The organism is Paenarthrobacter nitroguajacolicus, from assembly GCF_007786235.1.
GTDB classification, from domain to species: Bacteria; Actinomycetota; Actinomycetes; order Actinomycetales; family Micrococcaceae; genus Arthrobacter; species Arthrobacter nitroguajacolicus_A.
The window spans coordinates 230,687-288,357 of sequence record NZ_VNFK01000006.1 but is presented as its reverse complement, the minus strand read 5'-3'; the positions used below and the strand labels follow the sequence as shown (position 1 = coordinate 288,357).

The following is a 57,671-nucleotide window of genomic DNA, read 5'->3' as shown; positions in this document are numbered from 1 at the left end:
CGACACGAACCGCTGGTACAGCGAGTTCGCCAAGGTCGTCCTTCGCCTGCAGCCTGAGGTCGACTATGAGGTTGACGAGAAAAAGCGAACCGTGGGAGTGCTTGAAGCCGGCATTGAAAAGGTGGAGGACTACCTGGGTATTCAAAACCTTTACGAATCTGCCAACACTCCGCTGATTGGATTCCTCAACAACGCAATCAAGGCAAAGGAACTGTTCAAGCGGGACAAGGACTACGTCATCCTGGACGGCGAAGTCCTTATCGTAGACGAGCACACTGGTCGTATCCTGGCCGGACGCCGCTACAACGAAGGCATGCACCAAGCCATTGAGGCCAAGGAAAATGTCGAGATCAAGGCTGAGAACCAGACTCTCGCCACCGTGACTTTGCAGAACTACTTCCGCATGTACTCGAAGCTTGCCGGCATGACCGGTACCGCTGAGACCGAAGCCGCAGAGTTCATGAGCACTTATAAGCTCGGTGTGGTTCCTATTCCGACCAACCGTGACATGCAGCGCATCGACCAGTCTGACCTCGTCTATAAGAACGAGGTAGTGAAGTTCGACGCCGTTGTCACGGACATCGCTGAGCGCCATGAAAATGGTCAGCCAGTTCTGGTCGGTACCACGAGCGTTGAAAAGAGTGAGTACTTGTCCAAGCTTTTGGCCAAGGAAGGCATCCGTCACGAGGTCCTGAACGCGAAGAACCACGCACGCGAAGCATCCATCGTGGCACAGGCAGGGCGGAAGGGTGCGGTGACTGTCGCAACCAACATGGCCGGCCGCGGTACGGACATCATGCTGGGCGGCAACGCCGAATTCACGGCGATCGCCGAACTGGCCAAGCGCGGGCTGGATCCCGAGGAGAACTCTGAAGAATACGAAGCCGCTTGGCCCGAGGCACTGGCCGCGGCAAAGCAAGCGGTCAAGGATGAACACGAAGAGGTCCTGAACCTCGGCGGCCTCTACGTGCTCGGTACCGAGCGCCATGAATCGCGCCGCATCGACAATCAGTTGCGCGGTCGGTCGGGGCGTCAAGGCGACCCGGGCGAATCCCGCTTCTATCTTTCACTGACCGACGACCTCATGAGGTTGTTCAATTCCGGGGCAGCGGAGCGCCTGATGAACAGTTCCGTGCCGGATGACGTTGCACTTGAGTCAAAGCTTGTCTCACGCGCCATTGCATCGGCGCAAGGCCAGGTGGAGGGTCGCAACGCCGAACAGCGCAAGAACGTCCTGAAGTACGATGACGTCCTGAACCGTCAGCGTGAAGCCATTTACGGAGACCGTCGCCGGATTCTTGAGGGCGATGACCTCCACGAGAAAGTCCAGTATTTCCTGGAAGACACCATCAACGCCCTGATTGAGGCAGCAACAGCTGAGGGAACGGGTGACGACTGGGACTTCAACCAGTTGTGGGCCAACCTGAAGACGTTGTACCCGGCTACGGTCACGGCCGAGGACATCATCGAGGAAGCGGGTGGCAAGTCCAAGGTCACGGCAGAATTCCTGAAGGATGAGATTCTCTCCGATGCGCGGCTTGTGTACCAGGCCCGCGAAGAAGCCATTGGTTCTGAAAGCATGCGAGAACTCGAGCGCCGTGTTGTTCTGTCTGTCCTCGGGCGCAAGTGGCAGGAACACCTCTACGAGATGGACTACCTCAAAGAGGGAATTGGTCTCCGTGCCATGGCGCAACGAGATCCGCTGGTGGAATATCAGCGCGAGGGCTTCGTGATGTTCCAAAGCATGATGGAAGCTATCCGTGAGGAGAGCATCGGTTTCCTGTACAACCTTGAAGTTGAGGTGACGCCTGCTGAAGACGTGGTGGTGGCCGACGATTCTGCCGCGGGCGCGCACACAGAACACCATGATCCCCAGATCCGGGCCGCCGGCCTGCAAGCGCCGGAGAGGCCGGCACAGTTGCAGTACACGGCACCTGGAGAAGACGGGGCCACCCAGACGCGCATCGAGGGTCGCGCTTCCGGCCGGTCCGGGAACCCCGCCAAGGCTGCAAACCAGGACCAGCGCAAGCAGGCAAAGAAAAAACGGCGCTGATCCGTTACCGCAGCACGAACATTGAAGAAGGGCGAACCCCGGACGTCACCGTCCGGGGTTCGCTTGCTCTTCGAGCCATTCCCTATTCCAGCCGCAGCCACGCTGCTAACGTCGCCTAACCGATTTCCAGCGCGGTCACTCGCCAAACTCCGTCAAAACGTTCCAGCCGCATTGCCACGGCGCGGCACCGTTGTTCCTCCGCGACGACGATGCTGGCCTCGCAAATGGTGTCCGATATTGAACAGGCCCGAACCGAACGAACCATAGGGCTGCGATGCGGCTGCGCATTCCCCCGGGCCTTGGCTGCGTGTTTCCGGGTTAGGGCCGCCCGATGTTGGAGCGACACGTAACAATCAGGTTCAAGTGATCGCGAAAGCTGCTGCACCGGGCGGGTGCCGGCAAGAACCTCCAAGGCAGCCTGCGCGATACTTCTGGCTACGAGCCGAACGTCGACGTCCGACCCATTTGAACCATAGACGGCGATGGTGCGTTTTACCGCTTGGCGCTTTGCTGGTCGGCTTGCGGTGGCAAGGATCATGGTCATACCTCTGGCATTCACTACTTGAGCTGAAGCGTGGGGGCGCTTTGCTCGGGCTGCTAATGCTGGGATGACGCTGGGATTGACTTTGAGGCGTAAACGCCGCCCCTGAGCGGGTGGCGTTCAACGAATTTGAGGACCAAGCGGCCCTGAACTGTTAGGCGGGTAAAGGCGGCCGTAGGACCTGCCCCGGAAGCAGGACTGATGGGTCACTGCCGATGGTGTCGCGATTGGCCTCGTACCACTTGGGCCAGGTCACTGCGACATCCACATCAGTAGCGAAGGGGCCCAGCCGCGCAGAGGCGATAGACCAAAGGGAGTCGCCGGCTTTGACGATGACGCTGGTTTCGTTCGGAGTCGCTTGACGGGATGAAGGACGGCTGAGCAGCCCGGGATCAACCACGGGGGAGCTGGGTTTCCAGCGCGGATCACGCTCCCGAATCTCGGCATCCCCGTCAACGGAGGCTTCAGCGGCTTCGGTTGTATTGAGGGAAGTTCGCTTCCACGCCGCGTGGACATGGTCCAAAGAATGTGCCGGGGGAGGCTGCCATCCCGGGTCCGGCGAGGTGGCCGCTTGTGCCATGCCGGCGCCTAGAAGGTTCAGGCTCATTGCTGCCACGACAAGCCGCATCATGAACGCGGGGCTGAACTTTGAGAGGATATCGGCCGTCCGGCTATGTCCGACACGACGCAGTACCGAGGCGATGAAAGCAATTGCCAGGGAGATTGCCCACCACGTAACCATCGTGGTTCCCGCAGCGCTGGCCACGAAGCCGATTAAGTGGTCAAAGGAGAGGCCTTGCCTGTGACGCTCTGCCGAAAGCCATTGGCCAAGCAGGACGTTGCCTGCAAACACCAAGAGAACTCCGAGTCCGAGAACTGATACGGCCAGGGCAGCGTCGCTACGCAGGTTACGTCCCATTCAAGCCCCCAGCTATTGTTTGATGCGGTTTGATGCCGTTTGATACATCTGTCTCATTTTGAGCATAAATGGCTCCTCTTGTCCAATTCCTGTATGTCTGCCACGCCTGATTGCTTCGCGTCCATTCTGAAGCCTAGTCTGAGCACATGAGATGGAACTCTCTCTTTGATGACTTGGAAGCACAATTTTCTGCTGAACGTGCTTTAGCGTCAGAATCCGAAATAGCCGAGCGGGCCAAGGTTGAACTTGCGGGCATCGAGGTCGGCGATCGTCTCAGGGGTGCCGTCGGGGCGGCGATCAAAGTGCTCCTGGTGGACGGCATCGTGCTTCGCGGGGAACTGGGCCACGTCGGAAGCGAATGGCTGGTACTGACTGAGGGCGCCCGGCAATGGCTGATTCCCTTGGCTTCGGTAATCTCATACCAAGGCTTGGGGAGGCTGTCACTGAAGCCCCTGACCCGGACCCGGCAGTCCCTCGGTATCGCCAGCGCCTTGCGGGCGCTGTCCAGGGACCGTGCTGAACTGGTCATTCACTTGACGGTCCGGACAGGAGATGGCCATAAGCTTCGGGGCGTCATCGACAGGGTGGGGCGGGATTACTTTGACTTGGCCGCGGTGCTGAATGGCGAGGCTCGGCGGGTCGGCAACGTGGCCGAAGTCGTGACCGTGCCGTTCGGCTCGGTTGCTGCCATCTGCTCAGACGGCGGCCTGGGGCTACAGGGTGGCGGGTACTAAGGCTGGTTCGCCTTTGCCTTGGACTCTTCGATCATCCGACTGGCTTCGGCATAGCGGTCCTGAATGTACTGCTCAAGCATCGTCTCCTCGATGCGCCATTGCCCTCGTCCGCCCACCTGGATGGCTTTCAACTCACCGCTTCGAACCAAGGCATAAGCCTGGGGCGAATTGATTTGGAGCTGTTCGGCGACATCCGCCAGTGTCAGGAATCGGGGCATGGGTCCATTTTGCCATCGTTGCCGCTTATTGGGGTACTTATCCACAGTTTCAGCCCATTTGGAGTTGCTTGCTTTTGCCCTGCCCGAAGCGCCAGTAAGAATGAGGAGGCAGGTCCGTTGGCCATGCCGTATCTCTTACCGGGGGAGCAGGAAAATTGGGTCCGAGTGCAACCGTAGCCGCCGCTAGATTGAAGAAACCTTCATGGAAGGACCCGCGGCTGCTGATCGGGATTCTGCTGGTTTTGGTGTCCATTGTCGGCGTCATTGCAATAGTTGGGACTGCTGATAGGACAACTCAGGTTTACGCAGCCCGCGAGGATATCGCGGTCGGCCAGCGCGTCACCAAGGCAGACCTTTCCGCTGTCAACGTCCGCCTGGACGACGTCGAGTCCGGCTACCTCACCGTCGAAGGTGGCCTCGATGAAGGCAAAGTCGCGCTCCAGAGGGTGGCAAAAAACCAGCTGGTACCCCGCGAAAACTTGGGTATGGCGGATGCGCTGAACCGAAAGCCCGTTGCCATTTCCCTGGAAGAAGAACTTCCCGCACAGGCTGTTCCCGGTGCCCGGGTGGATGTCTGGGTCGCCATGCCGGGTTCGAACAGTTCGTTTGATAAACCGCAACTGCTGCTCCCGGGCGCGGAAATTGCCCAGATGACAGAGGGGTCCTCGACCCTGGGATCGTCAAGAACGACTGTGGTGATGGTGCTGGTGACTGATGAACAGATGCCCAGGATGCTTGGAGCGCAAGCCAACAAAGCAAAAGTTTCCGTCGTTTGGAACCCTGCGGGCTTGGTTCGATGAGTATTCCCGTCATCACCGTTGGCCCGGCGCAGGAAGCTGTAGTGGGCGGTCTGGAACGTCTGCACGGCCCAGTTACCGTGGTCCGCAGGTGTTCAGAGCTTGCTGAGCTCATGGCTGCCTGCCAAAGCGGCCTCGCCATGGCGGCCGTGGTAGCCGAAGGAGGCGAAGAGCTCACCACCACGTTGGTTGATCGGCTTGGGGCGGTCGGTGTTTCCATCGTAGCTTTGACGGATGATCCCGCAGAAGAGCGGCGCTTGCACGCAATCGGGGTGGTTGCCGCTGCTACGGCAATCGATCCGGCGGACCTTGCTGCCAAGATCTCCGACGCAGTTGCTCGGGAAGGCCACCGTAATCGGCTGGGGTCCGGTCGCGATGCGGGTTTCGCGGATTCAGGAGCTGAATTGCAACTGCTGCCTGCAGCCAAAGTCGTGGAGGAAGAAACCGGCGGTTCAGGCCGGATCATCGCCGTCTGGGGACCTACTGGTGCTCCGGGGAGGACCCTGCTTGCTGTAAATATCGCCGCGGAATTGGCAGCCGAAGGTGAGTCGGTGATCCTTGTGGACGCTGACAGCTATGGGGCCAGCGTGGCGGCTTCCCTAGGTCTACTCGATGAGTCCGCCGGGCTGGCCCAGGCGTGCAGGCTCGCGGATCAAGGCCTGCTCGACGCCGATGCGCTAAAGGCGGTTGCTGCCCCCGTCTTTACCAAAGGTGGAGCGTTCCGGGTACTCACCGGCACAACGCGAGCTGATCGCTGGACCGAACTCAGGGCGGCTGCGCTCTCTCAGGTCTTGGAGAAGGCCCGGCAAGTGGCCGACGTCGTAGTAGTCGACGCAGGTTTCTGCCTCGAATCAGACGAAGAGTTGAGTTTCGACACCATGGCTCCCCGCCGCAATGCGGCGACACTGCGCAGCTTGGAGATGGCGGACGTTGTGTTCGCTGTGGGAGCGGCGGATGCCGTTGGTGTGCCCAGGCTGGTTCGTGGCTTGGTAGAACTTGAGGTTGCCGTTCCCCAAGCGTCGCCTCGTGTAGTACTGAACAAGGTGAAGCGGTCGGCCGTAGGCCATTCGCCCAGTCAGCAGCTACAGGATGCTTGGGACCGCTACGGTCCGGGAACGGGTATAGACGCGTACCTTCCGGCCGATTCGTCGGCCTGCGATGCCGCATTACTGTCAGGTGCGGTCCTGCTGGAAGCCGCACCAGATTCTGCGCTTCGAACTGCCATCGCTAATTTGGTCTGTGCGCCTGTCCAGCGAAATGCCAATTCTTCTAGGCGAACTACCAGAGCTTTGCGTCTCCTTAAGCGCTAGGCTCGCCATGTGGGCTGCAGAGTCGCAGCAATTAACATTGTGATGGAGGCGTTTGTCGATGTCGTCAGGATCCAGCGTGGAGGATCGGTCCGATGCAGCAGTTGTCCGTGAAGGGTTCTTCGGTGACTACTATGAGCATCTCGCGGAGGAGGATTCCCGTGCGTACTCGCCTGACCTTCTGATATCGCGGGCAACGAACCATAGGAGCGTGGCCCAGTCGCGGCGGCCTGGAAATGCCATCGTGGAGATTACCCCCGAAGCCGACCGCAGTGTCGTCTATATCGTCACTGACGACATGCCGTTTCTTGTGGACTCTGTCAACGCGGAACTCGTTCGCCAGAACTGTGCGATCCGATTGGTGATGCACCCGTTGTTCGTGGTTGCACGTGACCGGGTTTCGGGGGAACTGAGCAACATCTCGAGGGTTCCATCCAACGTTGGAATATCCAGTGGCGATACCGCGGCTCTGCCCAGCGTCGCCCACCTGCTCGGTGACGGCGACAACGCCTCTCATATGGAGTCGTGGATCGCTGTTGAAATTGACCGCGTCAGCGAGGATGCCCGCGAGCAACTGATCAGCGGACTGCAGCGCGTCCTCGGCGACGTCAGGGCCGCGGTGGAAGATTGGCCGAAGATGCGCAGCAAGGCACTGGAACTTGCTGAAGCTCTGGGCGGAATTTCGCACCCGGAGCAAGTCGCCGAACTCCGACAGGCCCAAGACCTCCTGCGGTGGCTGGATAACGGCAACTTCACGTTCCTTGGGTATCGGGAATACGACCTCGTGGATGAAGACGGCGAGGACGTATTGCAACTTCGCGAAGACAGTGGCCTTGGGCTGCTCCGCGCCGGGGACACCACGCGCCAGGTGCAACACCTCACAGATGCCGGGCGGAAGCGGGCAAGGGAGAAGCGTGCCTTGGTCATCACCAAGGCAAATTCCCGCTCTACCGTCCACCGACCCGCTTACCTCGACTACATCGGCGTCAAGAGCTTTGACGCACAGGGCAATGTGAATGGTGAGCGACGTTTCATCGGGCTGTTCGCTACCAGTGCCTACACCGGATCTGTCCGCAGCATCCCGATCGTTCGCGACAAAGTGGATGCTGTACTCCGTAACGCCGGATTCCCGATCGACTCCCATTCGGGCAAGGACCTCCTGGGCATCCTCGAGACGTATCCCCGAGACGAGCTGTTCCAGATCGAGATACCGGATCTTGCTGCCACAGCCACCGGTATCCAGCGTCTGCAGGAACGCCGTCGAACCAAGCTGTTCCTTCGCCCGGATATCTACGGCCGGTTTATGTCCGCGGTGGTGTACTTGCCTCGCGACCGCTACACCACCAGCGTCCGCCTCCGGATAGAGCAGGAACTCCGCGAGACATTCCAGGCCGAAAGCATTGACTACGAGGCACGAATTACCGAGTCGGCCCTGGCACGGGTGTTCTTTAGGATCAGGCTGCCCCGTGCTGCCGAACTGGCGGACGTCAACGTTGAGGATCTTGAACACCGGCTGATGCGCGCGTCGAGGTCCTGGAGCGAGGGCATCGCCGAGGTTCTCCGGGAGCACCGTCCGATCGAGGACGCGGATGTCCTGTCTGCGCTTTGGGCAGAGGCGTTCCCTGCTGGCTACCGCGTGGACTACGAAGTGGAAGACGCGCTGGAAGACATCGAGCGCTTCGAGAAATACGGAGCGCAGGCGGAACGCGCCGGGGGAGCCCACAAGCAGGTTAAACCTGGTGTCCATGTGTATCTACCAGAAGGTGCAGGCGAAGCCTTGGAGGAGGATGCCCGCGTCAAGCTCTACTTGATGGAGCCCAAAAGCCTGAGCCAGATTCTTCCCTATTTCCACAACCTTGGTCTTGAAGTGTTGGACGAGCGGCCCTTCGAAATCGAGACCGCTGATCACCGCGACTTCTTCCTGTACGACCTCGGGCTCAAGTACCCCGCAGGTGTGGATCCCCTCGCTACCGGCGGCCTCTTGGGCGATTTCTTCGGCGCTGCCGTCACGGGGGCTGTCGAATCGGACAACTTTGATCGCCTGGTACTCCGGGAAGGCATGCACTGGCGTCAGGTAGTGGTTCTCCGCGCGTACGCCAAGTACATGCGACAGATGGGGAACACCAACTCCTTCGGATTCATCGCCGATACGCTCCTGGGTAACCCGGACGTCGCACGTGGGCTCGTTGAACTCTTTTCTGCTCGCTTCGACCCCTCCGTGGGAGAGGACGAACGGCCTGGACGCCAGGCTGCAGCACAGGCAGCGCTCACCGAATCCATCGAGCAAGTGGCCACTCTGGATGCGGACCGGGTGCTGCGAACCTTCGTGAACCTCATCGAGTCGACGCTGCGCACCAATTACTTCCAGAACAAGGAGTACCTCAGCTTCAAGCTGGATCCAACGTCAATTGACGGGCTGCCATTCCCACGTCCGATGTTCGAGATCTGGGTCTACTCTCCGAGGGTGGAGGGCGTGCACCTCCGCTTCGGAAAAGTCGCCCGCGGTGGCCTTCGCTGGTCGGACCGCAGGGAGGACTTCCGCACGGAGATCCTGGGCCTGGTCAAGGCGCAGACAGTCAAGAATGCTGTCATCGTTCCTACCGGCGCCAAGGGTGGATTCTTTGCAAAGAAACTGCCCAACCCCGCGGTAGACCGGGCGGCCTGGATGGCCGAAGGAATCGAGAGTTACAAGACCTTCATTCGGGGTCTGCTGGATATTACCGACAATCTCGTGACGTCCGCGGAGGGCGAAAGGCTTGTACCGCCGTCGGACGTTGTTCGGCACGACGGCGACGACTCCTACCTCGTGGTGGCAGCGGACAAGGGCACAGCCACATTCTCCGATACTGCGAACGGGTTGGCCGCTGAATACGGCTTCTGGCTCGGCGACGCATTTGCCTCTGGCGGGTCGGTTGGTTATGACCACAAGGCAATGGGCATCACTGCGCGGGGAGCATGGGAATCAGTTAAACGGCATTTCAGCGAGCTCGACCTCGACACCCAAACCGAAGAATTCACGGTGGTGGGCGTCGGCGACATGTCAGGCGATGTCTTCGGCAACGGCATGCTGCTTTCCCGCCATATCCGACTCCTGGCGGCGTTTGATCACCGCCATATTTTCCTTGATCCTGCACCTGATGCCGCATCATCGTTCGCAGAGAGGCAGAGGCTTTTTGAGCTTCCCCGGTCGTCGTGGGATGACTACGACCGCACACTCATCAGCGAAGGCGGCGGAGTCTACGCTCGCCAGGCCAAGGCGATTCCGGTCTCGGACCAGGTACGCAAGGCGCTGGGCCTGCCTGATGGAACTACGCAACTGAGCCCGCCTGAACTTCTTCGCGCCATTCTGCTGGCACCGGCAGACCTCCTCTATAACGGCGGCATCGGCACCTACGTGAAGGCCAGTACCGAAACCCATGCGGTCGTAGGCGACAAGGCCAACGACGCCATTCGCGTGGATGGTCGTGACCTGCGGGTCAAGGTTGTCGGCGAAGGCGGAAACCTGGGATTGACGCAGCGGGGACGTATCGAGGCCGCCTTGCAAGGGGTCATCCTGAATACTGACGCGATCGACAACTCAGCCGGCGTGGACTGCTCCGACCACGAGGTCAACATCAAGATCTTCGTTGACCGCATGGTAGCCGCAGGCAAGCTGGAACCCACCGAACGGGCTTCCTTCCTGGCCGACATGACCGACGAAGTTGGACGACTTGTCCTCCAGGACAATATCGACCAAAACATCCTCCTCCTTAACGACCGGACTCGTGTTGCGGACTGGAGCCCGAGCTACGAGCGCCTCATGGATTGGCTGGAGAAGTCTGCCGACCTCAAGCGTGATCTTGAAGCCCTGCCGACCACAGAAACCCTGCGGTCGAGGTTGGAGCAGGGCCAAGGCCTGACTTCTCCCGAACTTGCAGTACTGGCCGCTTACGCGAAGATCGAGTTGGGTGCGGCGCTGCGCGACAGCAACCTCGCCGACGATCCTTGGTTCGCGGACACCATCCGCAACTACTTCCCAAAGCAATTGCGGGAGAAGTTCGACGCGGAACTGGATACTCATCCGCTGCGGCGGGAGATCATCGCAACTGTCGTCGCCAACGACATCATCAACCTGGGTGGCATCACCTTCGCCTTCCGAGCCATCGAAGAAACATCGGCCAATGAGGTTGCAGTGGCGAAAGCCTTTGTGGCACTGCGCGAAATCTACGATCTCGATCCGATGGTCGCCGAGTTGAACGCCCTGCCGGCTTCATTCCCCACTGAACACTGGAGTGAAGTCCACCTCGATATCCGCCGCCTGCTCGATCGCGCGGTGCGGTGGGTCTTGGGCCAGGGAATGGCGTCGAAGCCTATTTCCGAGGTCGTGGATTCATTCAAGCCGATGATGGCACCGCTCCGGGCCAGACTTCTTGAATATCTGCGTGGTGAAGACAAGGTCCGCATCACCGGCTGGCTGGATAAGGCGCGGGGATGGGAACTGCCGGAACACCTGGCGCACCGGTGGGCGGAGCTCTTTGAGAGCTACGCACTCTTGGACATCGCGCGGATTGCCCAGACTGGGAGCGACAGCGTCGAGGACGTTGCACACGTGTATTACACAGTGTTCAACCGCTTCCACGTAGATTCGCTGCTGGAACGGATCAGCTCGCTACCGCGGGACGACCGCTGGCAGGCGTTGGCCCGTGCGGCACTTCGGGATGACTTGTACTCGACAGTGGCAGACATGACTACTTCGGTGCTTGAGTCGACCGAGGCCGGCGCCGTAGCCGAAGATCGCCTTAAGGCATGGGAAGGCCTAAATGCCGAGCAACTCGGACGGGCAAAGACCATGTTCGATGAGGTCAACGCCCTGGAAGCCGACGACATGGCTTCACTGTCGGTAGCATTAAGGCTCTTGAGGTCAATCGTTCGACGCTAGGGTTTGCTCCCGGCGTCGCAAATGGAGGTGCAGTGGCAATCTTTACAGACCCCATCAGGGAACACGCTGATTTCGGGCCTGGAGATGCCGAATGGCTGCACCTCCTCGTCGGTGACTGGCAAATGGTCGCAGACTTGGCTTTCGCGGACCTCGCATTATGGTTTCCGCACCCGGAGTTCGGATATATCGCCCTCGCCCACGTCCGTCCGTCGACATCCCACACGGTGTTCCACGCGGACTTCGTGGGTGAGGGCATCCGGTCTGATCTGCGCCCCCTTGTGGATAAGGCATGGAACAGCCGATCGATCGAACGCTCCAGCGAAACGAGCTGGAGCAGCGAGATGGCGTTGCGTGTAGAGGCTGTTCCCATGGTGCGTAACGGCAGAACGCTCGCCGTTGTGACGTCCCATATGGACTTGTCCAGCTCGCGCATGCCATCCAGGCTGGAACTGACGTATCGCCAGTGTGCGTATGACCTCCTGCGCATGGGAACCCTGGGACTGTGGCCTGATTTTGCTTCTCCGACGGGTTCCCGGCGGGGGGCGCCGCGCGTTGGCGACGGACTCATCAGGCTCGACGCAGAGGGCATCGTGCAGTATGCCAGCCCCAACGGTGTGTCTGCCTTCCGCAGGCTCGGTGAAGTTGAGTCCTTGGAAGGCCGCTCTCTGGCGGAGGTTACAGCAGGGCTGCTGAAGGACCGCAGAATGGTGGACGAGACTCTGCCATTGGTTGTTACCGGTCGCATGCCCTGGCGCAGCGAGATTGAGTCACGAGGCGTCAGCCTCTCCTTGCGCGCCATTCCGTTGCGCGACGAACAGCACCGTTTTGGAGCTCTCGTTCTGTGCCGTGATGTCTCAGAACTGAGGCGTCGAGAGATGGAACTTGTGACCAAGGATGCAACAATTCGGGAAATACACCACCGGGTGAAGAACAATCTCCAGACAGTGGCTGCCCTCCTGCGGATGCAATCCCGGAGAATGGTCAGTGACGAAGCGAAGCAGGGACTGGAGCAGGCAATGCGGCGCGTGGCCACTATCGCGCTCGTGCACGAAACACTCTCCCAAGGGCTCACGCAAAGCGTTGATTTTGATGAGCTCATAGGACGTCAATTCCGATTGTCCGCGGAGGTGGCCTCGCCGTCCCAGCAGGTACGTACGGAGCGTTCGGGTCTGTTCGGTGAGTTACCGAGTGACTTCGCCACGCCTCTGGCTTTGGTGATCAACGAACTTGTCACCAACGCTGTTGAGCACGGACTGGAGGGGCGCACTGGAACGGTGTGGTTGTTGGCCGACAGGGCCGATGGAGACGGAAACGACGAGTTCCTCACAGTAACCATTGCAGACGACGGCGTTGGTCTGCCGGACGGACAGTACACCGAGGGCTTGGGGTTGCAGATCGTCCGCACGCTGGTGACCAGTGAGCTTGGGGGATCCATTCAGTGGAGTCCCCGCGAGGGAGGCGGAACCGCCGTCGAAATCGTGCTGAACCTGGCCCGTGCGTAGGTTTGCGGGTTCCCTGATGGAGTCGGCAGGACCCTCCGGAAGCAGGGTTTAACAAAGGAAAGGCCGCGGACCGTATGGTCCGCGGCCTTTCTTAATCCGTGTTCTAGGAAGCGCGGCGTGCGCGTGCGGCACGGCGCTTGAGCGCACGACGCTCGTCTTCACTCATGCCGCCCCACACACCGGCGTCTTGTCCGGACTCCAGTGCCCACTGAAGGCAGGTGTCCACGACGGGGCAGCGGCGGCATACGCTCTTTGCTTCCTCGATCTGCAGAAGTGCTGGTCCCGTGTTGCCGACTGGGAAGAAGAGCTCCGGGTCCTTGTCGAGGCAGGCTGCGCGATTACGCCAATCCATGCTGATCAGTCACTCCATTCGTGAGAACTAGAAGGGCCTTTTGTGAAAACATTCACGAGAGGCTCCAAAGGAAAGGGGCCCGCATGGGCCCCCTTGGTCGTCTGAGTCAAGCGTTTCATGTTAACGCCTTGTAAACAAGGGGTGTTAGTGGTCGAAATGCCCGGAATCCGTGAGCGATGCATCACATCAGCCGCCAGTGCCCTCACTGCTAGATGACTATGTCCGGTAGTGTGCCAGTGTGTCAAGACCTCCTGTAAACCCTGCCCAATCCGCCTCCGGACCAGACGGAAAGGACGGTTCCCACGTGCAAGGGAGCCCGGCGTCCGACGGTTCACATGGCATGCGCCGGCCGAACGGAATCACCGTCATCTCGGTTGTTGTTCTCCTTGAGGCCCTCGCGCTTCTCAGTGCCGCAGCATGGTACGCATTCGAACTCCTGACGGGGGCTCCCGTGCTGACTTTCTGGGGCGCCGTCTTTACTCTGGGACTGCTGCTTGCCTTTTCGGCATGGTTGTTCGCCGTGGGCCATTTCCTCTTCCGTGGATACCGATGGACGCGGGCGGCGGCACTGGTGGCACAGTTGTTTGTCCTCACCATCGGATTCCCTACTATGACCGGCGGGCTCGTGTGGCAGGGGTTGGCGATGATCGTCCCGGCCTTGGCAGCGATCATCTTCCTCTTCCAAAAGGACGTCGTGGCTTTTGCGTCGCGCACGGGCGGTACTTCCGGGGCACTTTAGCCCTGTCAGCCGTCTTCCTCGGATGCCGTGGGGGACGGCGGCCACACACCCGCCGTGAGCACTGCCTGAAACGGCGTCACCTCCGCTCCATTCACGACGAAGCCGCGACCGGGGCGTCCTGCGCGGTCAAGCTCCAGCCTTACGCCGAGCAGATCTCCGTCGTGGGCCGTTTGCGGCGCCAGGATCAAACCCACCCTGGAATACTGCACTTCCCTGACCAAAGGCAGATTCTGCATTAGTGATGGCCCTACGGTGGCGGTAAGAACGATTCCCCGGACCTTTCCGGCCAAGGCGGCAAGGGCTTGACGGCCTTGAACGTCCAAGCAATCGGCATCGTCCACTAACAGGACACTGTTAGTGTCCAGATCTCCCGCTGCAGCTTCCTGAGCAACGGATGCCCAGAAGGGGCCTGGGAGAGCTGCGTTTGGAGGGAAGACCCATCGCACCGAGGAATTCAAGCTCTGAAGAGATCCCAGCACGGTGCTTTTTCCGGAGCGTCGGCTACCGAGGACAAGGCTCACACCCTGCGCCGGAAGCGGTAGGGACATTGGAAGAGCTTCGTCGCCTCCAAGCCCGATCCACAGGCGGCACTGCGACTTTCCGGCCGACGTGCCGTCAGTGAGGTGGGTCTGAAATACCTGTTCGCTAAGAAGCTCGGGAAGTGGCCGTACTCGAAATGGTGGAGCGGCCGGCAGGAGACGGGCAAAGGGCCAGGCCTCAGAGTCCGGAGCCTCCCTGAACTGCGCCACAACGGTGCTCCCGTCAACTATGGTTCCCGTGACGGCAGCGCGCCCGGGAACGGCTTCCATCCCCGGAAGGCGTGGCCAATGAAACCGAGACTCGTCGGTGGACCCGTATGGAAAATAGGCTCGATTCTGAACAGCGGCAAAGAATCGTGAGCCGACGAGTTCCCGCTCGCCCGAAATCAGCACGGTGATGCCGACAGACCGACCGTCGCGGACGATGTCCAGGAGGCTCCCCTCCGCCCATCCGAAAGGCCCCGCCCTGAGCGCGGTTGCCCATGAGCACCACCCGGCTACCACCAGGACCAGCGGTGAGTGTTCTCCTTCGACCTCACCCACAGTGTGGCGGCGCGCCAATTCCGCGGCGAGTCGTTGCAAGACACGCGCGGCGCTGGGCAGTTGGTGCAGTCCCGCGATGGCGCCGATTCGTCCGTGTTCAACGAAGTCACCGAGTAATCCTGTGGCGTCCAGAATATAGAGGTGCGGCTGGGGACCTTGGGTCGCCAGCATGGCAGACACGGCCCTGAAGCAATTCTGCATGCCACTTGAGGCGCTGCCGATCATGGCCAGGTGTCCGTGTCTTGCAGGCGACCACAACAGCGGTTCCACCACCTGTTGCGCTGGCTTGTCGGCCAACCCCAGCGGCCCGACAACCCATGGTGAGTCTGTGTTTGATCGCACTTGGGCTTCCGGGGCCGGGAGATCCTCATTCCAAGGAATCTCAGTGGCCAACGGGGGAGCTACAGGGCGCCTGGGGAGAGGCTTGCCGAGGCGCTGCCAGGCTCCATTGACCGCCGAAACAACCCACTTTGCACTACCATCCGAGGATGCGTCGTGACGGCCGGCCCGCCCTGCCTCATCGGGGCGTCGCTGCAGAACCTGCAAGGCAGTCTGTACGGGGTGTTGCCTCCTGCCATGCGTCTCGCCGGCCATGGGGACACCTTCAATGGAGGCGGTTTGAAATTCTTCGGCGTCGCTCGAGGCCCTGGCTAGAAATGCCCTGCCCGGAGCCTCGACCGGTATGGAGGCCGCGGCTTTGGAGCCAATGATGTCCACGGACTCCACGTCCGATTGAACACGGAGGGCAATGCTTGACGTTACGTTTGCCCGGATATCTGCAGTTAATGCCCCTTGGGGCCGCTGCGTCGCCATCACCAGGTGGATGCCGAGTGAACGTCCAATGGTGGCAACCCGCATAAGCTCGCGAAGCGCACTGGGAGCTTCGTCAACCAGCATCCGGAACTCGTCGATTACCAGTACCAAATATGGGACGTTCGGATCTTTGCTCGAAGCCATGTGCTGGTACTGAGAGATGTCCGATACTTGAGCCGCTGCAAACAACTCCTCGCGACGCCTGATTTCCCCTCGGAGTGACGCAAGGGTTCGGTCCAAGTCGTGCTTGCCGAGATCCGTCAGTAGGCCAACGCAGTGCGGCAGCCCAGCAAGCGGCCCTAACCCAGACCCGCCCTTGAAATCAAAGAACATGAACGTTATACGCTCCGGAGAATCGACCAACGTCATCGAAGCCACCAAGGTTCGAAGGAGTTCGGACTTTCCGGAGCCTGTTGTTCCAGCGACCAGCAAGTGCGGCCCATCATATTTGAAGTCAAAAGCCACCAAACCGTGGCGTCCCTTGCCAAGCACAGCCGAGGGACCGTTCGCTACCGCGGTAGCGCCCCAGCGGCGGAGGATCCTTCGCGGGCCTGTTGGAAGCAAGTCCGGCAGGGAGCATTTGTCTGGAATGACGTGGCTGAGCTCGGAGCCTTCATGGCAGGCAGTGGCCGCCATGTTCCGGCAAAACGCGTCAAAAACTTCACAGGGTACGAGGTCCGGTATGAAGGGCCGGCGCTCGCCGTCCATCTCCATGTGGCCTGTCGTCCCCGCATCCCCAATCTCGATAACATGCCCGGGCTGCTCGGAAGAAGGAAGATGCTGTATTACCTGCCACCCGGCGAGGCGTGCGGATGCCAGGAGCGAGGCCGTGGGCTGAGTTTCGTCACTCGCCGGCTCGTTCACTATGACGAGCCTGCCAGGCGGACTGCCGCTGCGTTGCAAAAGGGCAGCCAGGGCCACCGTCGGAGTGCTGGCGAGGGTCACACGCGAAAGGAATCTGGCGCTCAAGGGCAGTCTCTCGATCTGCCCGAGGATAATGATGGACGTCCCCGCTGAGGCCGGGTAGCTTACAAGTTGCATCACCATGAAACGAAGCAATGCATCCACATAAGCAGCTTGACCGCGGATTACCACCAGCTGATGCCGTGGATCCAGATTCACCGCCGCAAACCCAATAGGCGGCGGACGGAAATGCGGATCGTCTGGAGCCAGCCGAACGTTTGCCAAAGCCCGCGTGGTGCCAAGCCGGAGCCACACTCCGGGATCCCCAGGGCTCACGCCCACAGCAGTAGCGGCAGTTGGAGTGGGAAGGACTTTGCCCTGTGAGGTCTCTTCGGCTGCAGCGCCCACAGCGGCTCGGCGGTGGGTGGCCATCACTATGTCCGCGGCAGACGGCGATGACCGGCGTCGCCGCTCGATATCGACTTGCACCGACTTCGCGACGGCCAGGCTGAGATCCCGGCGGCTCTTCCGACCAGCGAATAATGGGACAAGCAGGCCGAAAGCCGATATGGCAGTGAACCCCAAGTACGCCCACATGCCTGTTACCACGGCAAGACCTATGCCGGCAGCGAGCGGGAGTCCCGCTGCCAAAGCCATCGTTAAGCGATGACCAGGGCTTCTTGTGTGCTGTACCTCAAGTGGTTCTTCCACGGAGCGACCGGCATCGGCTGAGATCTGCGGCAACGGACCGGCATCCGTGAAGACAGTGAAAGTGGAGTTGCCACACCGAATCCGTGAATCGGAAGCCAACTGTTTTTGGTGCGTGGGCCGGTCATCTATGAAAACAGGGTTCGCGCCCTCGATGTCGCTCAGCGTAACTGCAGTGCTGGAAACCTCCAATACGGCGTGTTCCCTGGACATACCTGGATCGGCAACCCGAATGTCGGTGGAACCCCTGCCAATTCGGAATCGGCCGCGGTGAATCCTGAAGACTGACCCGGCACCCGGGCCTGAATGGGCCAGCAGCATCAGGCGAACGGGGCCGGCCTCCGGGTGGCTTGGCGGCGCACCACCATCGACCACGACAGCGCCCGACACGAGCGGTGGCAGGCCAACCGTAAGTGTTGACAAATCCAGGCCTTCCACAGACAGAGGTCCCGTCCCGCGTGCTTCTTCAAGGAGTGACTGAAGGTGCAGGCCTGATGTGCCGGTTGATACTGCGATGGTCAATTCTTCCGGGGCTCCGCTTGCTGTTGCGGCGGGACCCCGTACCAAGGTGCACTCCAAGGTCATGGATGTTCCCCTCTCTCCTTCACGAGCCGCACCACCGACGTTATGGGCTTGGCCGCTGAACCGCTCCACCTTGCGTGGTGTATGTGGACAACTTGCGAAGCACTCGGCCACACCCCGACTTGACGCCGGGGCATGGTGTCTCAGCTAAGATGAATCTCGTTGTCGCGTGTGCTCAATGAGGAAGGACCTTCACCGGTGATAGTGGTTGCAGAGAGCGCCGATGTTTCAGACAAGGCGGTAATTGGTGATGGATCAAAGATTTGGCATCTGGCCCAGGTCCGCGAGCAGGCCGAATTAGGCGTCAATTGCATCGTGGGACGCGGAGCCTATATCGGCACCGGGGTCAAGATGGGGGACAACTGCAAAGTCCAGAACTATGCACTTGTTTACGAGCCCGCGGAACTGGAAGCCGGTGTCTTTATCGGCCCGGCCGTCGTGCTGACGAATGACACCTACCCCCGGGCAGTCAGCCCGGATGGAAGCTTGAAAAGTGCGCACGACTGGGAGCCCGTCGGCGTCACCATCCGTGAAGGTGCCTCTATCGGCGCCCGCGCAGTGTGCGTAGCCCCCGTGACCATTGGGCGGTGGGCCACAGTTGCCGCCGGAGCTGTAGTAGCCAAGGACGTCCCCGATTTTGCCCTGATGGTCGGGGTCCCGGCGAAGCGCCATGGTTGGGTTGGCAAGGCCGGTTTCCCGCTTCAGCGCAGTGGCGACAACTGGGTATGCCCCGAAACCGGCGCCGTATATGTTGAACAGAACGAAATCCTTCGAGAGGTAGAGGCATGAGCCCCGAATTCATTCCCCCCGCCAAGCCCATCATCGGCGAGGAGGAGCGCAAGGCAGTAGATGCCGTGCTGGCCTCCGGTCAGCTCGCCCAGGGTTCGGAGGTAGCGAGTTTCGAGCAGGAATTCTCGCAGGTCCTCCTTGATGGCCGGGCCGCTGTTGCTGTCAACTCCGGAACTTCCGGTCTGCATCTCGGTCTATTGGCTGCTGGGATCGGTCCCGGCGACGAAGTCATCGTTCCGTCGTTCACGTTCGCTGCGACCGCCAACTCAGTGGCACTCACGGGCGCAACTCCGGTTTTCGCTGATGTGGACTTGGACCATTACACGCTGGACCCCGCTTCCGTGGAGTCAAAAATCACAGACCGCACTGCGGCCATCATGCCCGTTCACCTTTACGGACACCCCTTCAACGTTGACGCCATCGGTGCCCTTGCTGCCAAGCACGGCGTCAAGGTCTTCGAGGACGCAGCCCAAGCGCACGGCGCTGCCGTCAACGGTCGCAAGGTGGGCACTTTCGGCGACTTCGCCATGTTCAGCCTTTACCCCACCAAGAATATGACTTCCGGCGAAGGAGGCATGGTCAGCACGGGCGTCGCGGACGTCGAACGCCGCCTCCGGCTGCTGCGCAACCAAGGCATGGAACGTCAGTACGAAAATGAACTGGTTGGCTTCAACTGCCGTATGACCAACATCCATGCGGCCATCGGACGAGTGCAGCTGACCAAGGTTGAAGGCTGGACCAGGACGCGCCAGGAGAATGCGGCGTTCTTCGATGCAAACATTGAAGGTGTCATCACTCCCAAGGTCGCTGAGGGCTACGAGCACGTCTACCACCAGTACACGATTCGCATCGCTGAGGACCGTGACGGATTCGCCAAGGCCCTTCGCGAGGAGTACAACGTCGGCTGTGGCGTTTACTACCCCATCCCCAACCACAGGCTGGCTCCCTTCCAGACCTCGGACGATCTTCCTGTCACCGAAGAGGCCGCAGCGAGCGTGCTGTCCCTTCCGGTCCACCCGTCGCTGAGCCAGGATGACCTTGACCGGATTGTTGCCGCGGTCAACGCCATCGCGAAGGCAGGAAGCTAGTGGCAAATCTGCGTGCCGGCCTCATCGGGTTGGGCATGATGGGACGCCACCACGCTCGCGTTATCCGTGAGCTTGAGGGTGTTGACCTGATTGCTGTCGCTGACTCCTTTGGCGACCCCCACAACGTCGCCGATGGCCTGACAGTCTTCAATACTGTTGAGGAACTGATCGCCCAGGGCATAGACATGGCTGTCGCCGCCGTGCCGACGATCCTGCACGAGGAGGTTGCGCTTCAGCTCGCTGAAGCGGGTGTTCACTGCCTCGTGGAGAAGCCGATCGCCAACGATTCAGCGTCGGGCCGACGGATCGCCGAGGCTTTCGAGTCCAAGGGCTTGATTGGCGCTGTCGGGCACATCGAACGGTTCAATCCGTCGCTGCAGAGCCTGAGGGAGCGGCTGGAGAACGGCGACCTGGGCGAGGTATATCAGATCAGCACGAGGCGGCAAGGACCATTCCCTGCTCGCATTGCCGATGTGGGAGTGGTCAAGGATTTGGCGACCCATGACATTGATCTAACGGCGTGGCTGGCACAGAGCAACTTCGTCAATGTCGTTGCCCACACCACCTCCCGCAGTGGCCGGGAGCATGAGGATATGGTTACCGCCATTGGCCACCTCAAGAGCGGCGTTGTGACGAACCACATTGTCAATTGGCTCTCACCCATGAAGGAACGCACCACAGTGGTTCTCGGTGAACGCGGAGCGTTCATTGCAGACACGATTTCCGCCGACCTCACCTTCGTCGAGAACGGTACGTTCCAGACAGATTGGGATTCTGTCGCGGCGTTCCGCGGCGTTTCCGAGGGATCCTCCACACGCTTCGCTTTGGCGAAGCGCGAGCCCCTCAAAATGGAACACGAAGCCTTCCGCGACGCGGTCCTCGGGAAGTCGCTCAACATCGTCACGATGGCTGAGGGACTCGAGACTCTGAGGGTTGCGGAGGCCGTTTTGGCATCCGCGGAATCCGGCTCAGTCATCACGCTCTGACTCAGCCTTAGCGAGTAGGGCATGAGGGGGAGGCTGGCCGCTGGCCAGTCTCCCTCTGCCATTTGTCGAGGTGCCCCTTAGCCGGGCAGCGGCGTCCCCCGATACAGGGAACGCGCGCCACGTCGGGTAGCCTTGACCAGTAGACGTGGGCATTTCTGTGCCCGCACGCCAATACACAGGAGAGTTTGTGAACGCTGATCTCGTCGTCGTCGGCTCGGGTTTCTTTGGCCTGACCATTGCAGAACGCGCCGCTACCGAGTTGGGGCTGAAGGTCGCGGTGCTTGATCGCCGCCACCATATTGGAGGAAACGCCTACAGCGAAAACGAGGCCAAGACTGGAATCGAGGTGCACCGCTACGGCGCTCACCTCTTCCACACCTCGAATGAGCGCGTTTGGGAGTACGTGAACCGCTTCACCAAGTTCACCAGCTACCAGCACAAGGTCTACACCAGCCATAAAGGCGAGGTGTACCCGATGCCCATCAACCTGGGCACCATCAACCAATTCTTCCGTTCGGCAATGAGCCCAACCGAAGCAAAGGCTCTTATCGCCGAACAAGCCGGTGAACTGGCCGGCACCGATCCGCAGAACCTCAATGACAAGGGCATTCAGCTCATCGGACGCCCGCTCTACGAAGCGTTCATCAAGCACTACACAGGCAAGCAGTGGCAGACGGATCCAAAGGACTTGCCAGCCGAGATTATCTCGCGCCTACCGGTTCGTTATAACTATGACAACCGGTATTTCAATGACACCTACGAGGGTCTGCCGGTTGACGGTTACACAGCATGGATCGAACGCATGGCGGACCACCCGAACATCGAGGTCATCCTGAATGCCGACTTCTTCGACGACGGCGAGTACGGCAGGTCCTCGGTCCTCGGCCAGGTGCCGGTCATCTACACCGGCCCTGTAGACCGCTACTTTGACTATGCCGAAGGTGACCTTTCGTGGCGCACCATCGACCTCGAAGAAGAAGTCCTTCCCATCGAGGACTACCAGGGGTGCGCTGTCATGAACTACCCCGACGCCGACGCCGCCTACACGCGTATCCACGAGTTCCGCCACTTCCACCCCGAACGCGACTACACCAAGGACGCGACCGTCATTATGCGGGAGTTCTCGCGTTTTGCGGAAAAGGGCGACGAACCGTACTACCCCGTCAACACTTCAGACGACCGCCAGAAGTTGCTGGCCTACCGCGACCTCGCTCGTGGCGAGAAGTCGGTCCTCTTCGGCGGCCGGCTCGGAACGTACAAGTACCTCGACATGCACATGGCCATCGGTTCCGCCCTGTCCATGTTTGACAACAAGATCAAGCCGCACTTCACCGGCGGCGCCAAGCTTGAAAGTGGGGGAGTGGACGCATGACGGCTACTACAAACGAAAGCCAGGAGATTGCCATGACTGCCACGACGGACGCTCCTGCTTCGACAGGCGAAAACCTGCGCATCGTTCAGCGCGTCATTTTCCCAGCGAACCGCGACCTCGACACGCTCCCGCTCTACGTTGACCCCGACACCAACAAGGTGAAGAAGGAAGATGGCGGCAGCACCGCCGTCGTGCAGGCTGTCGGCATGGCCCGCAAGCTGCACCCGGAAGACATCCTGGACCGAGGCTCCGTGCAGGTGCGCCGCGGCGAACGTCTTTCCTTCGGCTCTTACTTCAATGCCTTCCCTGCCAGCTACTGGCGCAAATGGACTGTTGCTACAAAGACCGTCCTGCATCTGGAAACAGAGGGCGAGGGAACGGTCATTGTCTACCGCTCCAATGCACGCGGCGCCTCCCAACGCGTGGACTCGATCCTCGTTGAAGGCACGGCCAGCAACGACTTTGAGTTGACGCTTGCTCCCTTCGGTGACGGTGGTTGGTACTGGTTCGATCTGATTGCCGGCGGCGACGGCATGACGCTGACGGGCGCCCACTGGGCCGTTCCCGACGAAGGCCGCCCGCAGGGAAAGGTCACTCTGGGTGTTACCACCTTCAACCGTGCGGACTACTGCCTCGAAACCATCAAGTCAATTGATGCTGATGCAGGGCTGCGCGAGATCCTCGCCGAACTGATCATCGTGGACCAAGGCAACAAAAAAGTTGCCGATGAGGCCGGATTCGACGCCGTCGCAGAGTCAATGGGTGACCAGCTGCGAATCATCAACCAAGGCAACCTTGGCGGCTCGGGCGGCTTCGCCCGCAATATGTACGAAATGGTCGTCTCCGACAAGAGCGACTACGTCATGCTGCTGGACGATGACATCGAGCTTGAAACTGAAGGCGTCATGCGCGCAGTAGCGTTTGCTGACCTCTGCCGAAAGCCCACCATTGTCGGTGGACACATGTTCGACATGTACAACAAGTCAGTTCTTCATGCCTATTCGGAGGTCGTCAACTTCTACCGCTTCCTCTGGGGCCCGGTTGAAGGGCTCGGCAACCACGATTTCTCTGCTGCTGGTTTGCGCTCGACGCCGCAGCTGCACAGGCGTTGGGACGCGGACTACAACGGGTGGTGGATGTGCCTCATCCCAAAGACCGTGGTGGAAACAATTGGCCTGTCCCTCCCTGTCTTCATTAAGTGGGACGACGCAGAGTACTCCCTCCGCGGCCGTGCCGCTGGATTCCCCACCGTCACCCTTCCCGGCGCAGCGGTTTGGCACGTGTCCTGGGCTGACAAGGACGATTCTGTCGACTGGCAGGCCTACTACCACGAGCGCAACAGGCTTATCGCGACACTCCTGCACTCGCCGTTCCCCAAGGGCGGACGTATTCTGCGCGAAAGCCTGAACACAGACGTCAAGCACCTGGTTTCGATGCAGTACTATCCTGAACAGGCCCGCATCATGGCACTGCGTGATGTCCTGGCCGGACCGGGCAATCTTCACCAGCAACTGCCCACCACCATGCCGAAGCTCCGCGCGATGCGTGAGGAATTCCAGGATTCGCAGGTCAAGACTGATCCCGGTGCCTTCCCGGAGGTCTTCCGCAAGCGCCCGCCGAAGAAGCCACAGTCCTACAAGCAGCCCGGCGCACTGGGCCTGCTTCCGTGGGCTGTGAAAACCGTCCTGAAGCAAACGCTGGCTCCGGTCCGCGATTCCGCCAAGGAAAACCCTGAAGCTCAGGTCGCCCACCAGGACGGCAAATGGTGGAGCCTGGCTCACTTGGACAGCGCCGTAGTCTCCAACGCCGACGGCACGGGGGCTTCATGGCATCTCCGCGATCCGAAGTTGGCCCGTCAGTTGGTGGTCGAATCGGCCAGGCTGCATGCCCAGCTCTTCTCGAATTGGGAGACCCTCCGGGCCCAGTACCGTGAGGCGCTTCCGGAGATCACCTCGATGGAATCGTGGCGGAAAACCTTTGAAGCTTCGGAGCCCAACAAGTAGCGATGTCAAACTCCACTGATACTTATGCTGTTCCCGGGGTGGGTGCCGGACTGCTGGATGTCTACCGGCGCCGGTACCTCCTCAAGCTGATTGTCCGCAAGGAACTCCGTGTCCGCTACCGCGGTTCGGTGCTGGGTTTGGCGTGGTCGTACGTCAAGCCGCTGGTGCAGTACGTGGTGCTGTTCTTCGCCCTCGGCATTGTCCTGCGGGTTGGGGACCAGATACCCAACTACGCGCTGTACATGTTCTCCGGCGTCATCGTCATCAACTTCTTCTCCGAAGCATTTTCGAATGCGACGCGGTCGATTGTGTCGAATGCAGCTCTGGTCAAAAAGATCTACCTCCCGCGTGAGCTTTTCCCCGTGGCGTCAGTCTGGGTAGCGGCGGTCCACTTCCTGCCGCAGTTGGTCGTCTTGCTCGCCGCGGCGCTGCTAAGTGGTTGGCATCCGGATGTCATGCAGCTCTTTGGTGCCCTGCTGGGGTTCATCATTGTGGCAGTCACAGCAACGGGCCTCGGCTTGTTGGCCGGTGCCATCAATGTCTTCTTCCGGGATGCCGAAAACATCGTGGACATGTTGATGATGATTGTCACGTGGACTTCGCCGGTTCTGTACTCCTGGACCATGATCCGCCGGCTGGCAGAACCTTGGGTCCTGACCATCTATCAGCTGAACCCCATTACCGTTGCCGTGGAACTGTTCCACTGGGCGTTTTGGTATCCCACCGTCGATGCATCCGTCGAACTGCCGCCTCATCTCCTGGTGACTGGGTTCGTCGGACTGGGCATGGCGGCATTGTTCCTAGTTATTGGCCAGATCGTCTTCCGACGGCTCGAGGGCCACTTTGCGCAGGAGGTCTAGATGGGCGCTGCAGTAATCGTCAAGGGCCTGAAGAAGACCTTCAACCTCCGCCATTCCCACTCCCTGAAGGAGACGCTCGTCTGGCTCGTTAAGGGCCGGAAGGGTGACCTGACCAAGAAGTTCGATGCCCTGCACGACGTCAGCTTTGAGATCCAACCGGGCGAGACCGTAGCCCTGTTGGGCTTCAATGGCTCGGGCAAGTCCACACTGCTGAAGCTCATCTCCGGTGTCATCCTCCCCGATCAAGGAACCGTGCGTACCAAAGGCAGGGTAGCCGGACTGATCGAGGTGGGTGCGGGCTTCCACCCAGACCTGTCGGGGCGTGAGAACGTCTACCTCAATGCCGCCATCCTGGGGATGACGGAGCAGGAAATTCACGAGAAGTTTGACGACATCGTCGCCTTCTCCGAGATTGAGCAGTTCATTGACACCGAAGTAAAGTTCTACTCTTCGGGAATGTTCCTCCGGCTTGCCTTTGCAGTAGCCGTCCACACACAGCCGGATATCTTCCTCGTCGACGAGATCCTGGCCGTGGGTGACGAACCCTTCCAGAGGAAGTGCCTGGCCAAGATCAAGCAGCTCTCTGACGAAGGGCGAACCCTGGTGGTGGTCAGCCACGATCTCGACATGATTTCGCGAATCTGCGACAGGGGAGTCGTACTGTCTTCCGGCACCGTGCAGTTCGAGGGACCCGCCGACCAAGCTGTGGCTTGGCTGAGGGAACGCAACTAACCGGCATTCAATTGCAAGAGTCGTCTGTCAACGGATGGCTAGTGGAAGCATCTAAGAAAGGCGATCGTAGGAATGGGTATCGGCCCGCTGCTGTTGTGTGTACTCCTGATCGTTGTGTTGTGGTGGGGCCCAGGCTGGATTCTGGGCGAAGCGTTGGGCGTTCGCCGTGTGTTGCTGCCCGTGGTGGCACCTCTGCTTGGCATGGGCGTGTTGACGGTTATTGGCGTCATGGGCGACGCGCTGGGACTGAGTTGGCAGCTGCTTCCGGTGATGGCTGTGCTGCTGGTGCTGTCCGGCATCCTCTTTGGGCTGAGGATGGCCTTGAAGCGCTACTTCCCTGACAAATTCGATGCGCCGATCCTTACGCAGCCAAGCATCTTCGGCAAACACCGTTTCGCGGGCTCGTGGTGGATCCTTCTGGCGGGTCTGATTGCCGGCGGCGCTGTGGCTGCCGTGTCGTGGATCGTTGGTACAGAAGGTCTCCTTGGAATCAACCAGGACTGGGACATTCCGTGGCATGCCAACATGATCCGGTTGATCTCGGTGAACCACGAGTGGGATCCGAGCATTGCGGGCAACTTCGCTTACTACGACACCACTATTCCTGAGGCTCCCATCCGGAGCTATCCGATCGCCTTCCATGCAGTGTTGTCATTGTTCTGGCCAATGAGCGGCGTCAGCATTCCCGTCTTCCTCAACGTCTTCGTCCTGGTGATGATGGCAGTGCAGCTGCCATTGAGCACCATGGCGCTGACCATGCTTGTCACCCGCCGGCCGATTGCTGTAGCCGCAGCCGCCGCTGTTTCTGGCTGGTTTACGGTGTACCCCTACGATCTCCTGTGGCGCGGTCCGCTGATTCCGTTCTTCGCTGGCATGTTGCTGGTGGGTCCCTTTGCGCTGCTTGCGGTGAAGGGCGCCGTGGAGCGGCAAAAATTCTGGATCCCCGGTATTGCCTTTGGGGCGGTGGGTTTGATCGCCGTTCACCCATCACTGGCCTTCGTCGTGCTTCCCGTGCTCCTCTTCTGGATGCTGTCGGCCTTGGTGCGTCGCAAGGGCAGAATTCTGGGCATCACGGTTTACCTTGCGGTCTCCGGCGTCTTTGCAGTTGTCCTTGGATGGCCGATCATCGCCCAGATGTTGAAGGAATCCGAGCGCGTATCCAAGCAGGTGTGGGCTGCGGACACCGATCGCAACGGAGCTATCCAGAACGTCATCTTCCTGAACCACGGGTCAATGGCCATGCCCATCCTGACGGCTCTTGTAGCCCTTGGGTGCCTGGCCGTCGTGCTGAGGATCCGCATGTGGTGGTACTTCGGTCCCGTGCTAGCCTTCGCTTTCCTGTCGGTCTACACCATGGGCACTGATAACCCGCGGTTCATGACCCTGACGGCTCCGTTCTACGACGACCAGTGGCGCATCTTTGGCATCCTGGTGATGCTTCTGGTGCCGCTTGCCGGTTTGGGAGTGGCACAGTTGGCGGAAGCAATCGCTTGGCTGATCGGAAGGATCCGCTACAGGACCTCGGCTTCCCGGGATGACGGAAACAGGACGTCCAGGCGGCCCAGCCATGTGGTGACAGCCGTAGCTGCAGCCGCGGTGCTCTTGATCAGTGGCATCGCAGCCATTCCGTACTTCAAGCAAAACGCCCAGCGGATCAACATCAACACGAAGGTGGATGGGGCGACGCTGAGCGCATCGGAAGTGGGCCTCCTGAGCAAAATTGATCAATACGTGCCGCAGGACGCCACGGTGCTGAATGACTCGTGTGACGGCTCGGTTTGGATGTACGCCCTCGGCAACCGTATGCCGATGATCCGTCACTTCGAGATTCTACCCACGAACAGGCAGCTGCTTGTCCTTCAAAAACTCCCGGAGCTGGCCACGGATCCTGCAGTACGCGAGGCCGCTTCAGAGCTGGGCATTGAGTGGGTCTATATTGCAGATGGCAGGATCCGGGCATGGGACGAGCCCAAGGCAGGGCTTACCCAGCCTGACGCCATTCCGTACCTTAAACTCGTGGTGCGCGAAGGAAACGCCGCTCTCTACCAGATCGATTGGTCCCAGTTGCCTGGAGGGAAAGAGGCCTTCGACGCGGCCGCCAAGGACCGCCTTCAGCTTGATGGCGTTTCGGGAATCCTTGAGAACAGGAACCCGGATGGGATAGCCCCGCTAGGAAGGATCTGCTGATCATGAAGAATTTCATCCGGAACTTCCTGGCTTCCAGCTTGTTCAAGTTCCTGCTGGTAGGCGGACTGAGCTTCCTTGTGGACCTTGGTCTTCTGGCCCTCTGCTTCCAGGTTTTCGGCTGGCCGTTGTGGCTGGCCACAGGCGCCGGGTTCTGGGGAAGCTTCTTCTTCAACTACTTCCTGCAGCGCCACTTCGCTTTCAATGGCGGTGGAACGGCGCTGGGCGGAGTCCTTCGATATTCGGGCCTCCTGGCCTTCAACACGGTTGCCGTCATGGGAATTGTTGAGCTTTTCCAATTCCTGGGTGCCGGATACGTCGTGGGGAAGGTCGTTGCGACAATCGTGACGATGGGATGGAACTACTTCATTTACAAGCACTGGATCTTCCCGCAAAAGAAGCAAGCGAAGAGCGAACAGCCAGATGGCCAGTCGGGTACCGACACGCCAACACAGAAACTCACACCTAACAGCAGCGAAGGATAATCGATGTATCGAGGCGTTCGAATTGCCGCGGTAGTACCGGCCTATAAAGAAGAAAACCACATCGCGCAGGTCATCGAAACGATGCCTGATTTTGTTGATGACATCGTCATTGTTGATGACTGCAGCCCTGATGATACTTCGGGTGCCGCCCTCCGCGCCGACGACGGCCGGGTCACCCTGATTCGGCACGAAGTCAATCAGGGTGTGGGCGGCGCTGTCTTGACAGCCCATAAGGCCGCCATGGAATTGGGCTCCGACATCAACGTGGTCATGGCCGGTGACGCCCAGATGGACCCCGAGTACCTTCCCCAGCTCCTGGATCCGGTAGTGGATGGCTATGGCTTCGCCAAGGCTAACCGTTTCTTCTCGGGTGAGTCTTTTGCTGGTATGCCGGGTTACCGCATCTTTGGCAACATTGTCCTGTCCTTCATGACGAAGCTCGCTTCGGGTTACTGGCACATTTTCGATCCGCAGAATGGCTACACAGCAATCCGGACGGAAGTCCTTCGTCGCCTGCCGATGAACAAAGTGGCAGCACGATACAGCTTCGAGAATGACCTGCTGATTCACCTGAATATCCTCGACGTTCCGATCGTGGATGTTCCGATTCCTGCCGTCTATGGAAACGAAGTTTCCAGCATCAAGCTGCGGAAGGTCATTCCCGAGCTTCTGGCGATGCTCTTCGGCGGTTTCTGGCGCCGTGTGTGGTGGAAGTACATGGTTTGGTCCTTCTCCGCAGTTGCGCTTCTGCTGATCGCGGGTCTTGTCCTTATTGTCATGGGCTTGGTTGCCGGAATCTGGGTCCTTGCAGCTAGTGTCGGATCTCCGACTGCGGGGTCGGTGATGTTGGCTGTGGTGCCCTTTGTGCTGGGCGTTCAGATGCTGTTGGTGTCACTCCAACTGGACATCCAAGCCAGTCCGGACAGGCCCACCATGCATCCCATGAAGGAACGCACCTAGCAATTGCTGTAGAGGCTTGCATGGAGGAAGAGCCCGGACGCCAAGCGTCCGGGCTCTTCCTTTTGCTATCCCTTAGGGAAGGGAAGTGAAGCCTCCCCAGCCCCAGCCCACCTGGCTGCGGGAGAGCCATCCGGATGTTCCATTACCGGGGTACAGGAAGAGGTTGCCACCGGCGTCACGGGCTAGCACGTCATTCTTGCCGTCCCCATTGAAGTCGCCAGGGCCCAGGATAGCGGTCATCCCGCTCCAGCCACTCCCAACCTGAACCCGGTTGAGCCACCCGCCCGTCCCATTGCCGGGATAGAGCCAGAGGATGCCCGAAGTGTCCCTGGCCAGGACATCGGTCTTGTTGTCGCCGTTGAAGTCGCCAGTGCTCAAGATAGCCGTCATGGCGTTCCACCCCGTGCCGATCTGAGCGCTGGAAGCGAAGCCGCCTGTGCCATTCCCGCGGTAGAGCACCAGGGCTCCTGCCGAATTCCTGGCCAGGACATCCGCCTTGCCGTCACCGCTGAAGTCGCCCGGTGCGAGTATCAGGGTCATGCCAGCCCAGCCTGTCCCGGCCTGGACCCTCGCTTGGAGGCCCCCTGTTCCATTCCCGGGGTATAACCAGAGGACGCCGTTGGTGTCGCGGGCCAGGACATCGCTCCGTCCGTCACCGTTGAAGTCCTTGGTGGGAACGATGGCATTCAACGAGTTCCAGCCTGTGCCCAGAGACCGTTGGGTAAGCCACCCTCCGGTACCGTTGCCCGGATACAGCCAGAGCGTGCCGCCGTTGTCGCGTGCCACGACGTCGTTCTTGGCGTCGCCGGTGTAGTCCTTCCAGGTGTTGACCGGGGGCGCCGTCACTGTGTATGCCTGCGTGACGATGGCTGAACTGTTGTTGGACGCATCAACTGCGAAGTACTTCAAGGTCATGGCCGTTGTCAGCGTTATGGCCGTGGAGTACTTGTTGGCTGCAATCGCCGTCGGATTCGTGCCGTTGGTTGTGAAGTAGATACTCGATCCTGGTTCGTTGGCCGTGAGCGTGATCTGCTGGTTGGCAGGGTAGCTGCCCGCGGGCGGCGCCACTGTTACCACCGGGGGCGTTGTGTCCAGGACGGTGTATGCACGGGTAGCTACCGCAGAGGCGTTTCCGTAGGCATCGACCGCCAGGGCCTTCACGGTGGTGTTGGCATTCAGGGCAAATGCTGCGGTGTACGCCTTGGTGGTTCCCGTGGCGGAAGTGGCGGGGTTTGTGCCATCCGTTGTGTAGAAGATGCTCCCGGCTTCATTGGATGACATTGTCACCAGTTGGCCCGAAGCGTAGGCGCCGGCGGCGGGATTCACGGTCAAGGTGGGTGCCGTGTCGTCCCGGATGTAAGTCTGTGTCGCAACGGCTGAGGTGTTTCCCGCGGTGTCCCGCGCGAAATACTTCAGGGTCATCGATGTCAGCGGTATCGGGCCGGAGTAGACAGGGCTGGAGGCCGTAGGCGTCGTACCGTCCGTGGTGACGAAAACGGTGGCTGCCTCATTGACAGACAAGGTAATGGTCTTGTTGGCCCCGTATGTTCCTCCGACAGGATCGACTGAAACAACCGGAGGTGCCGTGTCGGCTGCGAAGACAGTCACGTTCCTGGTAGCCGTGGATGTGTTACCGGCGTTGTCCCTGGCTTCCACGGTGAAAGTGGCAGGACCACTTGGAAGATCCGCATAGGCCTTGGGCGACGTGCATGCCGTGAACGCGTTGGAGCCAAGCTTGCACCTGAACCCTGCAATGTCCGGGGATGAGGATGTGAAGGCAAAGGAAGGCGCGATGCCCACCGTTGCTCCTTCTGCCGGGGAGGTGACCGAAACTTGAGGCGCAGTCAGGTCGGCGGTTACCGTCACCGATGCCAGCGCACTGACGTTGCCGGCCATATCCGTGGCCCGAACCCTAAGCACGTGCTGGCCTGCTGTTGCAAGGTTGAATACGTACCCGTTACTGCATGCTGTGAACGTGGTGGTGGAATCGACCGAGCAGGCCAAAGTGGAATCCGCGGCCGAAGTGACACCCAGGACTGGCGACCCGTTGACAGTTGCCCCGGCAGCGGGTGACGTGATCACCGGTGCAGCGGGGGCGGTCAGATCCACCGTGAATGTCCGCGAGACGGGAAGGCCTGACGGTGCGGCCCGGACGGAGAACGTGTAGGCGCCGTTGGCCAAAGCCGTTGACGGCGTGAAGGTGCCGCCTGTGCAGACCTGCCACACCGGCGTCGCGGTGCTCAACTGGAGGCTGCACTCAAGGGCTCCGCCTGGCGGCGTGGACGCTACTGCGAACGTGGGCGTCGAATCGTTGGTGAAAGCCGGGTTGGCGGCTTGGGTTCCGTTGGCCGCCGTCGGGCCGCTGACGATGGACGGCACCACGCCGCCCAAAGTGAGTAGCCTGCCGCGTTCTGCGGGCTTCGCAGGTTCGAGTTGTCCCGGATCTTCCATCACCAGCAGCTTGCCGTCTCGCATGGTCAAGCCGCCCACTTTGCTGAAGCCGAGGGCCCACTGGTTGTCCACCGTGTCCGTGCTCAAGTCAATGCGGGAGATGGTGTCCTTGCCTGCGTCGGCGGTGGTGGTTCCACCGCCGGTCCCGGTGTAAAGGACCAGGGGAGACTGCCAGTCGTAGTAGATCGCCGTCGGCTTGCCGACGTTATAGAGCGGTGCGGGTACGAAATTGGTCAACACACCGTCATCGGGTGCCGTGAAGACGGTCAACCCGGAGGTCTCGGCGACATACACCACAACGTTGCCTGCACTGTTGCGGTGCGTGGCAGCCAAGCTGAGGGAACTCGAGTTAACGGATGCGATGGATTCGATGCTCGGGTGGAGAGCTGTTGGGTTTACGATCTTGACGATTGACCGCGCATTCGCGAACGACAAGTAGATGTTGCCGTCCGGGCCGTCACTAACGGCGTTCGGACGAAGATCGCCGTCAAAAATAGTCAGCGCGCCGTCGTAGTCGAAGACGCCTTCGTCGGGATTCCACAGCGCGCGTACGACGTCTGAACTTCCGACGGCGGCATCCGGAATGAACGCGATTTCGTCGCCATCGCCGTGGCTGGCAGGAGACGGATCAATCATCGCTGGAGTTCCAGCCAAGGCCGGCCCGCTTCCGTGACCGGTAAGGGTGCCTCCCAAGCAAGTGTTGGTTTCCAGGCCTCCAGGCGTTGAACCGGAAGCCTCCGTCACCCGGCAGAAGCCTGCACGTGCATCCGAAACCCACAGCCTGCCATCCGGGTCCACCAGTGTGCCCGCGGCCTTGGTGAGGCCAGTAGCCACTGTCTGGCGGGCTTGGTCTGCGAATGCCGGGCCGGCCCCGAGCACACCGGTCAGGGCCGCCGTAGCCAAGCTGGCTGTGGCCAATGCTGCAGTGACTTTGTGACGATGCCGTCCTCCAACGAGTCCGCTCCAGGCAGAGGTATGGGAGGTTTCATGAGAGGTTCTTGAGCGACCGGCGAAGGCAAGACATGCCAAACCAAGCTGAAGAACACTGCGATTGCGCGTGTCCACCGAGGGATCCCCACTTCATTCGGATGCTCCCCAGCTCCGCATGCATTGGTTATTCGCCCCACGCCGTTTCCGGCTGCGTCTTAGTACATCTTCCCCCAATTTTCACATTTGTCACTACTGAAATTATTTAGGGCTGCTCATGTGGCTCGCATATCCGTCGGGTGGGTCGACATCTTGACCGCGCAACAGCCGCCCCCCACGATTGAGGTGGAGGTCACAATGCGCAGACTAATTCCGATGGCAGCATCGATGATCATGCTTGTGGCTGCCTGCTCGGCTCCATCGCCGCAGCCATCCGCCGGAACCAGTTCGCCGGCCACCAGCAGCGCCGGCGCAACCGCGCAACCCAGCGGGTCGCCGTCGGCAGGTCCCGGAGATGGCACGCCAGGGGCCGGTACGACCCCAGGTGACGATGAACCTGGCCGCTACGCTTACCTGTGCACCAGCCTCGATGCCTCGCCCGAAGTGCAGTTGTCGAGCCTCGCCGAAGTATGGGCTGCAAATAACTACACGAGAATGGCTTCCTGCGAGGTCACCTTCGCGGGGCCGGAACCCTTCGAGGCCACGCCCCGTGAGGCAGAAGCAATTTCGACAGCTGAACCGCAGGGAGCCGGCACGGATGATGGCCTGGCTACCATGCTGGACGTCCTCCGATTGTGCACTCGGGTGAGCGACGAAACCGGGCCGGGCGGATTCGAAGAGGCAAACCGAGGAACATTGCTGGCCGCTGCCGCGTTTTGTCCCGAGGCGCCTCAAGGAAAAATCATCGCGGGCTGGGCGCAAGGCGCGAGGGTGGGAGATGGCAGCCATGCCGTGGGTGAAGCTCTGGAGCCAGGCGGCGTGCAGCTGGTAAAGCCTGGTCCGGCGGCCAGCGAATGCACCTGGTCCGTCACGCGTTCGGATGGTTCCGTGGTTGCTGATGGGGGATTGGCTGAGGCGGGCCAAATGGTCGCTGTGGAAGCCGGCCAAAACTTTACTAGTGACAAATGCGGAATTTGGGGGAAGATGTACTAAGACGCAGCCGGAAACGGCTTGGGGCGAATAACCAATGCATGCGGAGCTGGGGAGCATCCGAATGAAGTGGGGATCCCTCGGTGGACATGCGCAGGCGCAGTGTTCTTCAGCTCGGTGTGGCAACAATTGCCTTGGCCGGTTGCTCAGGAACCAAAGTAGATACTTCCCAACCTTCCGCACTTGATATGGCGCCTGTTGTCGCGAACGACGACAAAGTCCCCATGGAGCGGCCGGAACCTCTGATCCGTTATCAGTTCACTTGCACGGCGGCCGACGGCAGCTTGATAGGCAAGTTCTCAAGCCTGGAAGAAGTCTGGGCATCAACAAGATACATGCACATCACCGATTGCCAAGTGGCATATGTCGGAAGCGGGCCACAGGTGCTGACTCCCGAGGAAACAGCTGCAGTCAACACCGCCGTGGCAGCAGGTGCTCCACCCGGCCAGGCATCGGAGCTATGCCTGCGCATCGTCAGGGCATGCACCCGTACTGATCACAGAACGCTGGCTGCTTCGCTCGCAGGCTACGGGGTGCCAGTGGTGAAGGGCGCACTGACGCTGGCACCATTGGCCCCGCAGGCCGCACTCTTCACCCGATGGCTCAAGACTGCAGCGGTGGGTTAGTTGCTATCGACCGGGTGTGCGCTGCCGTGAATTACTGACAAAACGCACCGTTTGAGAGGGCGACATCCGTCCTTTCCAACCGCACTAAATGGTGGGACCGCATGGTCTAATGAAGGTGGTCTCACGTATTGGCTGTTCATCGTATTCGGGAAACGGACTTTGTTTGGGGGCAAACGAAGATCACCCGTTGCGCACAATCAAGGAGTGATCTTTTATGGCGTTTCGAATTGGAACTGCAAGCGCTGACATAACGCCGTCGCTGAGCACCAATCCGTATATGGCTGGGTACGGTTCTACGGACGGCGGACGCGAGGCCACCAGCAGTTCACCTTTCGAGCCCTTGTATGCCCGGGCCATCCTCATCTGGGAAGACGCCCATCCCCACATCATCATCAGCCTTGATGTCCTAGCGCTGCCGAGGTCAATGCACCAACGGATCCGCGACAGGATCATCGACCTTGCGGATTGGACCAGCAGCGACATCCTGATCCAGGCGACACACACGCACAATGGTCCCGCTTTGATTGACACCCTGCATCCCTTCATGGCCTACGGATTGTCTGACCTGGGCTTGGTGCGTTCCTACAGCGCTGACCTGGAGGACACCATCGTAAATCTCGCGCAGGAAGCCCTGGACGCGGACGAAACCGCGGTGACATTCGACTACAAAGTCTCGACCCAGAATTTTTCGGCCAACAGGGTCGGCTTGCCCTACACGGAGACAGCAGTGCCCATCCTGGTGGCCCGGCGTGGAAACGGTACACCCGCGGCAGTCATCTTCAGTTATGGTTGCCACCCGATCAGTGCAGGTTTGCGCACGCTGTTCGATGGAGATTTCGCTGCCGGCGCCTGCAATTACATTGAGAACCGGAACCCGAATTGTTTCGCGATGTTCGTGCAAGGCCCGGCCGGTGACCAAGATCCTGGGGGAGTCCGCAGCTGGGAACTCAGGGACCAGCATGGGGATGCGCTTGGTGCGACCGTCCACTCAAACATGCAGTCTGCGGGGCGTGCGCTAAGCGGTCCCATGGTTACCCGCTACCAGGAAGTCCAGCTGCCGTTGGACATTACACCCACTGCGGGGAACCTCGCCGCAGTGCGTGCTGCCTATGTTGCCCGGCTCGCGAATCCCAACGGCCAGCCGCAGTGGTACCAGCGGCACGCGCAGGTCATGATTGGGCGCATCGACAGCAACAGTTACGATACTGCCGTTCCGTCGCCTTTCCAGGTATGGAAATTCAACGGCAGCCCACAGTTGAAGATCGCCATGATCGGTGGTGAACTCGTCAGTGGTTACGCGGCCTACTTCCGAAACCGCAATGGCGGAACGAACGGGATCATTGTGGGCGGTTATGCAAATGAATCATGTTGCTATATCCCCAGTAATGAATTCTTTCCGCCCTTCATGCCCCTTGGAAGCTACGAAGGAGGGTGGGAACCCGATTTCCCGGGAATCGCAGGCGGCTCCATGACGGTATACGGGCATCTGGCGCATTTCAAGGGCGGCACGAATGGCGTAGAAACCACTCTCATCAACGCCATGAATTCACTGCTCGCGTAGTCACGTAAAACCGCAGGTTGAAAGCTGCGAAGCAGTGAGGGCCTGTCCCCGGAAAAGACCGGGGACAGGCCCTCGCTGCTTCGCAGGACAGGCTTTTCAGCCTGGCGCTATTTTGCTGCCGGGGCGAGGATGGTCAGGCCGTTCCAGCCAGTACCTATGCGGGTCGCCGTCCCCCAGGACTTGTTGGTTCCCACTGGGTAGTATCGCAGTTCCCCGATGGTGGTCCGGGCGATAATGCCGCTGGAACCGGCTCCGGCAAAGCCTCGAACCGCCCCGAAGCTGGAAATGACATTCCAGCCCGTACCAACCACACTTGCTGCTTCCTGCACGAAGTTGCCAGTGCCATTGGAGCGGTAAAGCTTCAGGTCGCCGGTGCTGTTCTTTACCAGGAGGTCGGCATTGGAGTCTTTGTCGAAATCCATTTGAACGATCTCCAAGCCTGTCCAGCCCGTGCCAATGGCAACACCCGTGGAAACAGTCTTTCCGGAGGGGTTGTTGAAGTAATACAGCCGGCCCGTGGAGTCATAGCCCACGATGCCGGGGTGGGCGTCTGCCTTCTTCCAGGTACCGACGCTCAGAGTCCAGCCCTTCCAGTTGCTGCCAAGGGCAATCGGCGATCCAAAGCCACTGCCGTTCCTGCCGGGGTAGACGTTCAACCGGCCGTCGGACCACTGCGCCACGATGTCCAGCGCGCCGTCCCCGTTCCAGTCCGTCACGAATCCGGCTTTGAGGCCCGCCCAGCCGGTTCCGATCAGGTCTTCCGGCATGAGCGCCGTGGCACCAGTGCCGGGGTAGCGGTAGAGGTTGGCGTCCGGCCGGACGGCCAGAAGGTCCTCTTGGTCGACGCCGAGGGTTGTCTCCACATCAAGGGCGGCACCGCTGATCAGGCTGGCATCGTTCCAGCCCAAACCAATGAGGCTGCGGTTGCCCCATGTCCCGGAGCCCGCAGGGTAGTAGTAGAGATCACCGTTCGAGGCCCGGGCATGCAGCCCCTGAGAGTCCGCTCCGGTGAAGTTTATCGAGGAGCTCACGGACGTCATGCCTCCCCAACCGGATCCGATCACCCGTCCAGGCTCGTTGAAAAAGCCGCCCACGCCATTGGATCGGAACAGCCGGAGGGTGCCGTCCGCGGTCCGGGTGACGATGTCCTGGTTGCCGTCACCGTCGAAGTCGATCTGGTTGAGTTGGTGGCCGCTGAAGCCCGTGCCGATCAGGACCCCGTTCCCGAGTCCACCACCGCCGCTGTTCGGGTATCTGTACACGTTTCCCAGGTAATCCTGACCTATGACGCCGGGATACCCGTCCTTGTAGTTCCACCACCCTACGGTCAGGGACATTTCCTGCCAGCCGGAACCAACTTGGATGGGAGCATAGAAACTGCCTCCAGGAGCGCCGCGGAACACCTTCAAAGTGCCGTCGGACCACTGGGAGAGGATGTCCTGGACGCCGTCCTGGTTCCAGTCCACGACGTACAGCGCTTTGGCCCCGGCCCACCCTGAACCTATCGCGACAGGGCCGGTGATTCGACCGGTCCCGCTGGCAGGGAATGCGTCCAACCGTCCGGCCGGGGTGGTGGTAAGAATGTCGGCTGCTGACTTGATGGACGGGTTTGATGGGTAGGAGACCCCCCGGGCGAAAGTCCTCAGCTGGTCGTAGCTGCCATTGAAGATGTTGGAATCGCCCTCGAAGGGGCCAGTGCTGCTGTACTGCCACATTGTGTAATTGCCCCAACTGGCCGGCATTGATCCCGGGGAGTTTGTTGGGTTGTTCCAGTACGAGGCGATCCACAGTGGGTAGCTTCCGAACGTGGAGTTGCCCACGCACGTGTTCCACCAGTCCGTGGTGCTGTAGATGACGGGGAACCGGCCGGTCAAGGCCTTGACCGTGTTGCCGAAGTCGGCAGCCCACTGTCCCAGCTGCGCTTTGGACATGTCGTAGCACGTGTTGCCGAAGTAGAAGCCATTGATGGTGCGTCCGGCGTAGGGGTTGTATTCAATGTCCAGCACAGGCGGGAGCGTATAGCCGTCGGCCGTCCAGCCACCGCCGTTTGCTACGAAGTACCTTGCCTGGTCAGCGCCCGAAGACCAATTGGGAATGGCAAAGTGGTATGCGCCCCGCACCATGCCAACATTGCGTGAGCCGTTGTACTGCTGCGTGTAGTTTTCGTTGAGGTAGTAGTTGCCTTCGGAGGCCTTGACGTAGGCCCATCGGGATCCCTGGTTCCACTGGCTCTGCCAATTGACGTTGCCCTGGTGGGCGCTAACATCCTGTCCAGCAATGCCGATGCTTGGGCGCCAGTGTCCGGGGTCAGCGGCCATGGGAACCGCTGACGTGACCGCATTTCCAATGGCCCGCGCACCAGAAGGGGCCGACGCGCTTTTGTCCTGCTTCGCGGCCAAAACCCTGGGGGACCTTTGGCCCATTTCGGCACCGCCGGCTGGGATGGCTGCCCGCATGGCCGCCTTCATGGCCTCGGCGTCCGGGGCGTTGCCCGGCATCGACTTTGTCGCGGGGAGCTGCGCTTCGGGTTCGCTCAAGGGTCCCGAGGCAGGCACGGGCGCATCTGCGGGAGAGGACTCGACGGCGGTCGGCGGCGCTTGCTGCTCGGGCGCCTGCGTTTCGGGAAGGGTAAAACTGCCGTTAGGTAAGGGATCGGTACTGTTCCCGGCGGGCCGAGGTCCTTGTGATGGCGTTGATACCTGTGTGTCCGAGGGCGGGGCAGGTCGCGGTCCAGTGGTCTCAGCCCACGCAGGAGCTCCGATGCAGCTGCCCGCAACGAGGGCGATCGTGAGCGCTAGGCCTGCCCGTGCCAGCGGGGTGCGGCGGACCGGGTCAATTGAACGTCTTTTCATCTTCACATCCGGCCCTGTACCGCGGCTCAGCGGCGCATGGTGTGGCTTGCGGACAAGCTCCGGGGCGGGCGCCTGCGCATGGGACCAAAGGCCAGCTCCTAACGGCCTTTACCCTAACATCCTGAAACTGGAGTGACTAGTGGGATGGAGGTTGCTGACGTGACTGGTGATCCGAGGTTATCCACATCTCTTGAGAAGCAACTTGAGGCTGATAAGTGGCTCGCTTAGCGTGAATGACTCGAGATGCGCCTCTCGTTTACGGGTTCTAGATCATTTGGGGGAGATGTGGATGCTGTAGGGATCGTCGAAGGCGAGGTCCGGGAGCTCATCCGACGCCGCGGGCTTGATCCGTTGGAACAAGCTGCGGATGTCCGGCGCCTTGTTGAGGCGGCGGTCAACGACTACGACGAACGGACGCTTCTGGGCCCGCTTCCGCCGCTGGGCCACCTTGAGACCGCCCGGCGACAAATTTTCGATGCCGTGGCGGGGTATGGGCCACTCCAGCCACTCCTGGATGATGTCGGGATCGAAGAGATATGGATCAACGCTCCGCACGAGATCTACGTTGCCCGTAACGGTGAGTCCGAGCTGACTGCCATAAGTCTCAGCGAGCAGCAGGTTCGCGACCTCGTGGAAAGGATGCTGAAAAGCTCGGGCCGCAGGCTGGACCTTTCGTCGCCCTTCGTTGATGCGGCCCTGCCGGACGGGTCCAGGTTGCACGTGGCGATTCCAGACATCACCCGGAAGCACTGGGCCGTCAACATCAGAAAATTCATCTCGAGGGCAAGCCGGCTGGAACACCTCGTGGACATGGGAAGCCTGACGCCTCAGGCCGCCAGATTCCTGGGTGCGGCAGTGGCCAGTGGGCTCAACATCCTCGTATCAGGTGCCACCCAGGCCGGGAAGACCACCATGCTGAACTGCCTGGCTGCGAATGTCGGTTCCCGGGAACGCGTCATCACGGTGGAGGAAGTCTTCGAATTGCAACTTCCTCTACGTGATGTGGTCGGGCTGCAATGCCGCCAGTCCAACCTGGAGGGGGAGGGCGAAATTCCGTTGAGGCGGCTTGTTAAGGAAGCACTGAGGATGAGACCGGACCGGCTGGTGGTTGGCGAGGTCCGCGAAGCGGAGAGCCTGGACATGCTGATTGCGCTCAATTCCGGGCTTCCCGGAATGTGCACCGTTCACGCCAACTCCGCCCACGACGCCGTCACCAAGATCTGCACGCTCCCACTGCTGGCAGGAGCGAATATTTCCAGTGCCTTCGTCGTCCCCACTGTCGCATCCTGCATCGACCTCGTAGTGCACTGTGCCCGGCACTCCACGGGCCGGAGGCAGGTGACAGAGGTACTGTCGCTGGGCCGACGCGTCGAAAACGGGATCATCGAGTCTTCAATAGTGTTCGGAATGGTCGCCGGACAGCTCCAGCCCCATGCCAACTCCATGCCGGCCGCGGAAAAATTCTCCCGTGCAGGTTTTGATGTTGCTGCGCTCCTGGAGTTGAACTGATGGCGCCACTGTTGGGGATTATATGCGGGCTTGGGGTGTTCCTCGTGTGGTGGTCAGCGTGGGAGCAGCCGTCTTCAGCCACCAAGGCTAGTAAGCCTCGACGCCTTGACCTCCTGCTGGTGTCCGCAGGAATTGAGAAGGTCAGCGGCGGTGGACTGCTTGCTACATGTGCGGGTTTGGGCGTCTTTTCACTCCTTGTGTTCTACATCTTGACGGGATCGCCGCCGGTGTCCGTGTGCTTCGGGCTCTTTAGCTCCTGGATTCCTTTCGCGGCTGTGCGTTGGAGAGCGCGGAAGCGGCGGGCGGCACTCCGCATCCTGTGGCCGGACGTTGTGGACCATATGCGTTCCGCCATTCGCGCAGGTCTTGCCTTGCCGGAGGCACTGATCCAACTGGGTCACAAGGGGCCGGAGGAACTGAGGCCGTTGTTCCTGGACTTTGGGGCAGATTACAGATCCGGTGGTCAGTTTGACGCTGCCCTGAACAAGCTCAAAGATCGCCTGGCAGATCCCGTCGCGGACCGCATTGTGGAGGCACTTCGAATGACCCGCGAAGTGGGAGGTTCGGACCTCGGACGCATGCTCGGAACCTTGGCCGAATTCTTGCGTGACAGCGCGCGGACCCGGAGTGAGCTGGAGGCCCGGCAATCGTGGACCATCAATGCGGCGCGGCTGGCTGTAACGGCGCCATGGATCGTCCTGATGGTGATGGCCAGCCGGCCGGAAGCAATGCTGGCCTACAACTCCGGCATGGGAGCCATGGTGCTGCTCGGTGGCGTGTTGGTCTCAGTCGTCTGCTATTCCGTCATGCTTCGCGTTGGTGCGTTGCCTGAGGATGAGCGGATCCTTCGATGAGTACTTCCACCGCGTTTGCAGTCCTGTGCGGATTGCTTCTTGGAGCGGGCAATTGGTTGATCCTCGCGCGACTGCCTTTCATGCGGAGGCCGACATTTTCGGACCGCATCGAACCACAGTTGAAGGCCCGGAATCTGGAATCGCGCCTTCTGCGCGCCCCAACACATAACTTGACGCCGTTTGGACCGCTCGAACGGATAGTCCGCCCTATCTTCCGCGATGCAATGGCTTATCTACCCCGCGTCAACGTCGGGTCCGATGCCTTGGGGAGAAGGCTCGCGCGTGCCGGGTCGTCGAAGTCGACTCTTGATTTCAGGGCAGAGCAGCTTCTGTGGGCAGGCGCGGGTTTTGTGCTCGCATTGTTCTTGGTAGCCGCTGGCGCAGCTTCTGGGCAATTCAACCCAGCGGTGTCATTGGTTTCCGTCATGGGCAGCGCGTTGGGCGGTTACCTGCTCCGCGATTATGCGCTGGGTCAGCGGATCAAGCAGCGGGAAACAAGAATGCTGTCCGAATTTCCAAGCCTTGCCGAACTTATGGCGCTCGCGGTTGCCGCCGGAGAAAGTGCCATGGGTGCGATGGACAGAGTGAGCCGCAGCTCACACGGCGAGCTCTCCAAAGAATTCGCTATCGTCCTGGCGGACGCACGCTCCGGGAAGCCGCTGGCAGAGTCCCTTCAGGCCTTCGCTTCACGGGCCGAGCTGCCTCCGCTGGTCAGGTTCTTCGACGGTCTGGTGGTTGCCGTCGAACGAGGGACACCCTTGGCCGATGTTCTGCGGGCGCAGGCTGCGGATGTCCGTGACGCCGCAAAACGCGAGCTCATGGAGTCGGCCGGTCGAAAGGAGATCGCCATGATGGTGCCGGTCGTCTTCGGCGTGCTTCCACTCACGGTTCTCTTCGCAGCCTTTCCGGCCATATCCGCTTTGGATTTGAGTCTTTAGTGCCTCATCAAGAATCCACGAACCACCACTAACTGGCACCACACACGTTGAGGAGAACCATGAAACGAATCACGAAACGAATCACGAAGCACGCGCCAGCCGCATTCATCCTGCTCCTTGGCTGCGGCTGGTGGCTCCTGACGATGGCAACGCGGAGGGCGCCCTTGACGGAAGAACGTGAGCGCGGCGATGTACCAGGCTGGGTGATGATCACATTAATGTCAGCTGTCCTCGTTGCCGCGCTTCTTGCGCTGGCCACGCCAGCTTTGGAGGGCCTCTTCAACCAGGCAATAGACATGGTGGGCAAGTAGGACACTCGGCGGGCAGAACCCGCGTTTCCTGCCACTGTTCCTCCACCGCACTGAGTTCCCATCCTGCGCAGCGGGGAGCCAAGGCTGAACCACGGCCGGTACTTACCAAAGAACATGGCTCTGCGGTGGTCGACTTCGTCTTGGTCGGGGCGCTGCTGACCTTGTTCTTCTTGTCGATTGTCCAACTCATGCTGGTGCTGCATGTAAGAAACACACTCATCGATGCTGCAGCCTCGGGAGCCCGCTACGGAGCGCTGGCCGACCGCACTCCTCTGGATGCCAAGGCGCGAGCCGCAGAATTGGCTGGACGGTCGTTGAACGGCGATTTTGCCCGGGATGTCACCTCAATCCAGGTGTCCGTCGATGGCATTCAGACCCTGGAGGTGACAGTGCGGGCACCCATGCCTGTGGTGGGGCTTCTTGGTCCCGGCGGATTGTTGGAGGTGAAGGGACATGCCGCTCTCCCGGGCTGATGTGCTCAATCCACTTTTGGACACTTTGAAGGGGAGGCTGCGTATCGCACTGTGCCTGCGCAGTGGTTCGACGGAAAAGGCCACCACCTGCGCCCGGACATCCAATGCGCAAAACGGAAGCGCCGTGGTGGAGTTTACGTTTCTGGCGCTACTGCTCATGGTTCCCGTGGTCTATTTCATAGTGACAGTGGGCCAGATTCAGGGCGGGTCTTTTGCTGTCGTCGGAGCAGCGGACCAAGCAGCAAAGGTCTTCGTTACCCAAGGCGATCCCGCCAACGCGAGAACCGCGGCAGAGCAAACCGTTTTGGTGGCGCTGAGGGACTACGGCTACACACGGGAGCAAGCCAGCATGGATATCACGTGCGATCGATCGGATTGCCTGTCTGCAGGAACAATGGTCACGGTGACTGTGTGGTTGGATGTTCCGTTGCCCTTGGTTCCCTTTGGAGACGTGAGAGCCAGCCGGCTTAGTGCCTCGGCAGCACAGGTCGTTGGGCGATTCGCATGACGGTGTTTCGGCCAGCCGACCAGTCCAGTGAAGAGGGACAGATGACGGTTCTCATCGTGGGTTTCGTTGTGCTGGCGCTCCTCCTGGCCGCTGGTGTGATGGCTGCTTCAGCCGTCTACCTTGAACACAAGAAGTTGCTGTCCTTGGCCGATGGAGCTGCGCTCGCCGCCGCCGACTCATTCATGGTGGCGGACATCGGTGGAGGCGGCAAGCCTTCCACCTCGCTGGTGGACGAACGGGTGCTGACTGCAGCGGCCTCCTACCTCACCAGCAGCAATGCCTATGCCCGCCACGACCAGTTGAGCATCGGGGCTGGAACTGGAAGCGAGCCGGGAGGAACATCGGTGGTTGTACTCACCGCCGTCGCGCATCCGCCAGTGGTCAGCATCCTGTTGCCGGAAGGGATCATGGTCGAAGCCAGGTCCACCGCTCGGTCCAAGCTGACGCAGTGATCGTCGGGCAATCATTCGACGTCCGCCGTCAGGGGAGCGCGGTGGATAGCGTACGCTGGGATGACCATGGCTGAGATAGATTTTCCCGCAGAAATCCGCGCACTTCGCGCAACTTACAGCTCCATCGAGAACGTTACCGATGTTGATGCCCTCAAAGCTGAGATCGCTGAACTGAGCGAGCAGGCAGGAGCCCCGGACCTCTGGGACGACCCCGCTTCGGCCCAGGTGGTGACGTCGCGGTTGTCGCACCGGCAGTCCGAAGTAGAGCGGCTTTCTAAGCTCGCTTCCCGGATTGACGACCTCGAAGTCCTCGTGGAACTCGGCCAGGACGAGGGCGACGACGCTTCGATGGAGGAAGCAGCGAAGGAATTGTCCTCCATCCGTAAGGCGTTGGCGGAACTCGAAGTGGTCACCCTGCTCGCGGGCGAATATGACGAGCGAGAGGCTGTAGTCACTATCAGGGCTGGAGCCGGCGGCGTTGATGCTGCCGATTTCGCAGAGATGCTGATGAGGATGTACCTGCGATGGGCCGAACGCCACGGCTATCCGACCACCGTCATGGACACGTCCTACGCCGAAGAAGCCGGCTTGAAGTCCGCCACTTTCGAAGTGAAGGCTCCTTACGCCTTCGGCACCTTGAGTGTCGAAGCCGGTACCCACCGGCTGGTTCGTATTAGTCCCTTCGATAACCAGGGGCGCCGCCAGACATCCTTTGCAGCGGTTGAGGTCATCCCCTTGATCGAACAGACAGACTCCATCGAGATCCCCGACAACGAAATCCGCGTTGACGTTTTCCGCTCCTCCGGCCCCGGTGGCCAGTCGGTCAACACCACGGATTCCGCCGTGCGGCTCACCCACATCCCCACGGGCATCGTGGTATCCATGCAGAACGAAAAATCGCAGCTTCAGAACCGTGCAGCCGCCATGCGCGTGCTTCAGTCCCGCTTGCTGTTGGTCAAAAAGGAACAGCAGGACGCTGAGAAGAAGGCCTTGGCCGGAGACGTCAAAGCGTCCTGGGGCGATCAGATGCGCTCATATGTGCTGAATCCGTATCAGATGGTCAAGGACTTGCGGACGGAACATGAGGTGGGCAACACGTCAGCTGTATTTGACGGTGAGATCGATGACTTCATCGACGCCGGCATTCGCTGGCGTACGGGCAACCGGAACGCAGCAGCGAACTAAACGCACCAGTCAACTACACCCACCAGCCGCGCGGGGGGAGTCGTCGGTGGGCAGGCCGGCAAGTGATCCCGGATTCTGCGACACGCCCCTGAAACCCCCGGATGTGCGGCATACCCGTGCGTATAGTCGAGTGGCCGGTGCTCTCACTTCCCCCATCGAAAGCCCGCGCTCCGGCTGTTGGACTGGGCGACTATGTCATGTCCGGCGGGGTTCAAAAGGGCCATGATCAGATTTGAGAATGTCACCAAGGTCTACGAGCAGAATGCCCGACCGGCGCTCGACTCTGTGAGCCTTGAGATCAACCGTGGTGAATTCACCTTCTTGGTGGGCGCCTCGGGCTCCGGCAAGTCCACGTTTCTTCGGCTGATCCTGAAAGAAGACAAAGCCTCCTCCGGTTCCGTCTACGTCGCTGGCCAGAACGTTGCCAACATTTCAAGTTGGCGTGTCCCCAAGCTCCGGCGCGGAATCGGTGTGGTTTTCCAGGACTTCCGGTTACTCCCGCAGAAGAACGTTTTCGCCAACGTAGCTTTCGCCATGCAGGTGATCGGCAAGAGCCGCTCCATCATTCGCGAAACAGTCCCCGAGGTCCTGAAGACGGTGGGCTTGGAGGGCAAGGAACGCCGCATGCCCCACGAACTCTCAGGCGGTGAGCAGCAGCGCGTGGCCATCGCGCGCGCCGTCGTCAATCGTCCCGGCATCCTGCTGGCGGACGAACCGACCGGAAACCTGGACCCCATCACCTCGATGGGAATTATGGGAGTCCTGGACAAAATCAACCAGAACGGCACCACGGTGGTCATGGCAACCCACGACGACGACATCGTCAATGAAATGCGTCGCCGTGTGGTGGAACTAAAGAACGGCAAGGTCATCCGCGACGAAGCCAAGGCGCTCTACACGTCGATGATTCCGGTGGTCGGCGAATCGCGCCGGCTCAGGGACGCTAGTGGCGAAGAGCTCGACCGCGCGCAGGGGGCACAGCTGTGAGGCTTCTGTTTATCCTGGGGGAAATCGGCAGCGGTCTGCGCCGCAACCTGTCTATGGTAATTTCCGTGGTGCTTGTGACATTTGTTTCCCTGACGTTCGTTGGCGCTGCTGGGATGCTGCAGATGCAGATCAACCAGATGAAGGGCTACTGGTACGACAAAGTCCAGGTTGCTGTGTTCCTCTGCAATGACGGCTCGACGGCGGTGGGTTGCGCTTCCGGGCCGGCCACCCAGGAGCAGCAGGACAACCTTGAGGCCATGTTGGAATCGCCGGCGGTCAAGCAGTACATCAACGACTTCCAGTTCGAATCCCAAGCCGAGGCCTACACCCACTTCAAGGAGCAGTTTTCCAATTCACCGATTGTGGATTCGGTGTCGGAAGACCAGTTGCCGGCCTCGTTCCGCATCAACATGAAGAACCCCGAGAAGTACCAGATCATCAGCGAGACGTTCTCCTCTCAGCCGGGTGTCGAAACGGTCTCCGACCAGAGACAGGTTCTTGAACGCATCTTCTCCTGGATGAACGGCGCCTCCGTAGCAGCCATGGGCGTGGCGGCGGTAATGATCTTCTGCGCGGTTCTGCTCATCACCACCACCATCCGCCTATCGGCGTTCAGCCGACGACGGGAAACCGGGATCATGCGACTGGTGGGCGCATCGAAGACGGTCATTCAGCTTCCGTTCATCCTGGAAGGCGTCATAGCAGCCGTCGTCGGGGCGCTGTTGGCATCCACCACGCTCTGGCTGATGGCTCATTTCTGGCTCAACGGCGACCTGTCGAAGCAATTCCTCAACACTCCGTTCATATCCTCCACGCAGGTCCTGGTGATTGCACCGGTGCTCATAGCCCTTGGTGCGGGTTTGGCCGGGATATCCTCCTTGTTGACGCTCCGGCGTTACCTCAAGGTTTAGCCATGAAACGCCGGATTCAACGAACAACCGTGCCGATAAGCGAAAAAGGACTCCTGATGACCACGTTGGACCCGAACTCCCTGCGCCAGCGTCTTGCGTCGGGGCACGCTCGGATATTGGGTGCCGTTCTTGCCGTCGGTCTGGCTGTCAGTCTCCTGTCGGGCGCCCCGGCGGCGCAGGCCGACAATCTGGAGGACCAGCAAGCCGCGCTCGAAGCAGAAGCGGCCCGTGTCCAAGCCTCCCTTGAATTCGTCGACGCCAACATCGCAAAGGCCGCAGGGGACCTGGTGATCTACCAGGGACGCCTCCCGGGGGCGCAACAGGCCCTGCTCGAGGCACAGGGGCGAGTTGCGCGTGCGGTCAAGGAAGTCGAAGCCTTGGCAGCAAGGGTTGAGTTGGCCCAACAGAACAAGGCCAAGATCACCGAGCAGTTGGAAAGCGATAAGCAGAAGATTACGGACACCAAGAAGCTGATCGGGCAGATCGCTTCCCAGGCCTATAAGTCTGGTGGCGTTCCTACGAATATCGCCCTTTTGTTCGGGTCCAGCGAGTCCGGCAGCCTGACGGAGTCCATGGACTTGGCTGACCAGGCCATGCGGAGCCAGAACGCCGCGATGACCAAGCTGACCCAGCAGAATGCCACCAACGTGAACTCCCAGGCAAGGCTCGTAGCAGTCGAGGAAGAGATTCAGGACCTGAAGGCGAAGGCGGACGCTGCGCTGGAACGCGAAAAGTCAGCCAGGGACGCGGCAGCAAGCAAGAAGGCCGAAGTCGACAAGCTGATTGAAGATACCACCCGCCTCAATGGACAGCTGCAGGCCGCCAAGCCGGGCATCGAAGCGAACCTCGCCCGGGTGAAAGCGGAGCAGGACTCAGTGGCAGCGGAAATTGTTGAACGCGACCGTAAGCTCAGGGAAGCTTGGGAGGCAGAGCAGCGCCGTCTTGCCGAAGAAGCGGCAGCGGCGGCCGCCGCAGCAGCAGCGGCAGCCGGGCGGCCTGCGCCCCCGGAACAGCCGTATGTTCCACCGGCAGCTGGATCGCCATCAGCCTTTGGGCTGCGTCACCCCTTCGCCAGCTATGTGCCCATCACTTCAGGGTTCGGCTGGCGGGCGACTCCGCCAGGCACCATCGACTTCTACGGTACGGGTGGGTATATGCACACCGGCATTGACTTCGGTGCAGCGTGCGGTACTCCCGTTTATGCGGCTGCCGCCGGGGAAGTCTTCAACTCGGGATGGAACTCTGCCGATGGCGGTGGCTGGCGCGTGAAGATCTCCCACGGCGTGGTGCAGGGAAACTCGCTGACCACCATTTACTACCACAACAGCAGCATCGTGGTGGCGAACGGCCAGCGGGTCTCGGCCGGGCAGCTCATCGCGTACTCGGGGAGCACCGGCAACTCCACAGGTTGCCACGCGCACTTCGAAACCTGGCTGAATGGTTCTGCCCAGGATCCCATGAACCTTCTCTAGCGTTGAGTCAGCGCGGAGGTGTCTTCGTGCTGGCGTACACTAGTTGAAATCCGCATCTAACAAGGAGTTCTACCGTGCCCAAGGAAAGTGGCCGTAAGGTAGTGGCCACCAATCGGAAGGCCCGGCATAACTACCATGTCCTGGATACCTATGAGGCTGGCATTGCCCTCATGGGAACAGAAGTGAAGTCCCTCCGCGAGGGGCACGCCTCCATGGTCGATGGCTTCTGCACGTTCTACAACGACGAACTATGGATGGAGGGTATCCATATCCCTGAGTATCACCAGGGGAGCTGGACCAACCATGCCGCGCGCCGGCGTCGTAAGCTTTTGCTGCACCGCGAAGAACTGGACAAAATTTCGCAGAAGATCCGGGAATCCGGATTCACCGTGGTGCCCCTCCAACTGTATTTCCTGGACGGCAGGGCCAAGGTGGAGATTGCGATTGCCCGCGGTAAGAAGGATTACGATAAGCGCCAGACCCTCCGCGAGCAGCAGGACAAGCGCGAATCCTTGCGTGAGTTGCGGGAACGCAATCGACGCTAGCAACATGCGGGGCTGCTCCCGGGAATGACTTACCCGGCGCATGCGTTATGATAAGTAGTCCGACATGAACTCAAAGTTCTTGCCGGGTTTGGTAACAAAATACGGGGATGATCGGTTTCGACGATGTTAGTCGCGACAGGTGAAGCGGGCCGAGGATGCAGAATTATCTCGTAAACGCTGTCTGCAAACCAATAAGTGCCGAATCTAAGCGCACTGACTTCGCTCTCGCTGCCTAAGCAGTAAGACAGTCCGTCAGCCCGGGGTTGCTGTCGCCCCGGATCCTGGCGTCATTTAGATAGCCACTGCTGTTTGCCTTCGTCATTGAGGTAAACGGGACTCTTAGATGACTGGGCCCGGATCAGCCACCTGTTTGCAGGATGGCTGGGGCCGAGAAAATCCGACGCAAACTGCGCCCGGAGAAGCCCTGACAAAACGACATCGGACGGGGGTTCAATTCCCCCCATCTCCACCTGGGAAAGCCCCTGGATCTTCAAGATCCGGGGGCTTTCTTTGTGCCCGGAAGCAGAAGCGTTCACCCACGGCGTACCCGGATTTGGACTACCGGACCGGGCCTGGCGGTTGTAGTGGGTAGGCACGGAAAAGCGGGCAGCAGGAGGCAAGCGATGAGCACCGAGCCACAGTTCGAACAGCAGGACCAAGATGACGATCAAGTCCTGGATGCCTACTCACGAATCGTCATTCACGTGGCTGAGTCCGTCACGCCCCATGTTGCCGCCATCGAGATGACCAGTACCGGCCGCCGAGGAGGAGTACGCGTGGGAAGCGGGTCGGCTGTTGTATTCACGGGTGATGGATACATGCTGACCAACGCCCATGTGGTTGCGGGCATCCAGTCCGGCAGGGCCGTGTTCGCCGACGGCAAGCACACCGATGTTGAGCTGGTGGGCGCAGATCCTTTGTCCGACCTTGCAGTGGTCCGGGGCCTCAAGTCCACCCCGCCACCAGCCTCGTTGGGCAATGCCGATACCTTGCGAGTAGGCCAGTTGGTGATCGCCGTCGGCAACCCACTCGGGTTGGCGGGCTCCGTGACGGCCGGCGTGGTGAGCGGCTTGGGGCGCTCCATACCCGTCCGGGCAGGTGAGCATCGGCGTGTCATCGAGGACGTCATCCAAACGGATGCGGCACTGAATCCCGGCAATTCGGGAGGCGCGTTGGCCGATACCCAAGGCCGCATCGTCGGAATCAACACAGCCGTGGCAGGTCTTGGGCTGGGACTGGCAGTGCCAATCAACACAACAACTCAACGGATTATCGCCTCATTGCTGAAGCACGGCCGGGTGCGTCGCGCCTATCTGGGCCTGGTCAGCACGCCAATACCGCTCGATGCGAGTGCTGTGGTGCGTACAGGTCAGAAGGAAGGTCTGCGCGTGGTGGAGGTGATTCCGAATTCGCCGGCAGAACTATCCGGACTCCAGCCAGGGGATCTGGTGCTGCGTGCCCAAGGCAGGGCAGTTTCCAGCGCGGAAAGCCTCCAGAAGCTGCTGTTCGGGGAAGCCATTGGGGAACCATTCCGTTTGACGGTGCTGCGGGAAGGAACAACGCTCCAACTCATCGCAGTACCTTCTGAGATGAGCCAGCAGTGACGGCAGGCTAGGCCTGGTTTTCTGGAACGTCCACAACGCCGACGAAGCGGCTGCCCACCCCTTCGTACTCGCTGCGGACTTCGCCGAGGAACAGTGCGGGGAGTTCGCTGTTGCGGTGTGTTCCGCAGAAGACGAAGGAAAACTCAGGCCACCATTTCTTGGGGCGTACGGCCTCGGAGTAACCGCACACAGCGCATGTGAGGTGGACCCAGACGGGTCGCTTGCCGGTGCGGTTGGCTCGGGACTGCGCCAACCAGGCAGGGGGATTGTCCTGCATCTCCCTGAGGTCGGCCTCGGAGAGGCGGGACGGAATACCGTGGCGTTGGGCCATTTCCATCGAAATATCAAGGGCCAATGCGGCATCACGTCTGCTAATCACCATTCAACGATACGGGACTTCCCCGGCGTAGGCTGTGCACATGACTGACTCAGTGGCCCTCCCGCCGAGTACCCCGCTCCAAAAGCGTGTCCTTGTGGTGGCAATCGTGGCGTCTTTCATCGCCATTCTGGACGGTTTTGTGGTGAATCTCGCACTTCCAGCCATCGGTCGGGAGTTGGGTGGAGGCCTGGCTATCCAGCAGTGGGTGGTGGACGCCTACCTGCTGACGCTGGGTGCCTTGATCCTGGTGGCCGGCTCGTTGTCCGACCATTTCGGCAGGGCTCGAATCCTGAAATGGGGACTGGCTGGATTCGCTGTTACGTCGGTGATGTGCGGGCTGGCGTGGACGGGTGAAATCCTGGTGGTGTCCCGGGCTTTGCAGGGAATCGCCGGCGCCCTGCTGGTGCCGAGTTCGCTGGCTATGATCATCACGTCGTTTTCGGGGCCAGCGCAGTCGAAGGCGATCGGGCAATGGTCGGGGTGGACCAGTGCGGCGGCCATCGTGGGCCCGTTGATTGGTGGCGTCGCCGTGGACCTGCTTTCCTGGCGGGTCATTTTCTTCATCAACGTCATTCCCGCCGTTGCCATTTGGCCCATGCTTGCCGGTCTGCGGTCATCCGACGCCGCGCGGGACAGGAGCAAGAGGATCGATTATCCAGGTGCCGTCCTTGCCATGGTTGGCTTGGGCGGGCCTGTCTATGCGTTCATCGAACAGGGCCGCATGGGCTGGAGCAGTGCTCAAGTGTGGGTGCCCCTGGTGGTCGGGGTGGTGGCCATGGTTCTGTTCCTGTGGCATGAAGCCAGGACTGCAGAGCCCATGCTGCCGCTCAGGCTGTTCACCATCCGCAACTTTGGTTGGGGGAACATCGCAACTTTGGCCATTTATGCAGGCATCTCGCTGGGTTTCTTCGTGCTGGGCATCTATCTGCAGCAGGTGGGTGGCATGGGTGCCACGCTGGCAGGCATGGCGCTGCTGCCGGGGACGGTCATTCTGATGCTGAGTGCGTCCTATTTTGGTGGTTTGGCGGGCAAATACGGACCCAGATGGTTCATGACTGTGGGGCCGTTGCTGTGCGGTGCGGGCTTCCTGATGTCCTTGTCGGTTCAGGAACCGCTCAACTACTGGACCCAGGTGTTGCCGGGCCAGATTGTCTTCGGCATCGGCTTGGCAACCCTCGTGGCGCCCCTCACGGCCGCAATTCTTGGTGCCGTGCCACCTGAGGAGGCGGGAATCGGTTCCGCGGTGAACAACGCCGTGGCCCGTATCGCCGGTCTCATTTCGATTGCCTTCGCGGGTGTGATTGTGGGGCCCGTCTTTACCCGGCAAGGACTCTACAATGCTCTGGTGGTCACCGCTGGACTGTTCCTGATCGGGGCGGTGGCGTCCGCCGTCGGGATACGAAACCCGCCCCGCGAGGCGGCCGCCCCTGTCGGCGAACCGGATGCAGCGTCCGACGACGGCGGTCCAGCCGGGCAGCGCAGCTGACCTTGGGTGGGGGCACCGGTCAGCGGGCGGGAAGGACGCAGCCTTCGTGCGTCTCGATGCTTTGGACCCAGAGAGCCGAGGTGACTTCGTCCGCGAGGTCGAATTCACGACGTTCGGGGCCGCTGCCGATCCGGACCACCAGCGCCCCGCCGAAGGGCTTGCGTCCCACCACTTCCACTGGTGCGTCAAGCGCGATCTCCTCCGCAGCCAAGTACCGGAGGAGGTCGGGGTTTTCGTCGCTGATCCGGGTGATACGGCCCGAGTGGCCCTGGTCCAGTTCGATCATGCGGTAGGCATGCGGCAGGTCGACCGTGCCATCGGCGGACGGAATCGGGTCCCCGTGCGGGTCGCGGACCGGATGGCCCAGCTTGGCGGACATGCGTTCGATGAAGGTATCTGACACCGCATGTTCCAGCATTTCGGCCTCGTCGTGGACTTCGTCCCAGCTGTAGCCGAGTTCATCCACCAAGTACGTCTCGATGAGACGGTGCCGGCGCACCATGGACAAGGCCAGGCGCATGCCTTCGGGCGTCAGCCTGATGGCGCTGTACGGCTGGTGGTCAACCAGACCTTGGTCCTTGAGCTTGCGGACCATTTCCGACACCGACGAATTGGCGACGCCGAGTCGCTGGGCAAGCTGGGAGGACGTAATCGGCTTGTCTTGCCACTCCGTGTAGGAGTAGATGACCTTGACGTAGTCCTCAATCGAGGAGGAGGGCGTACTGGTCTTCACACACCAAGCCTACCGTGGCGTGGCGGGGTGGATCTTGAACGCCCGCCACGTCTGCGTCATGTACGGCACCTGGACTGTTTCGCCCGGTGTGTGCCCGAGGTGGTCGTAAAGGTACCACTCGAGATTGCCCATGACTTTCGCCCGGGTGGCCTCGTTGGCACGGAGGTAGTAGCTGCGGGACTTGGTCAGTTCCATGATGTCTTCCGGCGACAAAGTGTCCTGCCACAGGGTGAGGTGGCTTTCCAATCCTTCGAACTCCGGTCCGATGACTGGCCGGAAGCCCGGTTTATGCACGTCTCCTGCGTGCATAATGCGGGAAAGGCGATGAACCCACGGAACAGCTGTATCCAACTGGTTCCAGACCAGGCCCAAGACCCCATGAGGCCGTAGGATCCGGGCGATTTCCGTGCTCGCTGCGAGCGGCTCGCACCAGTGCCACGCCTGGGCAACGCTGACGACGTCGAATGCTGAGTCCGCCAGCCCTGTTGCCTCGGCTGTTCCCTCCAGCGCGTTGACGCGGGGGTAGGCCTTTCGCAGTTGCTCCAGCATGTCCGTGGAAGGATCGACGGCGGCCACCTCAAGTCCGTGGCCGACCAAGAGCGCGGTGAACTTGCCGGTGCCTGCGCCCAGGTCCGCGGCTGCAGTGGCTCCGTCGGGAAGGATCCAGTTCAGCGAGTCCAACGGATAACCTGGCCGCACGCGATCGTAGTGCTCCCCGCCGTCCTGGAAACTCCGGCCGAGTTCCTGCCGGCGGGTGGCGTAGAGTTTGGGACCACGCGGTCCAGCGGGTCCGGGAATGCCGGCGGCACCGCTGGCGGCGCCCGGGGAACGCAGGGACACGCGGAACTCCTTCACAGGGTGGCCAAAAGGTACCCTACGAATTTACCGCAGCAGCTGGAATCGTTGGGGCTCGGTTCCTTTAGTCCACAGTCGTTTAATCCACAGTCCTTCTAATCCACAGTGCAGGGAGCAGCGCCTGCCGTGCCGGGAGTGTTCGGTGCCCACTCAGGGTAGCTGCGGTGGTCGTTGGCAGGCACCCACCGGCCCTCGTCCACCACATAGTCCCAACCAAGTCCGTCCCGCTTCAGTCCTTCGATGCCGGCCAGCAGCCTCGTGGCGTCCTCCAACCGGGAGCCGACGCCGAAGCTGGCACGCAGGGAACCGGAAGGGAGCCCAAGCCGCTTCAGGAGGGGATGGGCGCAGAAGCGGCCATCGCGCAGGCCTACGCCGTGTTCTGCCGCCAAGTAGGCGGCGACCAAACCGGCGTCGAATCCTTCCACGGAGAAGTTGACCACGCCGATGGTGTCCTCGGAGTCGCTGAAGATCCGGTGGACTGTTACGCCGTCGATCGCTTCGAGGCCTTCCACCAGGTAGGAACGGATAGCAGCCTCGTGGGCGTGCCAGGCTTCCTGGTCCAGTCCTGCGAGGACCTGCGTGGCACGCGCCAGGGTTGCCGCTCCCAGGACGTTGGGGGAGCCGCCCTCATGCCGTGCAGGGCCAGTGGCCCAGCTGACCGAATCCAGGCGGGCCTCACGAACAGCGCCGCCGCCTGCCAGGTGGGGAATGCCGGAGTCCAGCCAATCCGGGCGACCCACCACGACGCCGGCGCCGAACGGGGCGTAGAGCTTGTGTCCGGAGAACACAAGGTAATCGACGTCGGCCTCCGCGATGTTGATCCGTCGGTGCGGTGCCAACTGGGCGGCATCCACCACGATCCGTGCACCGTGCTCGTGGGCAAGGGACGCAAGCTGGGCGATGGGAAGGATCTCGCCGGTCACGTTCGAGGCGCCGGTGACGGCGAGCAGGCTGACTCCACCTTGGGCGAGTTCCGCGCGGAGCTTGTCCAGCGTGGCGGCCAAGGTTGTGGCGGCGACAACGCTGCGGTGCGGGACTCCCTGCCAAGGGAGCAAGTTGGCATGGTGTTCGATGTCCAGGTAAAGGACCTCACCGACGGGCTGGCCGTCCGTGTGCGGGAGGCATCCAGCCAGGAGGTTCAGCGAATCCGTGGTGTTCCGCGTGAAGATTACGGAGTCGTCTGCCCGACCGCCGACGAATTCACGGACGATGTTCCGCGAATTCTCGTACACCGAGGTGCTGATCTGTGAGGCGTAGCCCGCACCTCGGTGGACACTTGCGTAGTAAGGAAGGATCTCGTTGAGGTGCGCCGAGACAATAGTCAACGCAGGAGCCGATGCCCCGTAGTCAAGGTTGGCGTAGCGGACGTGCCCGCCTTGAATCAGCGGCGCCTGCAACTCCGCACCGGTGACAGCGGCAAGGGGGCGTGCGGCAGCTCCTGCCTCTGCCGTGGTTTCCGCAGCGAAGGACGGAATGATGTTGGAGTCGAACGTGACAGTGCTCATGGGACCTCACTCAAGAGGGACCCCCATAGGGGGATCCGCGCTTGCCGCATCCGTTCCGGACCGGCCGGGTCGTCACCCGGGGCACCCCACCGCGAATGGAGGGTTGCCGGCCAGCAAACCGGGGTTTAGCGCTGGCACTCGTGACCTGTAAAAAAGGCTACGGCACGTCCGGCGGGCCATCCAAAGCCGCTGCCGATTATTAAGGCCTTTGTTACGTTGAATGCGAATCACCCCACTGACCGAATAAAAAACGGCGGACGGCCACAAAAGGGGCCATCCGCCGTCGAAAATTCCGATACCCGCCGTGTGGGGGGAGGTGGGGACAAAATCAGAGAAGGTCGTCCAAGCCGGGGTTGAGACGCTTGAGGACCTCAGAGTGCAGGATCGAGTTGGTAGCCAGCGCGTTGCCGCCAAACGGGCCGTCTTCGCCTTCCAGCGACGTGAAGCGCCCACCGGCTTCGGTGACAATGGGAACCAAGGCTGCCATGTCGTAGAGGTTCAGTTCAGGTTCGCAGGCAATATCCACTGCGCCCTCAGCCACCAGGCAGTAGGACCAGAAATCGCCGTAGGCGCGTGTCCGCCAGACATCCTCCGTGAGGCCCATGAATTCGTCGAGGTTGCCGCGTTCCTTCCATCCGGACAGGCTGGAATATGACATGGAGGCATCGGCCAGCCGCGTAACGTTGGAAACTTTGAGCCGGGTCGCGGAAGCAAGGGATCGGCCCATGTAGGCACCCATGTCCTTGGCGGCCCACCACCGCTTGCCCAAGGCGGGTGCACTCACGACGCCAACCACGGGTTCCCCTTCATCCACCAGTGCGATCAACGTTGCCCACACGGGAACGCCGCGGACGAAGTTCTTGGTCCCGTCGATGGGATCGATAATCCAGCGGCGTGAGCCGTGACCGCTGCTGCCGAACTCTTCGCCGAGAACGGCGTCGCGGGGGCGCGACCGTGACAATTGACCTCGGATGGCTTCTTCGGCGGCCTTGTCGGCATCCGTGACGGGTGTGAGGTCGGGCTTGGTCTCGATCTGGAGGTCCAGCGCCTTGAAGCGATCCATGGTCTGGGCGTCGACGGAATCAGCGAGGACGTGGGCCAGCCGCAGGTCATCGTTGTAGGTGGAAACGGGATGGGTCATGCCACCAAACTATCCTGAAACGTTCGCTCCGGTGGGGACGTGAAGCGGCAAGGATCAGTTGACGGTGCCCAGTTCCTTGGCCTCTTTTGCTTCCAGGCGCGGATCCGCACCCAGCAACCGACGCAGGGATGCCAAGCGGGCCACTCCGGACGGTCCGGCATGGCCTTCATTAACCCAAGGATCCAGCCCGCAGTTGATGGCGGTGGCGTCGTGCTTGCAGCCACGGTCGCAGGACTCCGTGCCAGGCTCAAGATCCGGGAAGGAATGCAGGATCCGGTCGGGGTCCACGTGGGCCAGGCCAAAGGAGCGGATACCCGGTGTGTCGATGATCCAACTGCCCGATGGAGCATCGGCAAGCTTGAGGGCCAACGCCGATGACGAGGTGTGCCGGCCACGGCCCGTTACTGCATTGACGCCCCCCGTGGCTCGCTCGGCTCCCGTCAGGGCGTTGACCATGGTGGATTTACCCACACCGGAGTGCCCGAGCATGACGGTGACTTTGCCACCAAGGTGGGAGCGGAGCTGGGAGACGGCGTCCCTGTCCAGTCGGGCGGATAATCCGTCATCCGAGCGGGCATCGATGCCACCGGCTTCGGAATCCGCCGTACGGCTGATGATCACGGGGAAGTC

The 57,671-nt window shown here is 60.7% G+C and carries 47 protein-coding genes, 1 other RNA gene and 1 riboswitch (2 of these 49 running past the window's edge); of the genes, 35 read left to right on the top strand and 13 right to left on the bottom strand.

Annotation, left to right across the window (positions count from 1 at the left end; translation table 11 throughout):
* Nucleotides 1-2,053: the 3' portion of a preprotein translocase subunit SecA gene (secA, locus tag FQP90_RS10575; protein WP_144649938.1), read on the top strand. The gene continues 689 nt to the left of window position 1, outside the view; only the last 2,053 of its 2,742 coding nucleotides appear in the window; the start codon falls outside the window, past its left edge; it ends in the stop codon at nucleotides 2,051-2,053.
* 115 nt (nucleotides 2,054-2,168) lie between these two features.
* On the opposite strand, the gene FQP90_RS10570 is transcribed toward secA, so the two are convergent.
* Together FQP90_RS10570 and FQP90_RS10565 are read right to left on the bottom strand one after the other, a co-directional pair.
* Nucleotides 2,169-2,591, bottom strand: a complete 423-nt coding sequence (locus tag FQP90_RS10570) for an Rv3235 family protein (protein ID WP_244296660.1) — start codon at nucleotides 2,589-2,591, stop codon at nucleotides 2,169-2,171.
* Between the two features lie 157 nt (nucleotides 2,592-2,748).
* On the bottom strand, nucleotides 2,749-3,513 hold the full coding sequence (locus FQP90_RS10565; RefSeq protein WP_144649934.1) for a LysM peptidoglycan-binding domain-containing protein: 765 nt from the start codon (nucleotides 3,511-3,513) through the stop codon (nucleotides 2,749-2,751).
* A 146-nt stretch (nucleotides 3,514-3,659) separates the two neighbouring features.
* Between FQP90_RS10565 and FQP90_RS10560 the strand changes: the two genes are divergently transcribed.
* Nucleotides 3,660-4,247: a hypothetical protein gene (locus FQP90_RS10560; RefSeq protein WP_144649932.1), complete on the top strand. Its 588-nt coding sequence runs from the start codon at nucleotides 3,660-3,662 to the stop codon at nucleotides 4,245-4,247.
* On the opposite strand, the gene FQP90_RS10555 is transcribed toward FQP90_RS10560, so the two are convergent.
* The gene (locus tag FQP90_RS10555; RefSeq protein ID WP_144649931.1) at nucleotides 4,244-4,465 is read right to left on the bottom strand and encodes a helix-turn-helix domain-containing protein; all 222 of its coding nucleotides are present in this window, start codon (nucleotides 4,463-4,465) and stop codon (nucleotides 4,244-4,246) included. The two genes, FQP90_RS10560 and FQP90_RS10555, sit on opposite strands and share 4 nt — an antisense overlap.
* Nucleotides 4,466-4,620: 155 nt before the next feature.
* Between FQP90_RS10555 and FQP90_RS10550 the strand changes: the two genes are divergently transcribed.
* Genes FQP90_RS10550 through FQP90_RS10535 form a run of 4 tightly spaced genes read left to right on the top strand, consistent with a single transcriptional unit; the run spans nucleotide 4,621 to nucleotide 12,989 of the window.
* Nucleotides 4,621-5,265, top strand: coding sequence for an SAF domain-containing protein (locus tag FQP90_RS10550; protein WP_144649929.1), 645 nt, complete (start codon nucleotides 4,621-4,623; stop codon nucleotides 5,263-5,265).
* Complete coding sequence (locus FQP90_RS10545) at nucleotides 5,262-6,572, top strand: AAA family ATPase (protein WP_144649927.1); 1,311 nt, start codon at nucleotides 5,262-5,264, stop codon at nucleotides 6,570-6,572. The genes FQP90_RS10550 and FQP90_RS10545 overlap by 4 nt, the downstream gene beginning before the upstream one ends.
* A gap of 58 nt (nucleotides 6,573-6,630) precedes the next feature.
* Nucleotides 6,631-11,487, top strand: coding sequence for an NAD-glutamate dehydrogenase (locus FQP90_RS10540; RefSeq protein WP_144649925.1), 4,857 nt, complete (start codon nucleotides 6,631-6,633; stop codon nucleotides 11,485-11,487).
* 32 nt (nucleotides 11,488-11,519) lie between these two features.
* Nucleotides 11,520-12,989, top strand: coding sequence for a sensor histidine kinase (locus tag FQP90_RS10535; RefSeq protein WP_011775340.1), 1,470 nt, complete (start codon nucleotides 11,520-11,522; stop codon nucleotides 12,987-12,989).
* 103 nt (nucleotides 12,990-13,092) lie between these two features.
* On the opposite strand, the gene FQP90_RS10530 is transcribed toward FQP90_RS10535, so the two are convergent.
* Complete coding sequence (locus FQP90_RS10530; protein ID WP_003804966.1) at nucleotides 13,093-13,341, bottom strand: WhiB family transcriptional regulator; 249 nt, start codon at nucleotides 13,339-13,341, stop codon at nucleotides 13,093-13,095.
* Between the two features lie 304 nt (nucleotides 13,342-13,645).
* Between FQP90_RS10530 and FQP90_RS10525 the strand changes: the two genes are divergently transcribed.
* Nucleotides 13,646-14,080, top strand: a complete 435-nt coding sequence (locus FQP90_RS10525; RefSeq protein WP_439898644.1) for a hypothetical protein — start codon at nucleotides 13,646-13,648, stop codon at nucleotides 14,078-14,080.
* Nucleotides 14,081-14,085: 5 nt separating this feature from the next.
* Here FQP90_RS10525 and FQP90_RS10520 read toward each other — a convergent pair whose 3' ends face one another.
* Entirely contained in the window at nucleotides 14,086-18,009 is a 3,924-nt protein-coding gene (locus FQP90_RS10520) for an FtsK/SpoIIIE domain-containing protein (RefSeq protein WP_244296658.1), read from the bottom strand.
* Between the two features lie 330 nt (nucleotides 18,010-18,339).
* Between FQP90_RS10520 and FQP90_RS10515 the strand changes: the two genes are divergently transcribed.
* From FQP90_RS10515 to FQP90_RS10470, 10 genes are all read left to right on the top strand, one after another.
* Nucleotides 18,340-18,957, top strand: coding sequence for an acyltransferase (locus FQP90_RS10515; protein ID WP_144650053.1), 618 nt, complete (start codon nucleotides 18,340-18,342; stop codon nucleotides 18,955-18,957).
* Nucleotides 18,954-20,045, top strand: coding sequence for a DegT/DnrJ/EryC1/StrS family aminotransferase (locus FQP90_RS10510; protein ID WP_144649918.1), 1,092 nt, complete (start codon nucleotides 18,954-18,956; stop codon nucleotides 20,043-20,045). Before FQP90_RS10515 ends, FQP90_RS10510 begins: the two co-directional genes overlap by 4 nt.
* A complete protein-coding gene (locus FQP90_RS10505) occupies nucleotides 20,045-21,031 on the top strand; it encodes a Gfo/Idh/MocA family protein (RefSeq protein ID WP_144649917.1) in 987 nt (328 codons plus the stop codon). The genes FQP90_RS10510 and FQP90_RS10505 overlap by 1 nt, the downstream gene beginning before the upstream one ends.
* 187 nt (nucleotides 21,032-21,218) lie before the next feature.
* A complete protein-coding gene (gene glf / locus FQP90_RS10500; protein WP_144649915.1) occupies nucleotides 21,219-22,403 on the top strand; it encodes a UDP-galactopyranose mutase in 1,185 nt (394 codons plus the stop codon).
* A complete protein-coding gene (locus tag FQP90_RS10495; protein ID WP_144649913.1) occupies nucleotides 22,400-24,406 on the top strand; it encodes a glycosyltransferase in 2,007 nt (668 codons plus the stop codon). Before glf ends, FQP90_RS10495 begins: the two co-directional genes overlap by 4 nt.
* A 2-nt stretch (nucleotides 24,407-24,408) precedes the next feature.
* Nucleotides 24,409-25,266: an ABC transporter permease gene (locus FQP90_RS10490; protein WP_144649911.1), complete on the top strand. Its 858-nt coding sequence runs from the start codon at nucleotides 24,409-24,411 to the stop codon at nucleotides 25,264-25,266.
* Complete coding sequence (locus tag FQP90_RS10485) at nucleotides 25,267-25,998, top strand: ABC transporter ATP-binding protein (protein ID WP_144649909.1); 732 nt, start codon at nucleotides 25,267-25,269, stop codon at nucleotides 25,996-25,998. It abuts the gene before it with no gap.
* Nucleotides 25,999-26,070: 72 nt separating this feature from the next.
* The gene (locus FQP90_RS10480; protein ID WP_144649908.1) at nucleotides 26,071-28,185 is read left to right on the top strand and encodes a DUF6541 family protein; all 2,115 of its coding nucleotides are present in this window, start codon (nucleotides 26,071-26,073) and stop codon (nucleotides 28,183-28,185) included.
* 2 nt (nucleotides 28,186-28,187) lie between these two features.
* A complete protein-coding gene (locus FQP90_RS10475) occupies nucleotides 28,188-28,667 on the top strand; it encodes a GtrA family protein (protein ID WP_144649906.1) in 480 nt (159 codons plus the stop codon).
* Nucleotides 28,668-28,670: 3 nt separating this feature from the next.
* The gene (locus FQP90_RS10470) at nucleotides 28,671-29,627 is read left to right on the top strand and encodes a glycosyltransferase family 2 protein (protein WP_144649904.1); all 957 of its coding nucleotides are present in this window, start codon (nucleotides 28,671-28,673) and stop codon (nucleotides 29,625-29,627) included.
* A gap of 72 nt (nucleotides 29,628-29,699) precedes the next feature.
* Here FQP90_RS10470 and FQP90_RS10465 read toward each other — a convergent pair whose 3' ends face one another.
* Nucleotides 29,700-32,996, bottom strand: a complete 3,297-nt coding sequence (locus tag FQP90_RS10465; RefSeq protein ID WP_244296655.1) for a chitobiase/beta-hexosaminidase C-terminal domain-containing protein — start codon at nucleotides 32,994-32,996, stop codon at nucleotides 29,700-29,702.
* A gap of 384 nt (nucleotides 32,997-33,380) precedes the next feature.
* On the opposite strand from FQP90_RS10465, the gene FQP90_RS10460 reads away from it, so the two are divergent.
* The 3 genes from FQP90_RS10460 to FQP90_RS10450 all read left to right on the top strand — a co-directional run bounded on the left by FQP90_RS10460 (nucleotide 33,381) and on the right by FQP90_RS10450 (nucleotide 36,341).
* Entirely contained in the window at nucleotides 33,381-34,157 is a 777-nt protein-coding gene (locus tag FQP90_RS10460; protein WP_144649902.1) for a hypothetical protein, read from the top strand.
* Between the two features lie 185 nt (nucleotides 34,158-34,342).
* The gene (locus tag FQP90_RS10455) at nucleotides 34,343-34,780 is read left to right on the top strand and encodes a hypothetical protein (protein ID WP_244296653.1); all 438 of its coding nucleotides are present in this window, start codon (nucleotides 34,343-34,345) and stop codon (nucleotides 34,778-34,780) included.
* A 214-nt stretch (nucleotides 34,781-34,994) separates the two neighbouring features.
* On the top strand, nucleotides 34,995-36,341 hold the full coding sequence (locus FQP90_RS10450) for a hypothetical protein (RefSeq protein WP_144649898.1): 1,347 nt from the start codon (nucleotides 34,995-34,997) through the stop codon (nucleotides 36,339-36,341).
* Between the two features lie 107 nt (nucleotides 36,342-36,448).
* On the opposite strand, the gene FQP90_RS10445 is transcribed toward FQP90_RS10450, so the two are convergent.
* Nucleotides 36,449-38,878: a GH25 family lysozyme gene (locus tag FQP90_RS10445; protein ID WP_439898643.1), complete on the bottom strand. Its 2,430-nt coding sequence runs from the start codon at nucleotides 38,876-38,878 to the stop codon at nucleotides 36,449-36,451.
* 600 nt (nucleotides 38,879-39,478) lie between these two features.
* Between FQP90_RS10445 and FQP90_RS10440 the strand changes: the two genes are divergently transcribed.
* From FQP90_RS10440 to FQP90_RS10375, 14 genes are all read left to right on the top strand, one after another.
* A complete protein-coding gene (locus FQP90_RS10440) occupies nucleotides 39,479-40,702 on the top strand; it encodes a CpaF family protein (RefSeq protein WP_144650049.1) in 1,224 nt (407 codons plus the stop codon).
* Nucleotides 40,702-41,556, top strand: coding sequence for a type II secretion system F family protein (locus tag FQP90_RS10435; RefSeq protein ID WP_144649894.1), 855 nt, complete (start codon nucleotides 40,702-40,704; stop codon nucleotides 41,554-41,556). Before FQP90_RS10440 ends, FQP90_RS10435 begins: the two co-directional genes overlap by 1 nt.
* Nucleotides 41,553-42,494 carry a type II secretion system F family protein gene (locus tag FQP90_RS10430; RefSeq protein WP_144649892.1) on the top strand — a complete coding sequence of 314 codons (942 nt, stop codon included), beginning with the start codon at nucleotides 41,553-41,555 and terminating at the stop codon, nucleotides 42,492-42,494. Before FQP90_RS10435 ends, FQP90_RS10430 begins: the two co-directional genes overlap by 4 nt.
* 59 nt (nucleotides 42,495-42,553) lie before the next feature.
* Entirely contained in the window at nucleotides 42,554-42,805 is a 252-nt protein-coding gene (locus tag FQP90_RS10425) for a hypothetical protein (protein ID WP_144649890.1), read from the top strand.
* Between the two features lie 125 nt (nucleotides 42,806-42,930).
* Nucleotides 42,931-43,278, top strand: a complete 348-nt coding sequence (locus FQP90_RS10420; protein ID WP_208759981.1) for a TadE family protein — start codon at nucleotides 42,931-42,933, stop codon at nucleotides 43,276-43,278.
* Nucleotides 43,259-43,786, top strand: coding sequence for a hypothetical protein (locus FQP90_RS10415; RefSeq protein WP_144649886.1), 528 nt, complete (start codon nucleotides 43,259-43,261; stop codon nucleotides 43,784-43,786). The genes FQP90_RS10420 and FQP90_RS10415 overlap by 20 nt, the downstream gene beginning before the upstream one ends.
* Nucleotides 43,787-43,827: 41 nt before the next feature.
* A complete protein-coding gene (locus tag FQP90_RS10410; RefSeq protein ID WP_144649884.1) occupies nucleotides 43,828-44,238 on the top strand; it encodes a pilus assembly protein TadG-related protein in 411 nt (136 codons plus the stop codon).
* A 66-nt stretch (nucleotides 44,239-44,304) separates the two neighbouring features.
* Entirely contained in the window at nucleotides 44,305-45,423 is a 1,119-nt protein-coding gene (gene prfB / locus FQP90_RS10405; RefSeq protein ID WP_144649882.1) for a peptide chain release factor 2, read from the top strand.
* Between the two features lie 222 nt (nucleotides 45,424-45,645).
* A complete protein-coding gene (ftsE, locus tag FQP90_RS10400) occupies nucleotides 45,646-46,410 on the top strand; it encodes a cell division ATP-binding protein FtsE (protein WP_026540084.1) in 765 nt (254 codons plus the stop codon).
* The gene (ftsX, locus tag FQP90_RS10395) at nucleotides 46,407-47,321 is read left to right on the top strand and encodes a permease-like cell division protein FtsX (RefSeq protein WP_144649880.1); all 915 of its coding nucleotides are present in this window, start codon (nucleotides 46,407-46,409) and stop codon (nucleotides 47,319-47,321) included. Before ftsE ends, ftsX begins: the two co-directional genes overlap by 4 nt.
* Nucleotides 47,322-47,377: 56 nt before the next feature.
* Nucleotides 47,378-48,793, top strand: a complete 1,416-nt coding sequence (locus tag FQP90_RS10390) for a M23 family metallopeptidase (protein ID WP_144649878.1) — start codon at nucleotides 47,378-47,380, stop codon at nucleotides 48,791-48,793.
* A gap of 74 nt (nucleotides 48,794-48,867) precedes the next feature.
* On the top strand, nucleotides 48,868-49,338 hold the full coding sequence (gene smpB, locus FQP90_RS10385) for an SsrA-binding protein SmpB (RefSeq protein WP_026540087.1): 471 nt from the start codon (nucleotides 48,868-48,870) through the stop codon (nucleotides 49,336-49,338).
* 103 nt (nucleotides 49,339-49,441) lie between these two features.
* Nucleotides 49,442-49,810: a transfer-messenger RNA gene (ssrA, locus tag FQP90_RS10380) on the top strand.
* 151 nt (nucleotides 49,811-49,961) lie between these two features.
* Nucleotides 49,962-50,942 (top strand): S1C family serine protease, encoded by a 981-nt coding sequence (locus FQP90_RS10375; protein ID WP_144649876.1) that lies wholly within the window; start codon nucleotides 49,962-49,964, stop codon nucleotides 50,940-50,942.
* Between the two features lie 7 nt (nucleotides 50,943-50,949).
* Here FQP90_RS10375 and FQP90_RS10370 read toward each other — a convergent pair whose 3' ends face one another.
* Nucleotides 50,950-51,324 (bottom strand): hypothetical protein, encoded by a 375-nt coding sequence (locus FQP90_RS10370; RefSeq protein WP_244296651.1) that lies wholly within the window; start codon nucleotides 51,322-51,324, stop codon nucleotides 50,950-50,952.
* 31 nt (nucleotides 51,325-51,355) lie between these two features.
* Here FQP90_RS10370 and FQP90_RS10365 point away from each other — a divergent pair, with 31 nt between their 5' ends.
* Nucleotides 51,356-52,807 (top strand): MFS transporter, encoded by a 1,452-nt coding sequence (locus FQP90_RS10365; RefSeq protein ID WP_144649874.1) that lies wholly within the window; start codon nucleotides 51,356-51,358, stop codon nucleotides 52,805-52,807.
* Nucleotides 52,808-52,826: 19 nt separating this feature from the next.
* On the opposite strand, the gene FQP90_RS10360 is transcribed toward FQP90_RS10365, so the two are convergent.
* From FQP90_RS10360 to rsgA, 5 genes are all read right to left on the bottom strand, one after another.
* Nucleotides 52,827-53,540, bottom strand: a complete 714-nt coding sequence (locus FQP90_RS10360) for a metal-dependent transcriptional regulator (RefSeq protein WP_144649872.1) — start codon at nucleotides 53,538-53,540, stop codon at nucleotides 52,827-52,829.
* 9 nt (nucleotides 53,541-53,549) lie between these two features.
* Nucleotides 53,550-54,374 (bottom strand): class I SAM-dependent methyltransferase, encoded by an 825-nt coding sequence (locus FQP90_RS10355; RefSeq protein ID WP_244296676.1) that lies wholly within the window; start codon nucleotides 54,372-54,374, stop codon nucleotides 53,550-53,552.
* A 116-nt stretch (nucleotides 54,375-54,490) separates the two neighbouring features.
* The gene (locus FQP90_RS10350) at nucleotides 54,491-55,900 is read right to left on the bottom strand and encodes an aminotransferase class V-fold PLP-dependent enzyme (RefSeq protein ID WP_144649868.1); all 1,410 of its coding nucleotides are present in this window, start codon (nucleotides 55,898-55,900) and stop codon (nucleotides 54,491-54,493) included.
* Between the two features lie 32 nt (nucleotides 55,901-55,932).
* Nucleotides 55,933-56,046, bottom strand: a riboswitch (SAM riboswitch).
* Nucleotides 56,047-56,228: 182 nt separating this feature from the next.
* Nucleotides 56,229-57,041, bottom strand: a complete 813-nt coding sequence (hisN, locus tag FQP90_RS10345; protein WP_144649866.1) for a histidinol-phosphatase — start codon at nucleotides 57,039-57,041, stop codon at nucleotides 56,229-56,231.
* A gap of 54 nt (nucleotides 57,042-57,095) precedes the next feature.
* Nucleotides 57,096-57,671: the 3' portion of a ribosome small subunit-dependent GTPase A gene (gene rsgA / locus FQP90_RS10340; RefSeq protein ID WP_144649864.1), read on the bottom strand. Its footprint extends 540 nt past the window's final position; only the last 576 of its 1,116 coding nucleotides appear in the window; its start codon lies beyond the right edge, outside the window; its stop codon occupies nucleotides 57,096-57,098.

Coding starts and splice junctions, on each gene's coding strand:
- FQP90_RS10570 (WP_244296660.1), bottom strand. CDS start 2,591: ATGATCCTTGCCACCGCAAGCCGACCAGCAAAGCGCCAAGCGGTAAAA.
- FQP90_RS10565 (WP_144649934.1), bottom strand. CDS start 3,513: ATGGGACGTAACCTGCGTAGCGACGCTGCCCTGGCCGTATCAGTTCTC.
- FQP90_RS10560 (WP_144649932.1), top strand. CDS start 3,660: ATGAGATGGAACTCTCTCTTTGATGACTTGGAAGCACAATTTTCTGCT.
- FQP90_RS10555 (WP_144649931.1), bottom strand. CDS start 4,465: ATGCCCCGATTCCTGACACTGGCGGATGTCGCCGAACAGCTCCAAATC.
- FQP90_RS10545 (WP_144649927.1), top strand. CDS start 5,262: ATGAGTATTCCCGTCATCACCGTTGGCCCGGCGCAGGAAGCTGTAGTG.
- FQP90_RS10540 (WP_144649925.1), top strand. CDS start 6,631: ATGTCGTCAGGATCCAGCGTGGAGGATCGGTCCGATGCAGCAGTTGTC.
- FQP90_RS10530 (WP_003804966.1), bottom strand. CDS start 13,341: ATGGATTGGCGTAATCGCGCAGCCTGCCTCGACAAGGACCCGGAGCTC.
- FQP90_RS10510 (WP_144649918.1), top strand. CDS start 18,954: ATGAGCCCCGAATTCATTCCCCCCGCCAAGCCCATCATCGGCGAGGAG.
- FQP90_RS10495 (WP_144649913.1), top strand. CDS start 22,400: ATGACGGCTACTACAAACGAAAGCCAGGAGATTGCCATGACTGCCACG.
- FQP90_RS10490 (WP_144649911.1), top strand. CDS start 24,409: ATGTCAAACTCCACTGATACTTATGCTGTTCCCGGGGTGGGTGCCGGA.
- FQP90_RS10485 (WP_144649909.1), top strand. CDS start 25,267: ATGGGCGCTGCAGTAATCGTCAAGGGCCTGAAGAAGACCTTCAACCTC.
- FQP90_RS10480 (WP_144649908.1), top strand. CDS start 26,071: ATGGGTATCGGCCCGCTGCTGTTGTGTGTACTCCTGATCGTTGTGTTG.
- FQP90_RS10475 (WP_144649906.1), top strand. CDS start 28,188: ATGAAGAATTTCATCCGGAACTTCCTGGCTTCCAGCTTGTTCAAGTTC.
- FQP90_RS10470 (WP_144649904.1), top strand. CDS start 28,671: ATGTATCGAGGCGTTCGAATTGCCGCGGTAGTACCGGCCTATAAAGAA.
- FQP90_RS10460 (WP_144649902.1), top strand. CDS start 33,381: ATGGCAGCATCGATGATCATGCTTGTGGCTGCCTGCTCGGCTCCATCG.
- FQP90_RS10455 (WP_244296653.1), top strand. CDS start 34,343: ATGGCGCCTGTTGTCGCGAACGACGACAAAGTCCCCATGGAGCGGCCG.
- FQP90_RS10450 (WP_144649898.1), top strand. CDS start 34,995: ATGGCGTTTCGAATTGGAACTGCAAGCGCTGACATAACGCCGTCGCTG.
- FQP90_RS10435 (WP_144649894.1), top strand. CDS start 40,702: ATGGCGCCACTGTTGGGGATTATATGCGGGCTTGGGGTGTTCCTCGTG.
- FQP90_RS10430 (WP_144649892.1), top strand. CDS start 41,553: ATGAGTACTTCCACCGCGTTTGCAGTCCTGTGCGGATTGCTTCTTGGA.
- FQP90_RS10425 (WP_144649890.1), top strand. CDS start 42,554: ATGAAACGAATCACGAAACGAATCACGAAGCACGCGCCAGCCGCATTC.
- FQP90_RS10415 (WP_144649886.1), top strand. CDS start 43,259: ATGCCGCTCTCCCGGGCTGATGTGCTCAATCCACTTTTGGACACTTTG.
- FQP90_RS10410 (WP_144649884.1), top strand. CDS start 43,828: ATGACGGTTCTCATCGTGGGTTTCGTTGTGCTGGCGCTCCTCCTGGCC.
- prfB (WP_144649882.1), top strand. CDS start 44,305: ATGGCTGAGATAGATTTTCCCGCAGAAATCCGCGCACTTCGCGCAACT.
- ftsE (WP_026540084.1), top strand. CDS start 45,646: ATGATCAGATTTGAGAATGTCACCAAGGTCTACGAGCAGAATGCCCGA.
- FQP90_RS10390 (WP_144649878.1), top strand. CDS start 47,378: ATGACCACGTTGGACCCGAACTCCCTGCGCCAGCGTCTTGCGTCGGGG.
- FQP90_RS10375 (WP_144649876.1), top strand. CDS start 49,962: ATGAGCACCGAGCCACAGTTCGAACAGCAGGACCAAGATGACGATCAA.
- FQP90_RS10370 (WP_244296651.1), bottom strand. CDS start 51,324: ATGGTGATTAGCAGACGTGATGCCGCATTGGCCCTTGATATTTCGATG.
- FQP90_RS10350 (WP_144649868.1), bottom strand. CDS start 55,900: ATGAGCACTGTCACGTTCGACTCCAACATCATTCCGTCCTTCGCTGCG.
- hisN (WP_144649866.1), bottom strand. CDS start 57,041: ATGACCCATCCCGTTTCCACCTACAACGATGACCTGCGGCTGGCCCAC.